Origin of the sequence: Escherichia sp. E2586, assembly GCF_005781105.1 — a bacterium.
Taxonomy (GTDB): Bacteria; Pseudomonadota; Gammaproteobacteria; order Enterobacterales; family Enterobacteriaceae; genus Escherichia.
Genome location: NZ_VATN01000021.1, coordinates 57,672 through 104,083 on the forward strand (window position 1 = coordinate 57,672; position 46,412 = coordinate 104,083).

Annotated in this window: 53 protein-coding genes and 1 pseudogene (1 of these 54 only partly in view); 19 read left to right on the plus strand and 35 right to left on the minus strand. The window is 54.3% G+C overall.

The features are described 5' to 3' along the window. From lafU to lafA, 9 genes are all read right to left on the minus strand, one after another. Positions 1-446, minus strand: the 5' portion of a protein-coding gene (gene lafU / locus FEK50_RS19015; protein WP_131161618.1) for a putative lateral flagellar export/assembly protein LafU. 478 nt of this gene lie to the left of the window's left edge; the window shows 446 of its 924 coding nt (coding positions 1-446); the start codon lies at positions 444-446; the stop codon falls past the left edge of the window. Positions 447-448: 2 nt separating this feature from the next. Next, positions 449-1,312, minus strand: coding sequence for a flagellar motor stator protein MotA (gene motA, locus FEK50_RS19020; protein WP_131161619.1), 864 nt, complete (start codon positions 1,310-1,312; stop codon positions 449-451). Positions 1,313-1,324: 12 nt separating this feature from the next. Then, positions 1,325-2,041 carry a FliA/WhiG family RNA polymerase sigma factor gene (locus FEK50_RS19025; RefSeq protein ID WP_130218408.1) on the minus strand — a complete coding sequence of 239 codons (717 nt, stop codon included), beginning with the start codon at positions 2,039-2,041 and terminating at the stop codon, positions 1,325-1,327. Between the two features lie 19 nt (positions 2,042-2,060). Next, positions 2,061-2,528, minus strand: a complete 468-nt coding sequence (locus FEK50_RS19030; RefSeq protein WP_131161620.1) for a flagellar basal body-associated FliL family protein — start codon at positions 2,526-2,528, stop codon at positions 2,061-2,063. Positions 2,529-2,535: 7 nt separating this feature from the next. Next, a complete protein-coding gene (locus tag FEK50_RS19035) occupies positions 2,536-3,597 on the minus strand; it encodes a flagellar hook-length control protein FliK (RefSeq protein WP_131161621.1) in 1,062 nt (353 codons plus the stop codon). After that, positions 3,594-3,905 carry a flagellar protein FliT gene (locus tag FEK50_RS19040; protein WP_131161622.1) on the minus strand — a complete coding sequence of 104 codons (312 nt, stop codon included), beginning with the start codon at positions 3,903-3,905 and terminating at the stop codon, positions 3,594-3,596. The genes FEK50_RS19035 and FEK50_RS19040 overlap by 4 nt, the downstream gene beginning before the upstream one ends. Positions 3,906-3,909: 4 nt before the next feature. Beyond that, positions 3,910-4,302: a flagellar export chaperone FliS gene (gene fliS / locus FEK50_RS19045; RefSeq protein WP_000285319.1), complete on the minus strand. Its 393-nt coding sequence runs from the start codon at positions 4,300-4,302 to the stop codon at positions 3,910-3,912. A 22-nt stretch (positions 4,303-4,324) separates the two neighbouring features. Beyond that, a complete protein-coding gene (fliD, locus tag FEK50_RS19050; RefSeq protein WP_131161623.1) occupies positions 4,325-5,641 on the minus strand; it encodes a flagellar filament capping protein FliD in 1,317 nt (438 codons plus the stop codon). Positions 5,642-5,930: 289 nt separating this feature from the next. After that, positions 5,931-6,845: a lateral flagellin LafA gene (gene lafA / locus FEK50_RS19060; protein ID WP_000949083.1), complete on the minus strand. Its 915-nt coding sequence runs from the start codon at positions 6,843-6,845 to the stop codon at positions 5,931-5,933. A 481-nt stretch (positions 6,846-7,326) separates the two neighbouring features. Here lafA and FEK50_RS19065 point away from each other — a divergent pair, with 481 nt between their 5' ends. Beyond that, positions 7,327-8,178: a winged helix-turn-helix domain-containing protein gene (locus FEK50_RS19065; RefSeq protein ID WP_131161625.1), complete on the plus strand. Its 852-nt coding sequence runs from the start codon at positions 7,327-7,329 to the stop codon at positions 8,176-8,178. A gap of 303 nt (positions 8,179-8,481) precedes the next feature. Here FEK50_RS19065 and FEK50_RS19070 read toward each other — a convergent pair whose 3' ends face one another. The 12 genes from FEK50_RS19070 to FEK50_RS19125 all read right to left on the minus strand — a co-directional run bounded on the left by FEK50_RS19070 (position 8,482) and on the right by FEK50_RS19125 (position 18,575). Further along, positions 8,482-9,459, minus strand: coding sequence for a flagellar hook-associated protein (locus FEK50_RS19070; protein WP_131161626.1), 978 nt, complete (start codon positions 9,457-9,459; stop codon positions 8,482-8,484). 16 nt (positions 9,460-9,475) lie between these two features. Next, on the minus strand, positions 9,476-10,405 hold the full coding sequence (gene flgL / locus FEK50_RS19075) for a flagellar hook-associated protein FlgL (RefSeq protein WP_131161627.1): 930 nt from the start codon (positions 10,403-10,405) through the stop codon (positions 9,476-9,478). Between the two features lie 14 nt (positions 10,406-10,419). Beyond that, a complete protein-coding gene (gene flgK, locus FEK50_RS19080; RefSeq protein ID WP_131161628.1) occupies positions 10,420-11,796 on the minus strand; it encodes a flagellar hook-associated protein FlgK in 1,377 nt (458 codons plus the stop codon). A gap of 185 nt (positions 11,797-11,981) precedes the next feature. Next, complete coding sequence (locus FEK50_RS19085) at positions 11,982-12,281, minus strand: rod-binding protein (RefSeq protein WP_000867179.1); 300 nt, start codon at positions 12,279-12,281, stop codon at positions 11,982-11,984. Beyond that, a complete protein-coding gene (locus FEK50_RS19090) occupies positions 12,281-13,381 on the minus strand; it encodes a flagellar basal body P-ring protein FlgI (protein ID WP_131161629.1) in 1,101 nt (366 codons plus the stop codon). The genes FEK50_RS19085 and FEK50_RS19090 overlap by 1 nt, the downstream gene beginning before the upstream one ends. A gap of 14 nt (positions 13,382-13,395) precedes the next feature. Continuing rightward, positions 13,396-14,061, minus strand: coding sequence for a flagellar basal body L-ring protein FlgH (gene flgH, locus FEK50_RS19095; protein WP_131161630.1), 666 nt, complete (start codon positions 14,059-14,061; stop codon positions 13,396-13,398). A gap of 83 nt (positions 14,062-14,144) precedes the next feature. Further along, a complete protein-coding gene (flgG, locus tag FEK50_RS19100; protein WP_000990540.1) occupies positions 14,145-14,930 on the minus strand; it encodes a flagellar basal-body rod protein FlgG in 786 nt (261 codons plus the stop codon). Between the two features lie 78 nt (positions 14,931-15,008). Further along, complete coding sequence (locus FEK50_RS19105; RefSeq protein ID WP_135524381.1) at positions 15,009-15,746, minus strand: flagellar basal body rod protein FlgF; 738 nt, start codon at positions 15,744-15,746, stop codon at positions 15,009-15,011. Next, complete coding sequence (gene flgE / locus FEK50_RS19110; RefSeq protein WP_131161631.1) at positions 15,746-16,948, minus strand: flagellar hook protein FlgE; 1,203 nt, start codon at positions 16,946-16,948, stop codon at positions 15,746-15,748. The genes FEK50_RS19105 and flgE overlap by 1 nt, the downstream gene beginning before the upstream one ends. 144 nt (positions 16,949-17,092) lie before the next feature. Continuing rightward, on the minus strand, positions 17,093-17,806 hold the full coding sequence (locus FEK50_RS19115; protein WP_131161632.1) for a flagellar hook capping FlgD N-terminal domain-containing protein: 714 nt from the start codon (positions 17,804-17,806) through the stop codon (positions 17,093-17,095). Next, positions 17,806-18,237, minus strand: a complete 432-nt coding sequence (gene flgC / locus FEK50_RS19120; protein ID WP_131161633.1) for a flagellar basal body rod protein FlgC — start codon at positions 18,235-18,237, stop codon at positions 17,806-17,808. The genes FEK50_RS19115 and flgC overlap by 1 nt, the downstream gene beginning before the upstream one ends. Before the next feature lie 2 nt (positions 18,238-18,239). Then, positions 18,240-18,575 carry a flagellar basal body protein gene (locus FEK50_RS19125; protein ID WP_000512950.1) on the minus strand — a complete coding sequence of 112 codons (336 nt, stop codon included), beginning with the start codon at positions 18,573-18,575 and terminating at the stop codon, positions 18,240-18,242. A gap of 81 nt (positions 18,576-18,656) precedes the next feature. Between FEK50_RS19125 and flgA the strand changes: the two genes are divergently transcribed. From flgA to FEK50_RS19150, 5 genes are all read left to right on the plus strand, one after another. Next, positions 18,657-19,394: a flagellar basal body P-ring formation chaperone FlgA gene (gene flgA / locus FEK50_RS19130; protein ID WP_131161634.1), complete on the plus strand. Its 738-nt coding sequence runs from the start codon at positions 18,657-18,659 to the stop codon at positions 19,392-19,394. An 80-nt stretch (positions 19,395-19,474) separates the two neighbouring features. Then, complete coding sequence (gene flgM / locus FEK50_RS19135) at positions 19,475-19,753, plus strand: flagellar biosynthesis anti-sigma factor FlgM (protein WP_131161635.1); 279 nt, start codon at positions 19,475-19,477, stop codon at positions 19,751-19,753. Between the two features lie 12 nt (positions 19,754-19,765). Then, the gene (locus FEK50_RS19140) at positions 19,766-20,194 is read left to right on the plus strand and encodes a flagellar protein FlgN (RefSeq protein ID WP_131161636.1); all 429 of its coding nucleotides are present in this window, start codon (positions 19,766-19,768) and stop codon (positions 20,192-20,194) included. Positions 20,195-20,321: 127 nt separating this feature from the next. Beyond that, positions 20,322-21,254 (plus strand): lysine-N-methylase, encoded by a 933-nt coding sequence (locus FEK50_RS19145; protein ID WP_131161637.1) that lies wholly within the window; start codon positions 20,322-20,324, stop codon positions 21,252-21,254. 48 nt (positions 21,255-21,302) lie between these two features. Then, complete coding sequence (locus tag FEK50_RS19150) at positions 21,303-23,768, plus strand: glycosyltransferase (RefSeq protein WP_131161638.1); 2,466 nt, start codon at positions 21,303-21,305, stop codon at positions 23,766-23,768. A gap of 137 nt (positions 23,769-23,905) precedes the next feature. On the opposite strand, the gene FEK50_RS19155 is transcribed toward FEK50_RS19150, so the two are convergent. From FEK50_RS19155 to FEK50_RS19190, 8 genes are read right to left on the minus strand one after another with little or no spacing between them, the layout of a single operon-like run. Then, entirely contained in the window at positions 23,906-24,310 is a 405-nt protein-coding gene (locus FEK50_RS19155) for an adenylyltransferase/cytidyltransferase family protein (RefSeq protein ID WP_131161639.1), read from the minus strand. Positions 24,311-24,312: 2 nt separating this feature from the next. Next, positions 24,313-24,747 carry a flagellar export protein FliJ gene (gene fliJ / locus FEK50_RS19160; protein WP_001248919.1) on the minus strand — a complete coding sequence of 145 codons (435 nt, stop codon included), beginning with the start codon at positions 24,745-24,747 and terminating at the stop codon, positions 24,313-24,315. 2 nt (positions 24,748-24,749) lie between these two features. Continuing rightward, complete coding sequence (gene fliI, locus FEK50_RS19165) at positions 24,750-26,087, minus strand: flagellar protein export ATPase FliI (protein ID WP_131161640.1); 1,338 nt, start codon at positions 26,085-26,087, stop codon at positions 24,750-24,752. Then, a complete protein-coding gene (gene fliH, locus FEK50_RS19170; protein WP_131161641.1) occupies positions 26,080-26,790 on the minus strand; it encodes a flagellar assembly protein FliH in 711 nt (236 codons plus the stop codon). The genes fliI and fliH overlap by 8 nt, the downstream gene beginning before the upstream one ends. A 2-nt stretch (positions 26,791-26,792) precedes the next feature. Continuing rightward, the gene (locus FEK50_RS19175; RefSeq protein ID WP_131161642.1) at positions 26,793-27,803 is read right to left on the minus strand and encodes a flagellar motor switch protein FliG; all 1,011 of its coding nucleotides are present in this window, start codon (positions 27,801-27,803) and stop codon (positions 26,793-26,795) included. Next, a complete protein-coding gene (gene fliF, locus FEK50_RS19180) occupies positions 27,781-29,427 on the minus strand; it encodes a flagellar basal-body MS-ring/collar protein FliF (RefSeq protein WP_131161643.1) in 1,647 nt (548 codons plus the stop codon). The genes FEK50_RS19175 and fliF overlap by 23 nt, the downstream gene beginning before the upstream one ends. A gap of 4 nt (positions 29,428-29,431) precedes the next feature. Then, entirely contained in the window at positions 29,432-29,773 is a 342-nt protein-coding gene (locus FEK50_RS19185) for a flagellar hook-basal body complex protein FliE (protein ID WP_089521203.1), read from the minus strand. Positions 29,774-29,787: 14 nt separating this feature from the next. Further along, on the minus strand, positions 29,788-30,774 hold the full coding sequence (locus tag FEK50_RS19190; RefSeq protein WP_131161644.1) for a sigma-54 dependent transcriptional regulator: 987 nt from the start codon (positions 30,772-30,774) through the stop codon (positions 29,788-29,790). Positions 30,775-31,160: 386 nt separating this feature from the next. On the opposite strand from FEK50_RS19190, the gene FEK50_RS19200 reads away from it, so the two are divergent. The 9 genes from FEK50_RS19200 to FEK50_RS19240 all read left to right on the plus strand — a co-directional run bounded on the left by FEK50_RS19200 (position 31,161) and on the right by FEK50_RS19240 (position 38,122). Continuing rightward, positions 31,161-32,012 carry a FliM/FliN family flagellar motor switch protein gene (locus FEK50_RS19200; RefSeq protein WP_131161646.1) on the plus strand — a complete coding sequence of 284 codons (852 nt, stop codon included), beginning with the start codon at positions 31,161-31,163 and terminating at the stop codon, positions 32,010-32,012. Further along, the gene (locus FEK50_RS19205) at positions 32,005-32,376 is read left to right on the plus strand and encodes a FliM/FliN family flagellar motor switch protein (protein ID WP_131161647.1); all 372 of its coding nucleotides are present in this window, start codon (positions 32,005-32,007) and stop codon (positions 32,374-32,376) included. Before FEK50_RS19200 ends, FEK50_RS19205 begins: the two co-directional genes overlap by 8 nt. Then, positions 32,373-33,125 carry a flagellar type III secretion system pore protein FliP gene (fliP, locus tag FEK50_RS19210; protein ID WP_131161648.1) on the plus strand — a complete coding sequence of 251 codons (753 nt, stop codon included), beginning with the start codon at positions 32,373-32,375 and terminating at the stop codon, positions 33,123-33,125. Before FEK50_RS19205 ends, fliP begins: the two co-directional genes overlap by 4 nt. A gap of 2 nt (positions 33,126-33,127) precedes the next feature. Further along, the gene (locus FEK50_RS19215; protein WP_000958542.1) at positions 33,128-33,400 is read left to right on the plus strand and encodes a flagellar biosynthetic protein FliQ; all 273 of its coding nucleotides are present in this window, start codon (positions 33,128-33,130) and stop codon (positions 33,398-33,400) included. 1 nt (position 33,401) lies between these two features. Beyond that, positions 33,402-34,184, plus strand: coding sequence for a flagellar biosynthetic protein FliR (gene fliR, locus FEK50_RS19220; RefSeq protein ID WP_131161649.1), 783 nt, complete (start codon positions 33,402-33,404; stop codon positions 34,182-34,184). Further along, positions 34,174-35,313, plus strand: coding sequence for a flagellar type III secretion system protein FlhB (locus FEK50_RS19225; protein WP_131161650.1), 1,140 nt, complete (start codon positions 34,174-34,176; stop codon positions 35,311-35,313). Before fliR ends, FEK50_RS19225 begins: the two co-directional genes overlap by 11 nt. Further along, complete coding sequence (gene flhA / locus FEK50_RS19230; protein ID WP_131161651.1) at positions 35,297-37,390, plus strand: flagellar biosynthesis protein FlhA; 2,094 nt, start codon at positions 35,297-35,299, stop codon at positions 37,388-37,390. The genes FEK50_RS19225 and flhA overlap by 17 nt, the downstream gene beginning before the upstream one ends. Before the next feature lie 104 nt (positions 37,391-37,494). Further along, the gene (locus FEK50_RS19235; protein WP_130209691.1) at positions 37,495-37,773 is read left to right on the plus strand and encodes a type II toxin-antitoxin system HicA family toxin; all 279 of its coding nucleotides are present in this window, start codon (positions 37,495-37,497) and stop codon (positions 37,771-37,773) included. After that, positions 37,766-38,122 carry a type II toxin-antitoxin system HicB family antitoxin gene (locus FEK50_RS19240; protein ID WP_130209693.1) on the plus strand — a complete coding sequence of 119 codons (357 nt, stop codon included), beginning with the start codon at positions 37,766-37,768 and terminating at the stop codon, positions 38,120-38,122. Before FEK50_RS19235 ends, FEK50_RS19240 begins: the two co-directional genes overlap by 8 nt. A gap of 56 nt (positions 38,123-38,178) precedes the next feature. Here the strand turns inward: FEK50_RS19240 and FEK50_RS19245 are convergent, their stop codons facing one another. Then, positions 38,179-38,928, minus strand: coding sequence for a C40 family peptidase (locus FEK50_RS19245; protein ID WP_131161652.1), 750 nt, complete (start codon positions 38,926-38,928; stop codon positions 38,179-38,181). 311 nt (positions 38,929-39,239) lie between these two features. On the opposite strand from FEK50_RS19245, the gene dpaA reads away from it, so the two are divergent. Next, on the plus strand, positions 39,240-39,980 hold the full coding sequence (gene dpaA, locus FEK50_RS19250; protein WP_001225679.1) for a peptidoglycan meso-diaminopimelic acid protein amidase: 741 nt from the start codon (positions 39,240-39,242) through the stop codon (positions 39,978-39,980). Here dpaA and FEK50_RS19255 read toward each other — a convergent pair. Then, positions 39,951-40,718, minus strand: coding sequence for a class II glutamine amidotransferase (locus FEK50_RS19255; protein WP_000333380.1), 768 nt, complete (start codon positions 40,716-40,718; stop codon positions 39,951-39,953). The genes dpaA and FEK50_RS19255 overlap by 30 nt on opposite strands. A 104-nt stretch (positions 40,719-40,822) precedes the next feature. Next, positions 40,823-41,401: a D-sedoheptulose 7-phosphate isomerase gene (gene lpcA / locus FEK50_RS19260; RefSeq protein WP_016159301.1), complete on the minus strand. Its 579-nt coding sequence runs from the start codon at positions 41,399-41,401 to the stop codon at positions 40,823-40,825. A gap of 239 nt (positions 41,402-41,640) precedes the next feature. On the opposite strand from lpcA, the gene fadE reads away from it, so the two are divergent. After that, positions 41,641-44,085 carry an acyl-CoA dehydrogenase FadE gene (gene fadE, locus FEK50_RS19265; protein WP_105278660.1) on the plus strand — a complete coding sequence of 815 codons (2,445 nt, stop codon included), beginning with the start codon at positions 41,641-41,643 and terminating at the stop codon, positions 44,083-44,085. 42 nt (positions 44,086-44,127) lie between these two features. Here fadE and ivy read toward each other — a convergent pair whose 3' ends face one another. After that, positions 44,128-44,574, minus strand: coding sequence for an Ivy family C-type lysozyme inhibitor (ivy, locus tag FEK50_RS19270; protein ID WP_205712940.1), 447 nt, complete (start codon positions 44,572-44,574; stop codon positions 44,128-44,130). Between the two features lie 180 nt (positions 44,575-44,754). On the opposite strand from ivy, the gene yafV reads away from it, so the two are divergent. Then, positions 44,755-45,525 carry a 2-oxoglutaramate amidase gene (yafV, locus tag FEK50_RS19275; protein WP_131161654.1) on the plus strand — a complete coding sequence of 257 codons (771 nt, stop codon included), beginning with the start codon at positions 44,755-44,757 and terminating at the stop codon, positions 45,523-45,525. Positions 45,526-45,606: 81 nt separating this feature from the next. Beyond that, positions 45,607-45,900 (plus strand): annotated as a pseudogene (locus FEK50_RS19280) (SymE family type I addiction module toxin). A 45-nt stretch (positions 45,901-45,945) separates the two neighbouring features. On the opposite strand, the gene FEK50_RS19285 reads toward FEK50_RS19280, so the two are convergent. Further along, on the minus strand, positions 45,946-46,242 hold the full coding sequence (locus tag FEK50_RS19285; RefSeq protein WP_240782269.1) for a MafI family immunity protein: 297 nt from the start codon (positions 46,240-46,242) through the stop codon (positions 45,946-45,948). Between the two features lie 64 nt (positions 46,243-46,306). Further along, on the minus strand, positions 46,307-46,412 hold a 106-nt coding region (locus tag FEK50_RS24585; RefSeq protein ID WP_240783264.1), incomplete at its 5' end, for a hypothetical protein.

A 46,412-nucleotide genomic window follows, 5' to 3' on the forward strand; every position in this document is an offset into this window, starting at 1 on the left:
ATCTCCATCTCCAGATTCGCTTCCATATGCGCATCACGGGCGATGGTGTTAATACTGGTTGCCAGCTCGCCAAGCTCGGTGGCAGATTTCTTCTTCAGCAGCGCCGTTTTCTCGTTAACGTCGCGCACTTTTTTCTCCGTCTCTTCCGGCACCGCCACGGTGGCAGGTTTTGGCGGATGAGACGGGCTAATTTTATTTAACGGCGACAGCCCGCCGCCATTGAAAATCGACTGCCCGTGCAGCGCGGCGATAATGCTTTCACGCTCGGATTTACTGACGCTGTTGACAATCCACAGCGTCATAAATAGCGCCATCATTGCCAAAGTAAAGTCGGCGAACGCCACCTTCCACGCCCCGCCGTGGTGCCCGGCATGATTCTTTTTGATCTGCCGCCGAACGATGGTGGTTTTTGCCCCACGATCGCGGCGGTTGCCCGTCTTTCTCATGCTTATTCTTGCTCCAGCATCGCATTCACCCACGCGTCGAGGTTGGCGAAGGTCGGTTTAGATGCCAGATGCAGCAGCTTACGCCCGGCGTCCACCGCCAGCAGCGTCGGTTTGCCGCCTGCCTGCGCCACCAGCACGGTACGCACGCATTCCAGCAAAGAATGTTCCGCCCGCGCCTGTTGTTCCATCGCGTTAGCGAGCGGGTCCATCAGGCAGTAGCAGATAAACACGCCTAAAAACGTCCCCACCAGCGCCGCCGCCACTTTCAGGCCGATCAGGGCGATAGATCCGTCAATTGACTGCATGGTAATGATGATGCCCAGCACCGCCGCGCAAATGCCAAATCCCGGCATCGCTTCGGCGGTACGTTGCAGCGAGCGCGACGGCGTTAACAGCGCCTCTTCGGCGGTGTCCAGCTCCTGATCGAGAATGCCTTCCAGTTCATGAGCGTCAATCTTGCCCATCGCCATCAGGCGAAAGTTATCGGCAATAAAGGTCACCAGCCGTTTCTGAGTTAACACCAGCGGGTATTTCTGGAAAACGGTGCTCTCTTCCGGCTGCTCAATATGCTGATCCAACATCCGCAGGCCACCGTTTTGTACCATTTCGAGCAACTCATACAGGCACATTAATAGCTGGCGCTGAAACTCCGGTCCGAGCTGTTTTTTACTGATTACGCCTTTAATTTGATGGGCGATCTCTTTCAGCACATGCTTCGGGTTACCAATAATCATCGCCCCGAAACCAGCACCTAAAATAATAACTATCTCTGCAGGCTGCCAGATAGCAATTAATTGGCCGCCCGCTTCAAAATACCCGCCGAATACACAGCCGAGCACCACCAGTAAACCTAATATTTTTTGCATGATTTTTTCACTTTAATTCGGATAGACAAAATCACGAATTTTCTGCGCGATCTGTTTATTCAATTGACAAATTCGGGCCTCGGTTAGCCCTAATACCAGCGCAATCTCTTTGAGATTCATCTCATGCTGGTAATACATAGAGAGGATCAGTTGCTCTTTTTCGCTTAATTGTGAAAGCGCCTGTTGCAACATTTGCTGGGTGACAAACTGATCTTCCAGCTCCCTGCCAGCAAGCGGAATGCCAGGCCCTTCACCGTTCAGTAATTCGTCGAGACTGGCGAGCGTTTCCGCCCCTTCCAGTTGCTGATATTCGAGGTAATCTCCATGCGAGATCCCTTCCACGGCCAGTTCTGACCACTCCGGCTCGTGTCCCAGTTTTTTACGCGTTTCGCGAATCAGGTCTTTCATCTGATGATATTTCTGTCGCAGCTGGCGTGGTCGCCAGTCGAGAGCGCGCAGCTCATCAAGGATCGCGCCGCGAATACGGTGCACGGCATAGCCCGCAAAACCTTCGTCCGGCAACCCGTAGCGGCGAATGGCGTTAAGCAGCCCTATTAACGCCGTTTGCTCCATATCCTGACGGTCAATAATGCAGTTGCACTGCGGCGCAAGGTGCCGCACCACTTTACGCACCAGCGGTAAATAAGCCTGTAAATAGTGGCTCTCCTGCTGCGGGGTTAATACCGGCGCAGCAGCAAATTCTTCTGACTCGAATACGTCCTGTAGCATGTTTATATCCGCCTGGTGATTATTGGAAGACCACTTTTTTCACCAGCAAATCCTTATACGGTGCGCTCATTTTGCGACGCTGAAGATCTTTCTTTAACGCGTCAGAAATCAGTTTGCGGATGGCAGATATTTTCATGCCGCGCAAATCTTCAAATTTCATTTCCGTCAGGCATTCAACCGCAATACTTTGATACAGCGGCTCCTGATGTTTTATTTTTTCCGCTTCTTTATCACTGGCGACCACCATCACTAATTCCGCCGACAAATAATGGTCCGCGCCGTTGTTGTCATGCAGCGTGACAATGGTTTCCGGTAGCGTCACAAATACACTTTTGCTTTCATCCAGGGTTGCCACCGTTTCCGTCTGCGCGACGGCAGTCGGTTTTCCCTTTCCGGCATAATGATGCCAGACACCCCATCCAGCTCCGGCCCCCACCATCAACGCCAGAACGGCGCTGACCACGCCCGCCACCACGATTTTCTTCATATTGCCTTTACACTTTGATCAAAACGGATTCGTTCTGTTGAAATTGAGGCGCATCATCAAGCTGTAAGGCGGCACTCACCTCTTCCTGCTGATGGCCCGACTGTTGTTGTTGCTGCGACTGCCCTTCGGAGGAAACCTGTACGTTCACCTCCATAAAATTTTGCGCCGTCAGATGCTGGCGGAGATCGTCGCTAAACTGCTGTAACGCGCGGCAAACTTCACTTTGGTTCGCGCCGATGTGCACCATCAGTTTGCCGTTGTCGAGTTGTACGGCGATCTCGAGCTTGCCAAGCGACGGTGGATCGAGACGGATGGTGGAGATCTGTTGTTGTTTGTTGAGCTGAAAGTGGATCTGATCTTTCAACAGCGTCGTCAGTTTTTCGCCCAGTTCGTCCATCGAAAGCGTGACAGGTTTGGCGACAATCTCCTGATGATCGCTGACCAGCTCCGGCGTCTTAACCTGCAACACCGCACGCGCAATAACCGGTTCGCTGTCCGGCACTTTTTCCGTTTTACGCTCGACCTGCGGTCGCGCGGTCACACGGGTTAGTTCAGGTTTCGGGCGAGCGGGCTGTGCCGATACGCGCGGCTGCGTCGGCGCAATGGCATGTAAATCTTCACTGGCGTAAGTCGCTAGTCTGGCCTGCTGTTCGGGTTTCGCCTGCGGCAACTGACTGATCAGTTCCTGCAACTGCGGCGGCAACGGCGTGAGTTCCTGCTGTTGCGTCGGGCGTTGCGGCGCATTTTGCACCACCGCTTTCGTCAATTGCTGGATAACCGGTGATGTTGCGACGTTTCGCGGCTGCGGCGTGTCCTGATGCGGCGCGGCAGGTTGCGGAAGTAACAGCGCCATTAGCGCCTGCATCGCCACCGGATCGTTCTCCTGCGGGCGCGTCGCCTGTTGCTGACTGGTTTTAGCGCTATGAACGCGCTCCGCTACCGCCGCGACCGCCATTTTCGGCAGGGTAAACGCGGGCGCGTTTTCACCGCTCACCGGCGGTAAAATATCCGCCTTCAACGAAGCGGTTTCCGCAAGCGTTCCGAGCGTGGAAAGCAATGCCGGATTCATGACTTCTCCGAAAGTAAATTAACAATTGAGTAGGCCAGTACGCCTTCCTGATGCCGCTGATGCTGTTCCATACGCGCTTTCAACACTTCTGCGCGCTGCTCGCGCCGTTTAATCAGGGCATTAAACGCGCCGTACAGTTGCGCCTTCACCGCACATAACTGCGCCGCATCGGTTTCCACCGCCGCGTAATCGTGAAACTGGCGCATCAACTGCTGATGCAGTGCCGGAAGGCGTCGCCAGCGTTGCTTGTCGAGGGCTTCATTCATCGCCTCGACCAGCGCGAAAAGTTGCCTGCGTTGTTTTTCCATCGTCTTAACCCAGCTTGCCCGAAAGCCCTTCCCAGCCTTCGCGCAGGTTGCTTAAGATCAGCATCACTTCATCGATTTTCTCTGCCGACAGTTCGCCGCTGGCTTCATACAAGCGATACACACAGTGGTCATAGAGGCGCGAAAGGTTGACCACCAGCTCGCCGCCAGTTTCAAACTCAAGCGAACTGGTGAGCGCATTGAGAATGTCGATGCATTTATTGATGCTCTGGGCTTTCTTCTCGAAACGCCGCCCTTCAATATGGCTTTTGGCGCGTTCCAGCTCGTCCATCAGGCCAGAAAACAGCACCAGCACCAGTTCAAGCGGAGATGCCGCCGCAGTACGCGCCGCGAGATCGATCTCTTTGTATTGCGAATAGCCGTCCTGTACTTGGTACATCTTTAGGGATATTCCTTCTGAGTTACGCGAATGCCGCCATGCTGGCTTTCATGGTGTATACCTCGACCAACGTGTTGGTGTACTCCTCGAGATAACGGTCGTAGTTGGCGTTATAGGTATCGGTAAGCTGGTCGCCTTCGTCCTGAATTTTGCTCATCTGATCGTCAATGTTCTGCTGGCGCAGGGTGATGATGCCGTTGCTGGAGTCCGTGTAGGTGTTAATCAGGTCGTCCATCTGCGCCACCATGCTGTTATCACCAACGAAAATAGACGTCAGGCCGTCAGGATTTTTCTTCATTTCATCGTTGAACTGGTCAGAATCAATTTGTAAGTGGCCGTGAGAATCGAGGGTGATGCCATAGTCAACAATCGACACGCCGTTGTAGCTGGCATGGGCGATATCATCGAGCTGGTTCGCCAGTGAACTGAGTCCGGCGTCGCCCGCAAATACCCCGGCGCTGGTACTGTCATCACCGTGAGTGGTCAGCGAATCAACCGTATCAATCAAGGTGTTATAGGCATCGACAAAGGTCTGTACTTTCTCCTGGCTGGCGCTGGAATCTTCGCTGATGTTAAAGGTGGTGAGATCGCTGTCAGAATCGCTGACTTCGGTGAAAGTCATGGTGACGCCGGGGATCACATCATCAAACGTGTTGCTGCTGTTGGTGATCTCAGGCCCCGTGGCGCTGCCGAGATGAATAATCGCGTCCTGGGCTGAGGAAACATCCGTGGCAACGGGCGCGCTGGCGCTATCGTTGCTGGCGTCATGCCCCGTTACGCTCACCGAAAACGCGCTCTGTGCCCCGGTGCTATCGGAGGTGAGCATAATCGTGGTGGTGCCATCGGTTTTTACCAGTGCTGCCGAGACGCCCGGATTGTCATCGGAGTCGTTAATCGCATTCACCAGCTCGCTGGCGTCGATAAAACCGTCGCCGTCACCGTTCTGATCCGCCGCCGCCAGGTCGATATCCATGGTGCTGTCGCCCATGGTCATTTCAAACGTCCCCGTCGCAGAAAAGGTGTCATCGCCCATACTGAACGTGGTCTGCTGCCCCTGCGCCAGTTGCTCAACGAAAAACGAGTAGCTTCCCGCCTGCGCCTGCGAGTTAGCGGAAACGGTCGCCGAGTCATTATTGCTGGTGGCGGCGAAAGTCACCGGGCCGTCGGTATCGCTGTTCAGCGCGTCGACGGCGCTCTGGAAATCGCTCAACGCCGAGCTGAGCGAGTCCAGGCCGCTGCTTTCAGCATCCAGCTCCGTTTGCTTCTCCTGCAAATTTGCTGCCTGAGTGGCGACATCTGCATAAGCGATTTCTTGCGCAATGGTTCTTGGGTTGATCATTGATGACTCCGGATAACGATGTCAGGTTATTGGCAAAAGGCGTGCCAATATTTTTTATGTGAATAATCAATAGATTGAAAAACAGGCGGAAATAGCGTTTCCGGTCTGGCGGAAGAGTGTCTGCCGCAGAAAGCACAACACCGCCCGCAGGCGGTGTTGAGACTGATGACAAACGCAACACTGCCTGATGCGCTGCGCTTATCAGGCCTACAAGGTTTCTGCAATATATTGAATTTGCAATATTTTGTAGGCCGGATAAGGCGTTCACGCCGCATCCGGCAATCCCGCACTACTGCAGCAGGCTGGAAACCATGCTGGACATGCTGTTGGACTGTTTCAGCATGGTGATACCAGTCTGCATCAGCACCTGCTGTTTGGTCATGTTGGACGCTTCCGTCGCGTAGTCGGTATCCATGATGTTACCGATAGCGACTTCGGTGTTGTCCTGCATGCTGGTCAGGTTGTTGGCGGTATCGTTCAGACGGTTGATAGAGGCACCCAGCTTGGACTGGATCTGCGAAACATCATCCATCGCAGTAGAAATGCTGGTGATCATCTGGTTAGCCGAGCCAGACGCAGTCAGTTCAGTACCGCCAGACACGCCTGCGGTGCCAGTGGTGTCAGCCTGATCCGCGCTAAAAGAGTTGCTGATTGCAGAAAGGTCAGTCACCAACGTGTTCAGTTGGCTTGAAATATTCACGGTCATGGTGTCGGAAGATTCCGCGCCCACCTGGAAAGTTACTGCGCTCTGGAACAGACCGTCAGTACCGGTGTTGCTGGTACCGGAAACACCGAACAGGTTGGTGCCGCCGTAAGTGGTGTTTTGCAGCATGTCAGACATCTGCTGACCCAGTTCGTCGTATTCGTCCTGCATCGCCTGCAGATCGTCGTCGCTGTAGGTGCCGTTCGCTGCCTGAGTTGACAGGTCTTTCATACGACCCAGCACGTCAGACATTTCGTCGAACATGCTGTCGGCGGTTTGCAGCATCGCGGTGGCATCATTGATGTTGCTCAGCGCCACACCCATACCGCTGGACTGTGCAGTCAGACGGTTAGCAATTTGTTTGCCCGCTGCGTCATCGGCAGAAGAGTTAATCCGGTTACCTGTCGCCAGGCGTTCCATAGATGTAGACAGAGAAGAGCTGCTTTTGCTGATGGCATTAACGGCGGCCATTGAGGCGTTATTGGTGTTAATAGATAACATGATACTGCTCCTTGGGATTAATCGTTTTCGTTTCGATACCCTGTAAAAACGACACCTCAGGAGCAAACTTAAAGTCGATTTAAAAAATTTTCACGATGCTTTATCTGATGCCACTTTTAGCTAAAAAAAGCAGAAGTTAAATTCAGATAAAAAGATTATTAGCAATATCTGCCACATGGCCAGGTGTCAAAATATGTCGTTATCAATTGCTTGATATGATTAAGATTACTTTCAGTAAAATCGTTTTTTTCTCAATGTACTGATGCCAAAACTTACATTGCGTTGCAAATAGTACACATTTTACTATTGTGACGGACCCGCCATTTCGTTACATTCCACCACATAGTGATTAGGAATAATCCTATTACCATAAAATATTAATTATCACGTAAACAAATCATCTTCTCAGGGACGCATAAAACACTGTTCTATGCAGTGTGCTATCAGGAAACATTTATCCCTTGCTAAGGTAAACTCAACCATGAGTATTATTATCAACAACTGGCGAATGGACTCGTCGCTTAATGCCTTAATACATTGCGAAACGGGTGAAACACGTCGTCTCGGCGAATACCATTTTATTTTGCTGGAAACATTAGCAAAAAATGCCGAGACGGTTTTATCGCGATCTTATTTATGTGCCGAAGTGTGGAAAAACCGCATTGTCGGCGGCAACAGTCTGCCGACGGCAATCCATGCGCTGCGCGTTGCCATTGACGATGATGGCAAGCAACAGAACATTATTAAAACCATCCCCAAAAAAGGTTACTTGTGCAATAAAGAGTATGTGTCTTTGCCGGAGTCATCGCCTGCGGAAGCGATAATTATTACCGATCACGTACAGGAAACTGTGCCGCCTGTTCCGGAAGAAATACAGCCAACAGCACCACCTGTGACGGGAAGAAAAAAACATAAAGGAATGATGGGGTCAGCGTTAATTGCGGCAGTTATATTTGTTGGTTCGACCGTGGGCTATTCTCATATAAAAAATACGCCTGACGCCCCGCAACTGGTAAAAGAATCCGTTAATAGCCCAAGAATAAAAATATTTCATCTTAGTTCTGGAAAAGAAAATAATTCCGCACCGTTACTGTCACAAACCCTCGCACCAGGAAAAGACAAACTCGATAATTTATTGTCAGCGCATAATATGACCATGACAACCTATTATAAATATGTTCGTAACCGACTGGAGAGTGATATCGTTCTGCGTAACCAGTGCAACGGTAGCTGGCAATTAACGTTTAATGTGGAAGGCTGGCAGAACAGCGATATTAATAGCGCGATGTATCAGAATTTGGAGAAGTTGTTAAATACTGTGCAGAAGTGTTGATGAGTGCCAATATATGCCGGATGCGACGCTAAACGCGTCTTATCCGGCCTACGAAAATCCCGAATGAAATCAATCGGAATTACTGATAGTTTTAGTTATTGGTAACTCTAGCTTTTTATTAATGACAGTTTGCCGGATTCGTTCTGTTTTTTTTATTATTCGCCTACGACTTTCAGGGCTTTGCTTATCCATCAGTTGCTTGAGAGTGGCCATTTCATTCCTTTTTTAACCCGCAGAGTTATAGCATATTCTGCACTGAAATGATTTTTTACGACAGCCTCATTTGATAGATTTTCAATAACCCTAACCCAATAAACTCCTCACCGTCTGGCTGGAAATTCGCGCCTGACCGTTCACCGCCTGTAATAACACCTGATAGTTATGATTGGCGCTGTCGAGCACGCCGCCGAGATTTTCCGATGCCTGCACGGCGTTTTCCGTTTGCGGGAAGCGGGACATGCCGTCGATCAACTGGCGGGCTTTTTCCTGCTGCACCGCCATCTGCGCACGCTGCTGATTAATGTTTTCCAGCATTTGAGAAATCCCCGCACCACCCTGTTGCAAACTTTGCGCTAAACGCTCGGCCTGTGATGGTTCGGCAAAGGTTTTTAGCGGCATAAATGCTGATTTATCGCCATCGGTGCGCACGCTTAAGGTACGTTCGATGTCAGGCCACTGTTTTTCAGTGGTGGAGAAACTGATGCCATCCGCTTGCTGATGCAGCTGCACGCCTACGCGGCGCAGGGCGTTGGTCAGCCGCGTCTGATACTGCGCGGCGCTGTCATCCTCAGACAGCATCACCGCTGAAAGCTGGGTCTGCCGCCCGTCAGAGACGCTGAACATGCGCGTTCCCGGCGTGGGATTGTGTACCAGATTCGCCAGATCCGGCGAGTGAAAAGTCACCCGCGCTTCCCCCTGCAACACCGGCTGCAACTGGCGGTCCACCGCGCCGCCAGAAAGAGTAGTGCGCTTGTCCAGCATCTGCATCAGCGCTGAACTCTGCGCCTGCCCGCCTTTGCGCTGGCTGTGTCGATAATCGAGCAACTGCTGCTCCAGTTGCCCGAGATAATGATCCGCCTGCTGCAACGTGGTGAGCTGGTCGTTAAGCTGCACGCTGTAACGCTGCGGGCGAGTGGTAATCAGCGGCGAGGCCGGATATTCACTCGCCGTCGCCGGGAGCTTTTGCCGCACAGCCTGAGTGGGCGCAACGGTTGACGACGATACCGCAGCGCTATGCGCGCCGCCAGTGGCGAGTGACGAAGAAGTAAGTCCGACCTGCATACTGTTCCTGAAAGAGTTAGAGAACGCTGAACAAATTCAACTCACTCACTTTCGAGTAAGTCTTGAGGGTAGCTTCCATTGCCACTTCCAGTCCGGTAAAGGTGATCGACGCCGGGCCGTAATCGAGATCCTGTAATGAACCGATCAACTCATCATTAGAGGTAGAGATATCGGTCTGTGCATCGCTCAGCATCGACATGGTGTTCTGCGTCTCGCCGAGCGACGCAATTGAGGCGTTGAGGTCGTCCGAGGCGGTGTCCACCACATCGACGGCGTTCTGAATATCGCTCTGCACCTGCGGATCGGCCGGGTCAACGTCCGGGTTTTGCAGCTCCTGGGAGAGCGAATTAAGCGTGTTGAGCACGTCTAAATTGCTGCCGAAGAAATCGCTCGCCGCCACGTTGGTATCCACTTCCACGCCGTTCGACACCGTGGTCTGGCGGTGGTCGCTGTTACCCTGATAGCTGTAGCTGTCGGTAACGCCGTCGCCGTCATCGTCCACTGCCACGATCGGCGGCTGATCGTTGATAGTGCCGCCAAACACGTAGTGCCCGTCTTCGTCCTGATAGTTCAGCGCCGCGACCATCGATTCGGTGAGCGACTCAATATCCTGGCCGAGGCTTGCGAGCGAATCAGCAGTATTGGTGCCGTTCGCCGCTTCCAGCAGGTCGTCACGCACCGCCAGCAGGCTGTTGTTGACGCCATCGAGAATCGATTCCTGCTGGCTTAACCCCGCCGACGCGGAGTCGATATTGCTCTGATACTGCTCAATCGCCGACTGCTGGCGGTTCAACTGGGTGATACGCGTGGCGGCGATGGGGTCATCCGACGGCTGCAAAATCTGCTTGCCGGTTGCCATCTGCTCGACCACATGCGCCAGATCGCCGGAGAGATCATTAAAACTTTGCGTCATCGAGACGTAGGTTTGTTGGGTGGTTACTCGCATTCTCGCGCTCCCGCTTAGCTGCACATTTCCAGCACCGAATCGAAAATCTCGGCCCCGGCGGAAATGACTTTCAGATTGGCTTCATAAATTTGTTGATAGGTGATGAGGTTCACCGCTTCTTCGTCCATGCTGACGCCGCTGACGCTGCTCTGCTGGTTTTGCGCTGCGGAATAGACATTGGACGCGGCATCGATTTCCGTCTGATTTTGCTGACTGTAAATGCCGATATTGCTGATGATTGACGAGCACGCCTGCCCGACCGTCACGCTGCCAAGATTGTCGATTTCCAGCGGTTCGGTGGAGATATTGATCAGCGCCTGCAGGTTGTCGCTGTTGCCGCTTTCGTCCGGCGAACTGGAGAACGCCAGCTCGTCGGCGGTGATATTCGGGTTAACGGTCAGTGGACCATCGGCATTGCTGGCGTCGTAAATAAACAGCGGCTCGCCGGGGTTACCGTTGAGATCGTAGCCCTGCGCCAGCTGGTTGTTGACCGCATCAGCAAACTGCGACGCCATGCTGTTGATGGTATCGGTCAGCGGCGTCAGTACATCGTTTTGATAATCAAACAGTGCGCCTAATGAACCGCCGGTGTCGGTGGTCATCGTTGACGTGGTTCCGGCGAAGGTCAGCGACATGGTCGGCGTGCCGTCGGCGTTGGTTTCCAGCGCGATGGTCGAACTTTGCTGCCCGCTCACCAGCGGCTGACCGTTTTGCAGGGTGACGTTGTAGTTGCCCTGGTCATCGATATTGACCTGCACATCCATCATCCCGCTGAGTTCTTCCACCATCTGATCGCGAGCGTCGTACAGCGCGGAGGCGTTATCACCGTTGGCTTCGGCCTGGGCGATTTGCTGGTTATAGCTGGCGATGCCGCTGGTGAGCGTGTTGATTTGCGACACCATCGCCTGCTGCTGGCTGATGATTTCCGTACTTTGCGAGTCGACGTAATCGAGCGTGTTATCAATACGCAACGACAGCGCCCCGGCTTCGCTGATCACCTGCTCGCGCAGGGCGGAATCGTCAGGGCTGGTGGTGGCTTCGTTAAGGGCGGCGAAGAAGTTATCGAAGCCGCCGCTCAGGCTGCTGTTATCGTCGCTCAATACCGCTTCCAGCTGGCTAAGATACCCCTGCTGGGTGCTGTAATAGCCGTAATCGCTGGCGGCATACCACACCTGATTCACCTGATACTGGTTGGAGACGCGACGAATGCTGTCCACCTGTACGCCGTTACCGGCGCTGTTCGGCGAACCACCGCTGGCACCGATGGTGCTGATCTCCGCCACCTGGCGGGTATAGCCCGTGGTCATGGCGTTAGCGGTGTTTTGCGCCGTGACGTTCAGCTCCACCTGCGCCGTTGATGCGCCGCTGTAGCCGATGTTAATCATGTCCATGTTGGGTCCTTACCGGTAAATCGTGCCGGTTAAAAGCGGCGTGAAGATGGGGATTCTTAAGTTCCGTAAACCGGGTGCCAAATGCCGGATGCGGCGTACATACGGGCGCAAACATAAAAATATGCGCGGACTCGTAGGCCTGATAAGACGCGACAGCGTCGCATCAGGCACCGAACGCCGGAGCCTCATTTATGCTTCGGCGACAGCTGCTTCACAATCATCGCCGCAATGCCAATCCCATGCTGCTGCGCCAGGGTGTTACACAACTCATCGTCATAAAACCCCTGCATCATGCGCACCGAATCGCTGTTAAACGGGTTATCTTTCGAATCAAACAACTCGTTGGTTTTACGCATCTCTTTCAGCATGTTGCGTAAAAAAATCGCCTCAAACTGCTCCGCGGCCTGCTTGATATCATTGGCCTGAACCTTCGGCCCCATTAACGCATCGCTGCCGTCAATCCCACCGCTGGCGTTCACTTTCATCAGATCACCTCCAGGTCGGCATCCAGCGCTCCCGCTTCATGCAGCGCCTGCAAAATCGACATAATGTCATCCGGCGTCGCGCCTAAACTGTTCAACGCATTAACCAGCGTTTTCAGGCTACTCGACTCCGGCAAACTCACCACCCCAGGGCGCGCATGATTCACCGCGATATTGCTCTGCGGCGTTACCGCCGTGCGCCCGCCCGCAAAGGCATTCGACTGGCTGACGTTGCTGGTTTCGTTAATTGAGACGGTCAAACTGCCGTGCGACACCGCCGCCGCATGCAGCGCGATGCCATCGCCCATCACCACCGTGCCAGTGCGCGAGTTAAACACCACGCGGGCGCGGATTTTCTCCGCCTGCACTTGCACATCGTCCAGTTGCGACATAAACGCCACCCGCGCGCCGGGGCTGGTGGGCGCGCGCACGGTAACGTTGGTGGAACTCTGCGCCGTGGCGATGCCGCCAAACGAGGCGTTGATCGCCGCCGCAATATTGTTGGCATCTTTAAACGACGGACGTTTCAGGTTGAGGGTGATGGTGTCGCCCATCTGAAAATCGCTGGGGATCTCGCGCTCCACCGTCGCGCCGTTGGGAATTAACCCGGCAGTCGGCGTATTAACCGTTACGCTCGAGCCACTGGCCCCGGTGGCATTCATCCCGCCCACCACCACGCTGCCCTGCGCCAGGGCATAAACTTCGCCATCTGCGCCGTGCAACTGGGTCAGCAGCAAGGTGCCGCCACGAATACTTTTGGCATCGCCAATCGACGAAACGGTGACATCAATGGTCTGCCCACGCGAGTACATCGGTGGCAGCGTGGCGCTCACCGCCACCGCGGCGACGTTTTTCACCTTCGGGTCAATTTTATTTGGCAGTTGCACGCCGAACTGGCGCAGCATATTGGTGATGGTCTGGTTGGTGAATTTGACCTGATTTTTATCGCCAGTGCCGTCGAGGCCGACCACCAGGCTGTAGCCGACCAGTTGGTTTTCGCGCACGCCCTGTACGTTGACCAGCGACTCCAGCGATTGCGCCAGCGCCACACCGGGCAGCGCCAGGCTTACGGCTACGACCACCGTTTTTATCCAGTTTTGCATTGCACTCTCCGGCATTAAATCGGGAACAGAGGATGGTTAAACAGCCGCGTCAGCCAGCCTGCGGCATTGGCGTCGCTTAACGCGCCGCGTCCGGCGTAGGAGATGCGGGCGTCGGCGATCCGCTGGGAGGAAACCGAGTTGTCGTTCTGGATGTCGTCGGCGCGCACCAGGCCGCTTAAACGGATGTACTCATCGCCCTGGTTGAGGGTCAGCCATTTCTCACCACGAATTTCGAGGATGCCGTTGGGCTGCACACCATGTACAGAAACAGTGATCTCCCCGCGCAAGCTGTTCTGCTGCTGGGAAGTGGCGCTGCCGTCAAAGTCGCGGTTGGCGTCGATAGAGCCGGAAAGCTTATCTTTGGTGTGTCCAAAAATGGTCGGCGCGCCAATATCGACGGTGTTGCTTTTGCCGAAGTTGGTTTTCGCCTGTTTGCTCGACTGGGTGGATTCTTCAAGGATCACCGTCAGGATATCGCCCACGCGGTAAGCCCGCCGATCGGCGGTTAGCGACCAGTTGTAGCCGGTTTCAAACACACCCCCGGCACGCCCGTCTGCCGGAGGTGGCGCTTCGGTGGTTGGTGGCGCAAAGTATGCGTCGTCTTTTTTGACCAGAATGGCCTGCGATTCACACCCGCTAAGCAGGGGAAGCAGTGCCACCAGCCAGAGATAATTTTTCACGTTCTGCCTGTTTTAAATACAGTGAGTTATGTGCTCTTGTAGGTCGGATAAGACGCGTCAGCGTCGCATCCGACATTTCGGCCTTACAGCGTCTGGCTGATGTACTGCAACATATCGTCCGCTGCCGACACCATTTTGGCGTTCATCTCGTAAGCGCGTTGCACCGTAATCATCGCCACCATTTCGTTGACGATATCCACGTTCGATCCTTCCAGCGCGTTGTCCTGCAAGGTGCCAAGCCCATCTTCGCCCGGCACGCCTTCGGTCGGCTGACCGCTGGCGGCGGTTTCCAGATAGAGGTTGTCACCCTCGGCGGAAAGCCCCGCCGGGTTGGCGAAGTTCACCAGTGTCAGTTGCCCTAACTCGGTCACATCGCTGTCGCCGGGTAAGATCGCCGTCACCGTGCCATCCTCACCAAACGCAACGTTGGTCGCCCCCGCCGGTACGTCGATCTCCGGCTGCAACGGCAAGCCCTGCGAGTTGGTTAGCACGCCGTCAGCGTTCACCTGCAAATTGCCGTCGCGGGTATAGGCGATATCGCCGTTGGCCTTTTGCACCTGCAAAAATCCCTGCCCCATAATGGCGACGTTCATGGCGTTGTCGGTGGTTTCGACGTTGCCTTCGGTAAAGGTTTTTTGGGTGCCGACAATGCGCACGCCACTACCGAATTGCAGCCCGGTCGGCATGATGTTGTTCTGGTCGAGCATCGCGCCCGGCGCTTCCTGGGTCTGGTAGAACAGATCCTGAAACATCACCCGGTCGCGCTTGAAGCCGGTGGTGTTAACGTTGGCGATGTTGTTGGCAATCGCGCTCATTTCAGCATCCTGCGCCGAGAGGCCGGTTTTGCTGATCCATAATGCTGCGTTCATGGTGGTAAATTCCGTGTTGTTTTTGGGCCGCGGTTGCCGGATGCGGCGTGAGCGCCTTATCCGGCCTACGAAGTGCGGTTACGAGCCGCGCAATAAACGGTTGCCCGCGTAGCTGATATCTTCGGCGGTTTTCATCATTTTGATCTGCGCTTCAAACTGGCGGTTCATGGCGATGGACGACATCATCTCGCTCACCGCCGAGACGTTGCTGCCCTCCAGAAAACCGCCGCTGACTTTGATGTTTTCATCGCGCTGAGCCGGAACGCCGTCTGCCGTTATCAGCATCCCTTCAGGATTTTTCGCCAGGTTAGCGACCGGGATATCCACCAGCTTCAGGCGGTCGATATCCATCGTCGCGGTCACGTCGCCGTCATCGGGCGTCACCGACAGCGTGCCGTCGCTGCCAAACGAGGCGATGGCGTTCGGCGGCAGAATGATCGGCCCGTTATCCCCCAGCACCAGATTGCCGTCGATGGTCAGTTGCCCCTGATCGTCCTGCTGAATGTTGCCGTTGCGGGTATAGACTTCGTTGCCGTTTTTATCCTGCACCGCAATGTAACCCGCGCCCTGAATCGCCACGTCCAGCGGGCGTTCGGTTTTCTCCGCCACGCCCGTGCTGTCGTTCACGCCACTGGCCCCTTCCTGCGCCATATAGCGCGTGTCGAAGCCGCCGCCTTTCACCTTGTCGTTGGTCGCCATTGCCATATCGGCACGAAAACCGTTGGTGTTGACATTGGCCAGGTTGTTGGCGCTAATTTGCTGCTCGTACAAAGTCTGCGAAGCCCCGCTCAGGGCGGTATAAATCAAGCGATCCATTACATTGCCTGGAACAGCGCGTCATCGAGCTGCGTGCTGGTGGCGATAACTTTGGTGTTGGCCTGATAGTTACGCTGGGCGGTCATCAGGTTGACCAGTTCGCTGGTGATATCGACGTTGGAGCTTTCAAGCGCGCCTGAGGTGAGCGTGCCGCTGGTGCCGGAGCCGGGAACGCCAATCAGCGGTGTGCCGGATTCCCCGGTTTGTACCCACGCGGTGCCGCTCACCGCTTGCAGGCCGTCATCGTTGGGGAACGTCGCCAGTACTACCTGCCCCTGTAACATGCGCTCGCCGTTGCTGTAGGTGGCGTAAACTTTGCCGTCGCCATCAACCTGCACGCCGTTCTGGGTGGCAGAGGCATAGCCGTCGGCGGCGTTGTTAGTGACAGAAAAATCAGAGCCATATTGCGTACAGGTCGAGTAATCGACGGTTAAATCGATAGGCGCGGCGGCGTCGGTCTGAAACTCAATGGTCTGCGGCGTGGTGGGCGAGGTCAGTTTCCCGGTATTCGGGTCGAAGGTTAAGGTGGTCGCCGGAACGCCAGTCTGCTGCTGGCCGTCGAAGGTGTACTGCACTTCCCAGATGTTATCGCTGGTTTTGGTGAAGTACTGGCATACCGAGTGTTCATTACCTAATGAGTCGTACACCGTGGTGGTGTAGCTGTCGGTGTACGAGCTACTGTTGGCCGGGTCGAACGGTACGGTGGTGCGGTCGATAGCCGCATCGCTGGCGTTGAAGTTGGCGGTAAAGGTCAGGCTGCTGCTGGCCTGCGCCGGAATATTGCCGGTTTTGATCTGGATATCTGTGACTGTACCGGTTTGCAGGGTGCCAGTGTCATCCACCGGATACCCCTGCAAATAAGCGCCTGAGGCGTTAACGATATAGCCGTTTTTGTCGGTTTCAAACGATCCGGCGCGGGTATAAGAAATGTTGCCCGCGCTGTCGCAGGTAACAAAAAAGCCGTCGTCGTTAATCGCCAGATCCAGCGCGTTGCCGGTCGATACCAGAGAACCGCCGCGAGAGATACTTTGCGCGGTACCTGCCACGCTGACGCCCATCGCCTGGCTTCCGGCATACATGGCGGAAAACTGGGTGGTCATCGACTTATAGCCCACCGTTCCGGCGTTGGCGATGTTGTTACTGATCCCGTCCAGCTGTTCGTTAACGGCATTCAGCCCCGTTGCGGCAATTTCATAACTCATTGTTTCTTCCTGTTAATTCAGATTTTTGACAGCGTGCCCGTTGTTTTGCCGGATGCGGCGTGAACGCCTTATCCGGCCTACAAAACCATGCAGATTCATGTAGGCCTGATAAGCGAAGCGCATCAGGCAATTTGGCACCGGTCATCACGCCACATCACTGTCGGCATCGGGTACGCCAAACTGGCTAATCATGGTGAACGGCACTTCGCCCACACCTGCAACGTTGAGCACCGGAGAGCTGCCGTCGAGCGGGATGCGCACATCTTCCACTTCGCCGGAGACTTCAATCGGCACCTCTTCTTCCCCGGTGTTGGTCACCACCGAAACGTCGTAATCGCCGGGCGGGATGCCGTAATCGGCGGGATCCACCGAGAAATCAACCTGGCCTGGCCCGACGGAAGAACTACCCTCCGGGATCAGCGATACCGTGTAGTCATCGCCTGCGGCATCGGTAAAGTGGAGATCGGCGGTGGTACAGGCGTCGTCAAGCGTGGCGCGACCGTTAATGGTCTGGTCACTCACCTGCAAGGCGGTGGTCTGCACCATAATGTCGTCGCCCACCAGGTTGCCGAGCGCCATCACCTGAATGTTGCTCATCAGCACCGCGTTGGTGTTGGCCTGCACGCTCATCTCTTCCATCATCGCCACCTGCGCCATCGACGAAAGCTGGTCGATGTATTCGGTGGCGTCGGTCGGGTCGGTCGGGTCCTGGTTTTGGATCTCGGCGACAAACAGCGTCAGGAAGGTATCGACGGGCGAGCTATCGCTGCTGCTTGTTGTGTCGCTGGCCGCCACATTATTGTTTTCCGCCGTGGCGGTCGGCTGCGACGATTGCGCATTCAGCGCCAGGGTATTCATCAGGCTTCTCCCAGTTTCAGCAAACTTTGCTGCATACTTTTCACGTTGTTGAGCACATCGACATTGGTTTCGAAATCGCGCGAAGCTGACATCATGTCCGCCATCTGTTCCACCACATTGACGTCGGGATACCAGACATCCCCGTTAGCATCGGCCAGCGGCGAATGCGGTTCATAGCGTTTCACCGTCCCGCCGGTTTGCAGCACGTCCTGCACCTGCACGCTGGCGCCGTCGATCGCATGACGATGCGTTCCCGCCAGCAAGCTGTGGTGATACACCGCCGCAAACACCGGGCTGCGCGCTTTATACGCCTGCGCCTCACTGCTGGCGGGCGCATTGGCATTCGCCAGGTTACTGGCAACGGTATTCAGACGTAGCGTTTGCGCCGTCATCGCCGAGCCGGAAATCTGATAGATATCAGTAAATGACATGCTTATTTCCCTTCAATGGCCTCTCTGATGCCGCTGATTTGCAGATTCAGAAAGGTCAGACTGCTTTGATAATCCATACTATTTTGTGAAAACCGCGCCTGTTCGCTGTTCAGTTCCACGGTGTTGCCATCTTCCGACGGCTGCATTGGCACGCGATACTGGACATCCACCGCCGCGTTATTTGCCCGTTGCATCTCCCTGGCAAAATCAATATCTTTAGCCTTGAAATTTGGCGTATCGACATTCGCCAGATTCGCAGTCAGTAGCTCGGTCCTCTCAAGACGTAACTTCACTGCCTGCGGATGCACTCCCAATGCCTGTTGAAAACTGATCCCCATTTCTTGCGTCACTCCTGCTTCAATCCGCATACGCTAAGCAATCGCCGTGCCATTTTTTAAGTGACTGATGAGAAAGGGTTTATGAGTTTTCAATTTTGCAGGCGGAAGTTTTATTTCCTCCTGGCGCTGGCCTTACCGGGCTACGCCGCCGTCCATCCCGTGCAACATAGCGCGCGGGAACAAGTCAACGCCCAGGTGCTGAATGCCGCGAGCCAAGAAATTGAATCGCTGGCGCAACAGCAACAGTGGCATGACTATCGCTACACTTTTAACGTCTACATTCCCTCGCAGATTGCGACCGCCGCGCCCTGTGCTACAGCACCCGGCGTCACGCAGACGTCGCCTGCGGAAATCGCCCTCAACCGGATGAACTTCACCGTCAGTTGCCCGCAAAGCTGGCAGATGAACGTGGCGGTGCGCCCGGATGTTCTGGTGCCGGTGGTAATGGCGAAGTCACTGGTTGCCCGCGACACGCCGCTCACGGCGAATGATGTGGAGTTGAAGCCCTACAACGTCAGCGCCCAGCGCCGCGATGTGTTGATGGATCTCGATGATGCGATTGGTTTAAGCAGTAAGCACGCGCTGCAACCGGGCAGGCCGCTCACCAAAGAAGAGCTGGTTTCGCCTGTGCTGGTCGAACGCGATCAGCCGGTGATGATTGTTTACCAGAACGCGGGGATCACCGCCTCGATGCCCGGCGTGGCGCTGAAAAATGGCCGCAAAGGCGAGATGGTGAAAGTGCGCAATGCCAGTAGCCAGCGGGTCATCAGCGCAATGGTGGCAGAAAGCGGCGTGGTGACGACGGTAAGCGCGGAGTAATTTGCGCTGGCGATTAAAGTTTTTCCGCCTGTTAACCGCTTTACCGGAGTAACCCACCCCAATATCGAGACGAGGTTGCGATGAAAATCACCCCGACTATGCCAGGCAATCGCCCGACAGCCACAACGGCAGGCGCCAGCCAGCCGCGTAAAAGCACGGCGGCCACCACCACGACGCTGAGCGCCGACGACATTACTCAGGCGGGATTACAGTCCGCCCAGCAAACGCTGAACGACCAGCAAGAGAGCGATATCAACAGCGACAACGTGGCGAAAATGCAGGCGATGCTGGCCTCCGGCAGCCTGCAAGTGGACACCGAACAGTTAGCCAGCGACATGCTGAGCTTTTTCCAGAACTAAGAGGCCGATGAAGTGAGTATCCGGTTACAACAGGTGAAGGCGCTGCTGCAGGGAATTCGTGACGATGACACGCTGTATGATTGCCTGCGCGAACGTCTCCAGCGCCAGCGGATCTGCATGATTCGCCGCGCCAGCGAGGAGCTGCTGGCAGTAAACGAGGAGATAACGCATCACTATGAGCAGTTGCATAGACATAGCCATCAACGGCACAGCCTGCTGAAAATGCTCAACGTTAGCGTCAATCGTGACGGTCTGGCGCAGGTTTTTGCCTGGCTTCCGGCAGTCCAAAAAGCGGCAGCACAACAGTTGTGGCAACGCCTTGAGCAAAAGGCGGAACGATGCAAAGCCTACAACGATAAAAACGGCGAGCTGTTGATTCGCCAGTATGAATTTATTCAGTCGTTTTTAGGCAGCGAAGCAGATTTTCTCTACCAGGAATAACGACAATTCCTTCCCCCATCGCGGAAACGGATTTTCCGCCTGATTCTCAATCCTTTGTTTTTGATTACAAAAATTCCCGGCACGCTTATTGCACATTCCGCGAAGTAATAAAGACTGGAAGCCACCTATGAGTTTTATTGAATGTTACGAGCCGGAATTTGTACGCAATTTTTTGGCGCAGCACCCCGGTTCGCCTTTATACGTCCGTAAGGTCTGGAAGAATGAGATTCGTCAGAGCCTGATGCTGACAGAGCCAGAAAGCTGCGAAGCGGTGCTCAACGATGCCAGAGCCTTTGATTTACAGCTTACCTATCGCCCTGTGGAAGAAAATGCCGCAGCGCTATCCGCGCGCGATGCGATAGTAAACCAGATAATTTTGAGCACCCTTACGCTCCCCGATTTAACCCCAGAACTGTCACTGTATGCCGTCGGTATCCTGCTCTCCCGCGCCAGTAAAATGCCAGGCAGGGATGGCGATACTCTTGCCCGACTGACAACGCTGCCACAGGCGCTGGGCGATCATGCGAAAAAAGGCACGCTGCAGGCACAGTTCGCCCAGCTGCCGCCCGTACCACAGCTGGCACGGCAGCTGGTGACGCTGCTCGGGAGTTTTGCATTTGACTGGTCGATTCTGCCGGAAAGCCCACGCAAAGCCTCGCTGCCGTTGCAGGTGACTTTGCTGACGCTGCATGACGCCAATAGCGAAGCCCTGTTGCAACAGCAGCTTCAGGCGCAGTGGCAAACCACGTGGCAACAGCATTTTGCCGCCGCACCGTGGATGATGCGCAACTGGCTGATTTACCGGGTTTACCACGATGTGATTGGCCAGGCTGACGGGGCGGATTTTTTCCTGCTGGTGTGCGATTTTTATCTCATCCGCACGTTAATCAGTTTGTGGACGCTGGATGATTCACCGCTACGACAGGAGGATATTTTCGCCCTCTTCGCAGTGTTTGAACGCTGGCGAGAGAGTGAAAATGCGCTGCTGATTCGCCAACAAATTCAGGCTGAATGTTGTGCAGAACCGCTGCTTTATGCGTTTTCGCTGCTACCTTGCTAACGCTTTCAGGCCGGTTTTTCCCGGCCTTATCTACTTCATAAACATATCATGCAAACCATCATCAAAACGCTCGCCACTCACCGCGAAAAACCGTTTGTCAGCGTCGTTACACCAACCTGGAATCGCGGCGCATTTCTGCCGTACCTGCTTTACATGTACCGCTATCAGGATTACCCGGCAGACCGCCGCGAACTGGTCATCCTCGATGACTCCCCGCAAAGCCACCAGCACATCATCGACCGTTTGACCGATGGCACACCAGAAGCCTTTAACATCCGCTACATCCATCACCCGGAAAAACTGCCGCTGGGCAAAAAACGTAACATGCTCAACGAACTGGCGTGCGGCGAATACATCCTCTGCATGGATGACGACGACTACTACCCGGCAGATAAAATCTCCTGGACTATCGCCATGATGCAAAAACACCGGGCGCTCATCTCCGGCTCCGACCAGATCCCCATCTGGTACAGCCATATCAACCGCATCTTTCAAAGCCGCAGCTTTGGCCCGCATAACATCCTCAACGGCACCTTTTGCTATCACCGTAACTACCTGAAAAAGCATCGTTACGACGATGATTGCACTTTAGGCGAAGAGAAAAGTTTCACCGACAATTTCAGTGTAAACCCGCTGCAACTGCCCGGCGAGCGCACAATTCTGTGTATCTCGCACAGCCACAACACCTTTGATAAAGACTTTATTCTCGGGGCCAGCACGCCAGTAAACGCGGCGCTTGCGGATATCGTCCGCGACCCGCTGCTGCGCAATGCTTATCTGAGTCTGCATAACGCCACTCATCACCAGGCGATCAATCATAAGGCTGTCGATCAGATCGTTCTGCTGAATCTGGATAAACGCCCGGATCGCTTACAACAGATCCGTGAAGAACTAACATTGCTGCATATTCCACCTGAGAAGATCACCCGCCTTGCCGCCAGTGAAGATGAAAACGGTCAACGGGGTCGCCGCCAGTCACACTTGCAGGCGCTGCGCCTGGCACAACAACACGGATGGAAAAATTACCTGCTGCTGGAAGATGACGCGGTTATTCTCAAGCAGGAGAAACATATTCAGGTACTGAACAGGCTGCTGGCGAGCCTGGCGAAAATTCCCTGGCAGGTGATGATCCTCGGTGGGGAAATTTCGCAGGGAACGATGCTAAAAAGTTTGCCGGGACTGGTGCACGCGCGGGACTGCCGCAAAGTGTGCGCTTATCTGGTGAACAGCCGCTACTACCCGCAACTGGCGCAGCAGATGAGCAACGATAACCTCTCGCTGGAAGAGTGCTGGCAGCCGCTGCTGCGCACCGACAAATGGCTGGCCTGTTACCCGAGCCTTTGTTACCAGCGACCGGGCTTTAGTGATATCGAGAAAAAAGCAACCGACAACATTAGCCACTATTTCAATAAGTTACCTGTAGCCACCAAGCCATCTACATTACCCGTCGCCGACACCATCGGCTTTTTTATGGAAACCTCCTTCCATTACGCGCTGTACCGCCCAATCATCACCGCCCTACAGGCGCAGGGGCAGAGCTGCACGCTGGTGATCAACGGCCGCGTGTTTAAACCGTTTCTTGATGAAATGCTGGCGACGCTAAAAAACATCGACGATCAGCAGCTTAAAGGAATGCGCTTATCTGAAATGCAGGCACACGGTCAGAGGGTAAAATGCCTGGTCAGCCCCTACCACACACCCGCGCTCAATGGCCTGGCAGCGGTGAACATCCGCGCCATGTATGGCTTAGCCAAAGAAACGTGGAACCACGCCGACTGGAACCGTTTTTACCAACGCATTTTGTGTTATAGCCACTACAGCCAGCAGGCGCTGGAACATTTCGGCAATGCAAAAGTGGTTGGCAACCCGCGCTTCGACGCCTGGCATAACGGCACGTTCGATCGTTCATTGCCGGAAAATATCCAACCCGATTCCCGTAAACCTACGGTGCTCTATGCCCCCACGTTTGGCGCATTAAGCTCCCTGCCCCACTGGGCAGAAAAATTGGGTCGCTTAAGCGGTGATGTGAACCTGATTTGCAAACTGCACCACGGCACCTGCTCGCGCCCGGAAGAAGCGGCATCGCTGGCCCTGGCGCGCAGACATTTAAAACAGCGCACCGACTCCGCCCGTCACACGCTGGCGCTACTGGCAAAGGCCGATTACGTGCTGACCGATAACAGCGGGTTTATTTTCGATGCTATCCACGTTGATAAGCGGGTGATCCTGCTCGATTTTCCGGGCATGACGGAACTGCTCGATGGTGAGAAAAGCTACTCCACACCGGAGAGTGCAGACCAGCGAATCCGCGAAATATTGCCGGTGGCTCATGATGTTGCGGAATTACGTTATCTGCTGTCAGAGGCGTTTGACTGGTGTGCGGTACAGGGGCAACTGGCGGAAATTCGTCATCACTATTGCGATGCGTTTATGGATGGCAAGGCGGGCGAACGGGCGGCGATGGTGATAGTGGAGGCGTTGGCGGGCAAGGAACCGTCAGGGATATGTCGATAAAATTCGATTTTTTAAACATGTCGTTGGAATACGTTTATGCCATCGACATGTTTTGGCGATATGTCGAAAAAACGCGATTTTTTAAACATATTTAACATAGCCAAACGGCATCATCTTCTCTCACTGCGGGAATTAAATTAGTAGGTGGCTGATTTACCCCTAATCACCTCAATGATCCCCGTCGTCGACACCGACGGCGTGCGGGGGAAATAGACCACCTCACAAATATACGCAAAGCTATCAAACTTTCCTGCCCAGTCATCGCCCATCACCAAAATATCCGCACTGTAACCCCGCAGATATTCCGCCTTTTGCTCCAGCGATTCCTCCAGAAATACGCCATCCACGCACGCCAGCCCGGCGATAATCGCCATGCGGTCATCCTGATGGTAAACCGGTGCCCTGCCCTTTTTGGCGATATTTAAGGCGTCGGACGATACGCCGACCAGCAGTTGCTCACCCAGCCTGCGGGCACGTTGTAAAAGGCGCAGATGACCCACGTGAAACACATCGAAGGTGCCGAAGGTGATGACCGTTTTCATGGCTACTCCGCTAATTTATGCCGCAGCCAGCACTGAACGGCGATGTCGTCTACCGCTTTTTGCGCTTTCGCCGTGGCGCTTTCTTGTTGCTCGCGGCGTTTGTCGTCCAGCGTCAGGGCCACCACTTTCTCTTCGCACGCCGCCGCCGTCAGGTTTTTCTGCATTCGCGTGGCTTTGATGTTAGCCAGCGTTTTTTCCTGTTCCTGCCAGGCGATCACCTTGCGCAAAGTGCCTTTGTAGCCGCTGACGTTTTTCAGCGATTCCACCGACGCCGCCGCGCCCGCAGACGTTTTCTCCACCAGGTAGCCTAACGCCTTGATATTGTTGTCATAGCCCGCGCAAATCTGTTTTTGCTTTGCCAGTTCGACGGTTTTGTCTTTGACCGATTTATCCCGCAGGCGCTGCAATTGCGCCAGGGTGTCGATGATTTGTCGCATAGTTACTGTTCTGCCTTTTTGGCACCAGGAAAGAGGATTTGCAGGCGGCTTTGCACCAGTTCGAGGGAGGCGGGTTCGCGCATCTCCTGGCGCAAAAATCGCTCGATTGCCGGGAACATTTTTACCGCTTTGTCGACGCTGGCATCCGCGCCTGCCACGTAGCCGCCGAGCGGGATCAGCGGTTTGATCTCCATATAGGCGGCGTAGTTTTGCTTTAATGCGCGGGCGGATTGCTGATGTTCCAGGCTGGTGACCTGATTCATGCAGCGGCTGATCGACTGGCCGATATCAATGGCCGGATAATGCCCCGCTTCCGCCAGTTTGCGGGTTAATACGATATGCCCGTCCAGCACCGCACGGGCGCAGTCGACAATCGGATCTTGCTGGTCGTCGCCTTCCGCCAGCACGGTGTAGATGGCGGTCATCGATCCCGCGCTTTCGCTGTTGCCTGCGCTCTCTACCAGTTTGGGGATCATGCCGAATGCCGATGGCGGATAGCCTTTGGTTGCAGGTGGTTCGCCAAGTGAGAGGGCGATTTCTCGCTGCGCCATCGCGTAGCGGGTCAGGGAATCCACCAGCAGTAAAACGTGATGCCCGCGGTCGCGAAACCAGGCTGCGATGGAGTGGCACAGTTCGGTGGCTTTCAGGCGCATCAGTGGGGATTCATCGGCGGGTGCGACAACAACGATAGACTTTGCCAGCCCGTCCTCGCCCAGCGAGTGGTCGATAAACTCTTTCACTTCGCGCCCGCGTTCGCCAATCAGCCCGACCACCACGATGTCGGCTTTGGTCTGGCGAGTGATCATCCCCAGCAGCACGCTTTTCCCGACGCCGCTGCCCGCCATTAGCCCGACGCGCTGGCCTTTGCCGATGGTCAGCAGGCCGTTAATCGCTTTCACGCCCACGTCTAATGGTTCGTCCACCGAACGGCGGGTTAAGGGATTGACCGAGGGCGGCAGCGGCGGCAGAAGGTCGTTGCCGTTCAGGCGGCCTTTACCATCCAGCGGTTCGCCGAGGCCATTCACCACGCGGCCTAACCAGTTTTCGCCAATCAGGATGTCGTGGGCTTTTTCTTCCGGGAAGACACGCGCCCCCGCCATCAGGCCAACCGGCTGTTTAAACGGCATTAAGTAAGTGATGTCGCGATTAAAGCCCACGGCCTGCGCGTCGATCAGCGTGTGATTGGCGCTTTCTATGCGGCACAGCTGCCCGGTCATTAGCGGGCAGCCGACGCTCTCCAGCAGGATGCCGTTTAGGCGCACCAGCCGACCGGCGACGCGGGCCAATGGGATCGACTCCAGCGAGCGCAAGGCGTTATCGAAAGCGGAAAAATCACTCACCCTGCGACTCCGGCGTGAGTGTTTCTTTCAGTGCAGTCATGCACTGCTCAAGGCGGTGCTCGCAGCCGATATCCAGTTCTGATTTATCGGTAATCACCCGGCATTCCCCCGGCGGCAAATCCGGCGAAGGCGTCAGCCCCCATTCGCTGACCTTTTCCGGCACCGCGTCGCGCAGGCGGTTAAATTCTTCCGTGCTCAGCATCACCTGTAATGTTTCCGGCATCGTCGGGAAGGCCGCCAGCGCCTCTTCCACCAGCGCCAGCAACTGCGTGGGTTGCAGCGCCAGTTCACAGCGGATCACCTGGCGGGTGACTTTTTCTACCAGTTGCAGCAAATCTTCCCGCTGTTTACGTTCGATATGGGCGAGGAAATCGTTCACTTTACCGCTGATGGCTTCCAGCGGCTGCGCCGCGTCAACAAACTGTTTGCGCCCTTCCTGCTGCCCGGCGAGGCTGCCTTCGGTGTAGCCCTGGCGTCGCCCCTCGGCAAAACCTTGCTGATGACCTTCGCTAAAGCCCTGCTCCTGGCCTTCGGTCATTCCCTGAGCAAACCCTTTTTGCAGCCCTTCCTGAAAACCGTCCATCAACTGGCGCTGGTAATCGGCGGCGCTGATGCTGGCGGTGAGCGGTTCTCCGGTCACCGCACGCTGACGCGGCGGGAAGCGGTGCAGGCGATAGCGCCCGCGCAGTGTTTCAATGGTCATGGTTACTCCGCCGTCTGTTCCGCAAAGAGCTGTAGCTGAAGTTCGCCTGCCTCTTCCAGTTCACGGGCGATACCCATGATTTCGCGGCGGATCTGTTCGATACGGCTGACCGGCACCGGCCCCAGACGCGCGGTGATCGCTTCCAGTTGCTGCACCTGACGTTTTGGCATTACCGCGTAAATCGAGCGGCGCAGCAGGGCTTCAGTGCCTTTCAGCGCCACCGCCCAGTCTTCCATCGGCACTTCGTCAAGCAGGCGTCGGCGCACCTCTTCGTTCTGGCGGCTGAGGATAAAGAAGTCGTACATCTCATCCTGAAGCTGTTCCAGAACGTCTCCATCGCGTTCGCGCATCTGGTCGAGGATCACCTGCTGGTTGCCCTGGAAGCGGTTGACGATATCCGCCGCCTGTTTGATGCCTTTCACCTTCGAGCCGTGCTCCGAAAGCACCGACAGGCCGCGCTCGATCAGGCGGTCCAGTTCATCCACCACGTCGCGGTTGACGTCGTTGAGTTTCGCCACCCGATAGAGAATTTCGTTTTGCACCGATTCGTTGAGATACGAGAGCACCGCCGCTGAGATTTCCGGCGTCAGAAATGCGAGGAACACCGCCTGTAATTGCAGATGTTCTTCGGAGATGAGCATCGCCAGCTGGCGCGGTTCCACCCATTGCAGGCGCGCCATCCGCGAGCGGATCTCATCGCCGTAGATGCCGTTGATCACGCTGCTGGCAATCTCGGTGCCGAGGGCTTTGTTGAGAATGCCCTGCAACATGGATCGCGACGCACCGTTGATCCCGCTCTGTTCGCGGAACTCATCAAAGAAGTTGTTGATCACCTTACGCGCCATGCTGGTTTTGACGCCGGAAAGCCGTGCCATGTTTTCGCTCAGGCGCACCACTTCTTCGCGGCTGAGTTTTTGCATCACCGTCGCCGCCGCTTCTTCGCCCAGACACAGCAGCAGGATCGCCGCCTGTTCCAGGTAGCTGTTGCTCTTATTTGTTGTCAATTCGCTCATTGCTGGTGATCCATTGTCTGAGAACTTCGGCTACGCGATCGGTGTCGCTCATGGCCAGTTTTTGCAGGAACTCGAGTTTCACTTCGAGGCCGGAACTCTGCGAAGGCAGGCTGTCATCGCCGGGCAGCGACGGCAGATCGACGTTTTTGCGCTCCTCTTCCGGCATGGCAATCCACGGTTCGCTGACAGCTTCCGGTTCTGGTGTGATAACCGGTGCACGCACCGCCGTCAGGCGTTTCATTACCGGGCGCACCACAAAGAACAGCAACAACAGCGCCAGCAGGCCGCAGCCAATCAGGCGCACCCAGGCCAGCACGCTGTCATCTTTCCACAACGGAATAATTGGTTCGACCGGCACCGCCTGCGGGACAAAGTTAAGCAGCGATAAGGTGAGATTGTCACCGCGCTGGACGTCGATCCCGGCGGCATTGTTCAGCAACGCGGTCAGTTGCGCAGTCTGCTCCGGCTTCCAGTTTTTCAGCGCCGGAGCGTTTTGATTGAGCACCACCGCCACGTTGAGGCGTTTCACCGCAAAACCAGGATGCTGAATATGCTGGACGCTGCGGTCGTAAGAGTAATCGCGCTTGCTTTCGCTGTGTTTGGATAACGCTTCCGGCGAGCGATTTTCTTCCGTACCGTTGGTCATCTGATTCGCCGCAACTGGCGGACGGTTGCTGAGCGAACCGGGCACGCCCATCGCCACCTGGTTAGTGTCGCTGTCCAGCACGCTCTCTTCGCGGTTGATTTTCGGCGCGTCGCCGTAGTGTTCCTGGGTTTCGTCGATGGTGCTGAGATCGAGATCCGGCATCACGCTGACGCGGTAATTCCCGCTGCCGACCAGCGAATCCAGAACGTTAGCCACGCTGGCGCGGGTTTTGTCCTGGATATCTTTGAGGATCTGATCGCGTTTACGGGTAGCGGCAGAAACCGCTTCGCCCGCGCCAATGCCGTCGGTCAGCAGATTTCCCGCCTGATCGACGACGCTAACTTTGCTGGCGTGCAGCCCCGGAATGCTGCCGGAAACCAGATGCACGATGGCGTTCACCTGGTCCATATTCAGCTTCGCGCCGTAGTGCAGACGCACCACCACCGAGGCGCTGTTTTGCGGCTCATCGCTGACCACAAACGAACTTTCCTCGTTGAGCGCCAGATGTACCCGCGCACTCTCCACCGCGTCCAGCGACATAATGCTCTGCGCCAGCTCCCCTTCGAGGCTGCGTTTATAGCGTACGTTCTGCACGAACTGGCTACTGCCGAGCACTTCGTCTTTGTCCATCAGCTCGTAGCCGCTGGGCAATATCGCCTGCACGCCTTTGGCGGCAAGGGTCATGCGCGTTTTCGACAGTGCATCTTCCGGCACCAGTATCTGTCCGCTTTGAGGATCGATGCGATAGGTGAGCTTTTCGCCATCCAGCACGGTGACAATCTGCGACACGGGCAGATTTTCCTGGCGTCCGTAGAGCGAGACATAGCCGCGATTACCGGTCCACAGCACGCTGACGATAATCGCCGTCGCCGCAACGGCAAGCCCCACACCCGCCATCAGCGCCCAGCGTTTGTTATCTGCGAGACGCAGTCGAAACGCCGGAAACGCCTGGGTCAACTTTTTGATCAGTTCATTCATAGTGTTAGATCGACATACTCATCAGATCGTTAAATCCGGTGGCGATTTTGTTGCGCACCTGCACCAGCGCGGAGAAAGAGAGCGACGCCTGCTGGCTGGCGATCATCGCACCTGCCAGGTCATCACTTTTGCCCGTGTCGATAGCCGTTTGCTGCTGTTCTGCCACCTGCTGGAACTGATCAACGTGCCCAAGCGCACCGTACATAATGCGGTTAAATGAAACGTCCGGGTCGGTGGAACTGAAGGTCATGGCGGGCAGCACCGGTGCCTGGGCGTTGGCCTGCATCCGCTGCACGTCCTGCATGATTTGCGCCTGCATGGTGCTGTTGATTGTGGTAATGCTCATTTTTAACTTCCGGGTCAGGAGAAAACTTCGATACCTTGCTTGCGCATGGAGGCCAGTCGATAGCGCAGTGCGCGCGGGGTAATGCCTAACAGGTCGGCAATTTTGCTGCGGTTGCCCTGATATTTACGCATCAGGTCGGCAATATATTGATACTGCGCGCTTCGTCCGTGCTGACCTAAATCGCTGGTTTCGGCAATGTGTACGGCGGGCTGAACAGGCCATTGCAGCTCGCTGCGGTCGGCAACGTCAGTTTCCGGCAGGCCTAAGGCATCCGGGTAAATTACGCCGTCGCGGTTTAAAATCATTCCCCGCTGAATGGCGTTCTCCAGCTGGCGCACGTTACCGGGCCAGCGGTAATTCAGCAGCGCACGGCGGGTAGATTCTGAAAGGGTGATATTTTTTACCAGCACCGTGGAGTATTTTTTAATAAATGACTCTGCCAGCGGAATAATATCGTTCAGACGTTCACGCAGCGGCGGCATGGTAATGGGAATGACCGCCAGACGATAATAGAGATCTTCACGAAAACGCCCTTCGGCGACCTCCTGCTCAAGGTTTTTATTGGTGCAGGCAATCAGGCGAAAATTGAGTTTAATTTGTCGGTTGCTGCCTAATCGCTCAACCTGCTGTTCCTGCAATACGCGTAATATTTTGGCCTGTAACGCCAGCGGCATATCGCCAATTTCATCGAGCAATAAGGTGCCGTTATTCGCCAGTTCCATTTTTCCTGGCACGCTGGTAATTGCGCCGGTAAATGCGCCTTTGTCGTAGCCAAATAAGGTCGCTTCCAGCATATTTTCCGGGATCGCTGCGCAGTTCACGCCGATATAGGGCGCGCTATCATTTTCACCAAAGGCGACGGTGTGAATATATTTCGCCACGCATTCTTTGCCCGCGCCAGTTTCACCCTGAATCAGGACCGGCACGTTAAATGCGGCGACACGCTTTGCCAGAGTAAAAGCGTTAATGCTGGAAGCGGCAGTTGCAATAAGTTCAGACATAGGGTGAACGATATAAGTAGCGACAGAAAACAGGATGTTCTGAAGCGTATCACCGGCGGGATTAACAAGTTTGAATTAAACGATAATAAAAATATTATTTGTTTACAAACAACGAGTTATCCATGTGGGCCGGATAAGGCGTTTACGCCGCATCCGGCAATCGTGCACCGATGCCTGATGCGACGCTGCGCGTCTTATCAGGCCTACAGTTTGTGCAATGTTTTACGACGATGCCCGATATCTCGCCCTTTAATAATTTAATTATTATTTCACCCTATTAATAATTTGCCCCTTTCACTCCCCCTCTATTTAATACCTCACCTTGTGTCACTGCCGGAATTGCGTGCACAAAAACGCCCATACCATTACAGCAGAGAAAGTAAGCCATGCTGAAGTACAGTAAAACGCCAGGCATCTTTAAATTAGAAGGTAATCGGCTCGGACGCCCCTACCATCGCCTGCCGACCCTATTTACGGGGAATTTTGACGTGATTGATTCGCATCTTGGCAGTTACTTTCTCAAAAAGCATCGCAGCAATATCACCTTAAAAAAGATTGGCTGCGAAATGGATATTATCAATAAAAACGCCGAACTGATGGTTTCCCAGGTCGGGCATCTGGCGTTTGATATTGATCGCTCCTTATTGTTAATGCTGCTGGGCAATTTTTATGGTCTGGAATCATCTCTGGAAGAAGCGAAAGCACATAATGGACTGCCGACCAAAACCGAAACGCGATTAAAGAATCGTCTGGCGCTGGATATCTGCACGCTGATTTTTAATCTGCAAACCTCCGGTATTGCGCTGAAATTAAAGCTGGACAGCAGCACGGTGATGACCCACTGGGCGTATCAATTAACCTTTACCCTCGCGGGCGATGAAGAGAGCAGTTTTCGTATTTTGCTCGACGACGCCCATACCGATTTTATTTTGAATCTGATCCGCCACAGCGAGCACAGTAAACCGCAGCAGGTGGCGAAATCGGTTAATGAACCGGCCCTGATTAAAGAAATCATCCGCTCCCTGCCGCTGACCCTGAACGTCAAAATCGCAGAGCTATCGATGAATGTCGCGGATCTGGCGCAGATAAAAGCCGGGGATATTTTACCCATCTCGCTGGGAGAAACGTTCCCGGTGGCGATTGGGCAATCTGAATTATTTAGCGCCCTGATTGTGGAAGACAAAGACAAACTGTTTTTGTCGGAGCTGGCGGGCAAAAATGAGAATAGCCATGAGTAAGCAAGAAGATATTTTAGCCGGGGATTTTGGCCTCACCGATGAAGTTGCGCCTGTCGCGAAATCCGCCGATGCCGCAACGCTGGTTACCCGCCTGGAAGACCGCTTTTCCGACTCGATGACGCTGCTGAAACGCATTCCGGTGACCTTAACGCTGGAAGTGTCGTCGGTGGAAATCATGTTAGCCGACCTGCTTAACATCGACGACGACACGGTGATTGAGCTGGATAAACTCGCCGGGGAGCCGCTGGATATTAAAGTGAACAATATCCTGCTGGGCAAAGCGGAAGTGGTGGTGGTCAACGAGAAGTACGGCCTGCGCGTGCTGGAATTTAACACCCGCGATATCAACGATCTGGCGCCATGAAACGCCGCACTCAACTGACGCTGGGCCTGGCGCTGCTGGCGCTTGCGCCGCTGGCAATCGCCCAGGGCGGCGATATTGCGCTGCTTAACGTGGTGACCCACGGCAACACTCAGGAGTACAGCGTCAAAATTCAGGTACTGATTCTGATGACCCTCGTCGGTTTGCTGCCGACGATGGTGCTGATGATGACCTGTTTCACACGCTTTATTATCGTGCTGTCGCTGCTGCGCCAGGCGCTGGGGCTGCAACAAACGCCGCCGAACCGCATCCTGATTGGCATTGCGCTCTCCCTCACTATGCTGGTGATGCGCCCTATCTGGCTCAATATTTACGACCATGCGGTGGTGCCGTTTGAAAACGATCAGATTACCCTGACCGATGCGTTAAGCACCGCCGCGACGCCGCTGAAGCGCTTTATGCTGGCGCAGACTGACAAAAAAGCGATGGCGCAAATCATGACCATCGGCGGCGCGAAGGGCAATGCCGCCGACCAGGATCTCTCTATCGTGGTGCCTGCCTATGTGTTGAGCGAGCTGAAAACCGCTTTCCAGATTGGCTTTATGATTTACATCCCTTTTCTGGTTATCGACCTGATTGTCGCAAGCGTACTGATGGCGATGGGGATGATGATGCTGTCGCCGCTGATTGTCTCGCTGCCCTTTAAACTGATGCTGTTTGTGCTGATCGACGGCTGGTCACTGACCATCGGCACGCTCACCACCAGCATTCGCGGGCTGGGGCTGGGCTGATTATGTTGACCGTTGACGTAGCCGCCGACATTGTCGCCAGCGGCATAAAAGTAGTGATTTTACTGGTTTCGGTGCTGGTGGTGCCGAGTTTGCTGGTCGGCCTGCTGGTGAGCGTGTTCCAGGCGGTGACGCAGATTAACGAACAGACCCTGAGCTTTTTGCCAAGGCTGATTGTCACGCTGGTGGTGCTGGGCGTGTGCGGCAAATGGATGATTATCCAGTTGCATGATCTCTGCATTCACCTGTTTACCCAGGCCGCGTTGCTGGTTCATTGAGATGCGCACAAGCGACGTTACGCAACTGATGGATCTGGCGCTGGGGCTGTGGTTTCCCTTCGTGCGCATTATGGCGTTTCTGCGCTATGTGCCGGTGCTCGATAACGGCGCCCTGACCGTGCGTGTACGGATTATTTTGTCGCTGGCGCTGGCGATCATCATCACGCCGTTGATCCCCCATCCCATTCCCCACGACCTGCTATCGCTCAACAGCCTGATCCTGACGGTGGAGCAAATTTTATGGGGCATGTTGTTCGGGCTGATGTTTCAGTTTCTGTTTCTCGCGCTGCAACTCGCCGGGCAAATTCTCTCGTTCAATATGGGGATGAGCATGGCGGTGATGAATGACCCGAGCAGCGGCGCATCAACCACCGTGCTGGCGGAGTTAATTAACGTCTATGCGATCCTGCTGTTTTTTGCCATGGACGGGCATCTGCTGCTGGTAAGCGTGCTGTACAAGGGCTTCACTTACTGGCCGATTGGCAACGCGCTGCATCCGCAAACCCTGCGCACCATCGCGCTGGCCTTTAGCTGGGTGCTGGCGTCGGCATCGCTGCTGGCGCTGCCGACCACTTTTATCATGCTGATTGTGCAGGGCTGCTTTGGCCTGCTTAACCGCATTGCGCCGCCGCTGAACCTTTTTTCGCTGGGCTTTCCCATCAACATGCTGGCGGGGCTGGTCTGCTTTGCCACCCTGCTCTACAACCTGCCGGATCACTATCTGCATCTGGCGAATTTCGTCCTGCAACAACTCGACGCGCTGAAAGGTCACTATGGCGGATAGCAGCAGCGAAGAAAAAACAGAGAAACCCTCGGCGCAAAAGCTGCGTAAAGCGCGTGAAGAGGGGCAACTGCCGCGCTCGAAGGATATGGGGCTGGCGGCGAGTCTGTTTGCGGCGTTTGTGGTGATCTCCAGCAGTTTCCCGTGGTATGCCGATTTTGTGCGCGAGAGTTTTATCAGCGTGCATCAGTACGCGCAGGAGATTAATAACCCGGAGGTGATCGGCCAGTTTCTGCGCCATCACCTGTTAATTCTCGGCAAGTTTATTCTTACGTTGCTGCCGATGCCCGCCGCCGCACTGCTCTCTTCGCTGGTGCCCGGCGGCTGGCTGTTTCTGCCGAAAAAAATCCTCCCGGATTTCAGCAAAATCAGTCCGTTAAAAGGGATTGGGCGGCTGTTTTCCAGTGAACACCTGGCGGAAACGGGAAAGATGACGGTGAAGTCGGTGGTGGTGCTGGTGATGCTGTGGATTAGCCTGCGCAATAACTTTGCCGCCTTTCTCGGCCTGCAGGCGCTGCCGTTCAAACTGGCGATGAATGAGGGGTTGTCGCTCTACGCCAGCGTGATGCGCAACTTTGTCATCCTGTTTATCTTCTTTGCGCTTCTCGACGTGCCGCTGGCGAAAGCCCTGTTCACCAAAGGGCTGAAGATGACCAAACAGGAGCTGAAAGAAGAGTACAAAAATCAGGAAGGCAAGCCGGAAGTGAAAGCGCGTGTACGGCGGCTGCAACGGCAGCTGGCGATGGGGCAAATCCGCAAAGTGGTGCCAAAAGCCAACGTGGTAATCACCAACCCGACCCACTACGCCGTGGCGTTGCAGTATGACCAGTCGCGCGCCGCCGCGCCGTTTGTGGTAGCGAAAGGCACTGATGAAATCGCCCTCTATATTCGCCAGGTCGCCACGGAGAATCAGGTAGAAGTGGTCGAGTTCCCGCGGCTGGCGCGCTCGGTTTACTACACCACCCAAGTGAACCAGCAAATTCCGTTTCAGCTTTACCGGGCCATCGCCCACGTTCTGACCTACGTCCTGCAAATGAAACACTGGCGCGAGGGCGCACAGCCGCGCCCGTCCCTGAACAGACATATTTCCATTCCCAAAGAGGTGCTTAAACTGGATGGCGAAAACAACTAAATCGTTCCTCGCGCTGCTGCGCGGCGGCAATCTCGGCGTGCCGCTGGTGATCCTGTGTATTCTGGCGATGGTTATTCTGCCGCTGCCGCCTGCGCTGCTGGATATTCTGTTCACCTTCAACATTGTGCTGGCGGTGATGGTGCTGCTGGTGGCGGTGTCGGCGAAAAGGCCGCTGGAATTCAGCCTGTTCCCGACCATTTTGCTGATCACCACCTTAATGCGCCTGACGCTCAACGTCGCCTCTACGCGCGTGGTGCTGCTGCACGGGCATCTCGGCGCGGGCGCGGCGGGTAAGGTGATTGAGTCGTTTGGTCAGGTGGTGATTGGCGGCAACTTTGTCGTCGGCTTCGTGGTGTTTATCATCCTGATGATCATCAACTTTATCGTCGTCACCAAAGGGGCCGAGCGTATTTCCGAGGTTTCTGCCCGCTTTACCTTAGACGCGATGCCCGGCAAACAGATGGCGATTGACGCCGATCTTAACGCCGGGTTGATCAACCAGGCGCAGGCACAAACGCGGCGTAAAGATGTTGCCAGCGAGGCCGATTTCTACGGCGCGATGGACGGGGCATCGAAGTTTGTGCGCGGGGATGCCATCGCCGGGATGATGATTCTGGCGATCAACCTGATCGGCGGTGTCTGCATCGGGATCTTTAAATACAACCTGAGCGCCGATGCCGCCTTCCAGCAGTATGTGCTGATGACCATTGGTGACGGCCTGGTGGCGCAGATCCCTTCCCTGCTGCTCTCCACTGCGGCGGCGATTATTGTCACCCGCGTCAGCGACAACGGCGATATCGCCCATGACGTGCGCCACCAGCTGCTGGCAAGCCCGTCTGTGCTCTTCACCGCTACCGGAATTATGTTCGTGCTGGCGGTGGTGCCGGGAATGCCGCACCTGCCGTTTTTGCTGTTCAGCGCCCTGCTGGGTTTTACCGGCTGGCGGATGAGCAAACAGCCGCAGGCGGCGGAGGCGGAAGAGAAAAGCCTCGAAACGCTGACCCGCACCATCACCGAAACCAGCGAGCAACAGGTCAGTTGGGAAACCATTCCGCTGATCGAGCCAATCAGCTTAAGCCTCGGCTACAAGCTGGTGGCGCTGGTGGATAAAGCGCAGGGTAACCCGCTCACCCAGCGGATTCGCGGCGTGCGGCAGGTGATTTCTGACGGCAACGGCGTGCTGCTGCCGGAGATCCGCATTCGGGAAAACTTCCGCCTCAAGCCGAGCCAGTACGCCATTTTCATCAACGGCATTAAGGCTGATGAAGCGGATATTCCGGCGGATAAACTGATGGCCCTGCCCTCCAGCGAAACCTACGGCGAGATAGACGGCGTGCTGGGGAACGACCCGGCGTACGGGATGCCGGTCACCTGGATCCAGCCCGCGCAGAAAGCGAAGGCGCTGAATATGGGGTATCAGGTGATCGACAGCGCCAGCGTGATTGCTACCCATGTGAACAAGATTGTGCGCAGCTATATTCCTGATCTGTTTAACTATGACGATATTACGCAGCTGCATAACCGTTTGTCGTCGATGGCACCGCGCCTGGCAGAAGATTTGAGCGCGGCGCTGAATTACAGCCAGTTGCTAAAAGTGTATCGCGCGCTGCTTACCGAAGGCGTTTCCCTGCGCGATATCGTCACCATCGCCACCGTGCTGGTCGCCAGTAGCACGGTGACCAAAGATCATATTCTGCTGGCAGCTGATGTGCGCCTGGCGCTGCGGCGCAGCATCACCCATCCGTTCGTTCGCAAGCAGGAGCTGACGGTGTATACGCTGAATAATGAGCTGGAAAATCTGCTGACCAACGTGGTGAATCAGGCGCAACAGGGCGGCAAAGTGATGCTTGATAGCGTGCCAGTGGACCCGAATATGCTCAACCAGTTCCAGAGCACGATGCCGCAGGTAAAAGAGCAGATGAAAGCGGCGGGGAAAGACCCGGTACTGTTGGTGCCGCCGCAGCTGCGCCCTTTGCTGGCGCGCTACGCAAGGTTGTTTGCGCCGGGGCTGCATGTGCTGTCGTATAACGAAGTGCCGGATGAGCTGGAATTGAAGATTATGGGAGCGTTGAGTTGATTGGGGATTCTTTTCCATGCTTTGCACCATCTGACACCATTGATTGACGTCACACTGCAAACAGACTACGATGACACCATACAATGACGTCATGGATTGATAGTATGATTAAGGTCAGCGCGCTAGGCTCTCGTCATAGAAAAACATTCGACGATGTAATGACGGAGCCGCCAAAATCTGGAATTAAATGGGATGATGTTGTTGCACTCATTAAAGCGGTGGGTGGAACAATAAAAAATAACAATGGTTCCAGAAGGAAATTTCAGATTGGTACGACCAAATTCAGTACTCATGAGCCACATCCAAAGAATGTGATGGATAAAGGCGCAGTAACAGGTCTTAAGGAGTGGTTTGTTAACTGTGTAGGGGTAGATTATGAATAAAGCATCAAACATTATCACCATTAAAGGTCAACCGGCTGCAGTAACATTTGAAGCCGATATCAACGCATTTCGCGGCAAATTCCTCAATGTAAATGGTTATTGCGACTTTGTGGCGACAAGCATTGAGGCATTGTACCGGGAAGGTGAAAGTGCGCTGGATGAGTGGATGGCGGATTGTGAAGAGGACGGCATTGCCCCTTTTCGTGAAGAAGAAGAGCAAAAACGCCTGACGCTTCGTGTTCCTCATCACATCGATTCACGGCTGACCATTGTCGCCAGACAACATTCCATTTCAAAAAATCAGCTTATTGTTGATGTATTAGAACGTGAGTTTTCATCCCAGATGTAAACAGGTCGGATGCCATATGGCATCCGATTTTTTGCCTGATCGTCAGTATTCTCCATTTACAAAATCGTCTCTTCCGTCAAAATCCGCCGCGCGCCCAAAAAATGGTTCTGCCAGAAAGGTTCGGCTAACCGGCTTACCCGAATGGTTTCGCCGGTACGTGGCGACTCGATAAATTGCCCATCGCCCAGATACACGCCCATATGATCGGCTATCTCGCGGCTGTGGATATGGAAAAACAGCAAATCTCCCCGGCGCAAATCGTTGTTCGCCACAATCGTTGCCCGATGGTAGTGATACATCTCATTGGCCGTGCGCGGGAGCTTCGCCTCAAGGATCTTGTTGTAGGCATAAAAAACCAACCCGCTACAGTCGAAGCCTTGATCGGGCCGCGTGCCGCCCCAGACGTAAGGCTTGCCAAGCTGCTGCTCCAGGCGGTGAATCGCCACTTCGGTGATGTTATGCAGGTGATCGCTGCTTAAAAAGTGGTTGTTTTCCGCCAGCGCCTGCCAGCGTCTGTCACTCGCCTTGAGCGGCGCAGGAAACCATTCTGGATGCTGTTTTATCTGCTCCCGGTTGTGCTGGCGTAGCGCCCTTCTGCTTTCGGCATTGCCTTCCACAATATAGCTGGCCTGTTTTTTCAGATGGGTTTGGTACTGTTTTAATAAACGCGCACGGTTTTGCATCCGCTGGCGGGCGGCGTAGCTGAAAGAGATATGTGATGTGGTGGCGCTGGCAAGTAAAGGAAGCAAAAGGGACAAAGAAAACACGCCCAGGCGCAGCAATCTGTCGTGAGAGAACAAATACATGGAGGATATAAACCGGCTGAATGAAGATGAGAATATTAGAGGAAAGGAAGGAGAGGCGGGATTATTAATTGCTTATTTGCATATTACTATCGAGGTTTCATAACCTTAGGAAATAAGAAATAAACCGCTTTACATGCGCTTTTCGGACTTTTGAAAATCGCCACTTATGCTAAATTTGTAAACCCAGCGCCGACAGACTTGCGTAAAACTCTTTTGGTGATAATGTGAGCCTTCCAAATCCAGACTATTCCGATTTGGGATCTATTTTGCCGTCCTGGCGTGTGTAACCGTTTTATCAAGGAATAAGCAGTATGCGTAAAATCGCATTAATTCTTGCGATGTTGTTGATCCCGTGCGTTTCATTCGCCGGTTTGCTGGGCAGCAGTAGCTCTACCACGCCAGTGAGCAAAGAGTATAAGCAGCAGTTGATGGGATCCCCTGTCTACATCCAGATCTTCAAGGAAGAACGTACGCTCGATCTCTACGTCAAAATGGGCGAGCAATATCAACTGCTCGACAGTTATAAAATCTGTAAATATTCCGGCGGGTTAGGACCCAAACAGCGTCAGGGCGATTTTAAAAGTCCGGAAGGGTTTTATAGCGTTCAGCGTAATCAGTTAAAACCAGACAGCCGTTACTACAAAGCGATTAATATTGGTTTCCCCAATGCCTATGACCGTGCGCATGGTTATGAAGGGAAATACCTGATGATCCACGGCGATTGTGTTTCCATCGGCTGCTACGCAATGACCAATCAGGGTATTGATGAGATCTTCCAGTTCGTTACTGGCGCGCTGGTATTTGGTCAGCCGAGCGTGCAGGTGAGTATTTACCCGTTCCGCATGACCGACGCTAATATGAAGCGCCATAAATATTCCAACTTTAAGGACTTCTGGGAGCAACTGAAGCCAGGCTATGACTACTTTGAACAGACCCGTAAGCCACCGACCGTTTCTGTGGTCAATGGTCGTTACGTGGTCAGCAAGCCGTTGAGCCACGAAGTGGTGCAACCACAGCTGGCATCAAACTACACGCTCCCCGAGGCAAAATAAGCGCCATTCGCCTGGCATAATCTTTTGCCAGGTTTCATTGCCCGTCAGCGGCTGTGTCGCAATCACCGTGACCACATCATTCGGTGTGGTCTGCGAGCTGAAGTCGATTTCCACATCCTGATCCAGCAACGTTGCCACGCCAAACGGCGCGCGGCGGGTGATCCAGTGTAAATTAGTCGAGCAATACGCCATTACATAGCGCCCATCCGAAAGCAGCATGTTGAAAACGCCCTTCTGCCGCAGTTCGTCCGCCAGTGAGGCGATATATTTAAACACTGCTGCCATGTTGCCCGGCGTGCGCGGGTAACGCTGCGTTAATTTATGCAGCAGCCAGCAGAAGGCTTTTTCGCTGTCGGTTTCACCTACTGGGCGGAAGTTGCCAGTTTCCAGTGATTTGTAGCCCGTCAGTTGCCCGTTATGGGCGTACGTCCAGTTGCGTCCCCATAACTCGCGGGTAAACGGGTGAGTATTTTCCAGCGCCACCTCGCCCCGATTGGCCTGGCGAATATGAGCCACCACCGAACAGGATTTTATCGGATAGTCCTGGACCAGTTTGGCGATGGGGGAATTAAAGCTGGGTTGTGGATCTTTAAATGTGCGACAGCCTTTACCTTCGTAAAAGGTGATTCCCCAGCCATCTTTATGTGGCCCGGTTCCACCACCACGCTGCACAAGCCCGGTGAAACTAAAGCAGATATCGGTAGGGACGTTGGCGCTCATCCCGAGCAATTCGCACATCGGTAACCTCCACAACAGCGGGAGCACATGGCCCCCGGCGAAGATTGATTTAAGAATTTTCAGGTCGGATGCGGCGTAAACGCCTTATCCGACCTACGCCAGACTTACTTAACCATCTCTTTTTCAATCAACTGGATCAGGATATGGATCACTTTAATGTGGATCTCCTGAATGCGGTCGGCATAACCAAAGTGCGGAACGCGAATTTCGATATCCGCCGTGCCAGCCATTTTACCGCCGTCTTTACCGGTCAGGGTGATCACTTTCATCCCCTTCTCACGCGCAGCTGCGATCGCTTTGATCACGTTTGCTGAGTTACCGGAGGTGGAGATCCCCAGCAGCACATCGCCTTCGCGTCCTACTGCTTCAACGTAGCGGGAGAAAATATCGTTGAAACCAAAATCGTTGCCAACACAGGTGATGTGGCTGACATCTGAAATGGCAATCGCCGGATAGCCCGGACGGTTTTCACGGTAGCGACCGGTCAGTTCTTCTGCAAAGTGCATGGCGTCGCAATGGGAGCCGCCGTTGCCACAGGAAAGCACCTTGCCACCGGCTTTAAAGCTGTCTGCTAACAGGACCGCCGCGCGCTGAATGGCGTGAATATTGGCGTCATCTTTTAAAAAGTTAGCCAGCGTTTCCGCCGCTTCGTTCAGTTCGTTACGAATAAGATCCTGGTACATGAGGATATCCTTCAGCATAAATGAATTAGACAAAATGCAGTGTACCGGATACCACCAAAAGCGAGAAGACCAGCGCAGTGGAATGACCAGGACTTTTTGACCCGAAGTGCGGATAAAAACAGCAACAATGTGAGCTTCGTTGTAATTATATTGTAAACGCATTGCTAAATTTTTTTACATCCACTACAACCATATCATCACAAGTGGTCGGACCTCCTACAAGTAAGGGGCTTTTCGTTATGATGATTTTGAGTATTCTCGCTACGGTTGTCCTGCTCGGCGCGTTGTTCTATCACCGCGTGAGCTTATTTATCAGCAGTCTGATTTTGCTCGCCTGGACAGCCGCCCTCGGCGTTGCTGGTCTGTGGTCGGCGTGGGTACTGGTGCCTCTGGCCATTATCCTTGTGCCGTTTAACTTTGCACCTATGCGTAAGTCGATGATTTCCGCGCCGGTATTTCGCGGTTTCCGTAAAGTGATGCCGCCAATGTCGCGCACTGAGAAAGAAGCGATCGACGCAGGCACCACATGGTGGGAAGGCGATTTGTTCCAGGGCAAGCCGGACTGGAAAAAGCTGCATAACTATCCGCAGCCGCGCCTGACTGCCGAAGAGCAAGCGTTTCTCGACGGCCCGGTAGAAGAAGCCTGCCGGATGGCGAATGATTTCCAGATTACCCATGAACTGGCGGATCTGCCGCCGGAGCTATGGGCGTATCTGAAAGAGCATCGTTTCTTCGCGATGATCATCAAAAAAGAGTACGGCGGACTGGAGTTCTCAGCTTATGCCCAGTCTCGCGTGCTGCAAAAACTCTCCGGCGTGAGCGGGATCCTGGCGATTACCGTCGGCGTGCCGAACTCATTAGGCCCGGGCGAGCTGCTGCAACATTACGGCACTGACGAGCAGAAAAATCACTATCTGCCGCGTCTGGCGCGTGGTCAGGAGATCCCTTGCTTTGCACTGACCAGCCCGGAAGCGGGTTCCGATGCGGGCGCGATTCCGGACACCGGGATTGTCTGCATGGGTGAGTGGCAGGGCCAGCAGGTGCTGGGGATGCGTCTGACCTGGAACAAACGCTACATTACGCTGGCACCGATTGCGACCGTGCTTGGTCTGGCGTTTAAACTCTCCGACCCGGAAAAACTGCTGGGTGGCGCAGAAGATTTAGGTATTACCTGTGCGCTGATCCCGACCACCACGCCGGGCGTGGAAATTGGTCGTCGCCACTTCCCGCTGAACGTACCGTTCCAGAACGGACCGACGCGCGGTAAAGATGTCTTCGTACCGATCGATTACATTATCGGCGGGCCGAAAATGGCCGGGCAAGGCTGGCGGATGCTGGTGGAGTGTCTCTCGGTAGGCCGCGGCATCACCCTGCCTTCCAATTCAACCGGCGGCGTGAAATCAGTAGCGCTGGCAACGGGCGCGTATGCGCACATCCGCCGTCAGTTCAAAATCTCTATTGGTAAGATGGAAGGGATTGAAGAGCCGCTGGCGCGTATTGCCGGTAATGCCTACGTGATGGATGCTGCGGCGTCGCTGATTACCTACGGCATTATGCTCGGTGAAAAACCTGCCGTGCTGTCGGCTATCGTCAAGTATCACTGTACCCACCGCGGGCAGCAGTCGATTATTGATGCGATGGATATTACCGGCGGTAAAGGCATTATGCTCGGGCAGAGCAACTTCCTGGCCCGTGCTTACCAGGGCGCACCGATTGCCATCACCGTTGAAGGGGCTAACATTCTGACCCGCAGCATGATGATCTTCGGTCAGGGGGCGATTCGTTGCCATCCGTACGTGCTGGAAGAGATGGAAGCAGCGAAGAACAATGACGTTAACGCGTTCGATAAACTGCTGTTCAAACATATCGGTCACGTCGGTAGCAACAAAGTTCGCAGCTTCTGGCTGGGCCTGACGCGCGGTTTAACCAGCAGCACGCCAACCGGCGATGCCACTAAACGCTACTATCAACACCTGAACCGCCTGAGCGCCAACCTCGCCCTGCTTTCTGATGTCTCGATGGCGGTGCTGGGTGGCAGCCTGAAACGTCGCGAGCGCATCTCGGCACGTCTGGGGGATATTTTAAGCCAGCTTTACCTCGCCTCTGCCGTTCTGAAGCGTTATGACGACGAAGGCCGTAATGAAGCCGACCTGCCGCTGGTGCACTGGGGCGTACAAGATGCGCTGTATCAGGCTGAACAGGCGATGGATGATTTACTGCAAAACTTCCCGAACCGCGTGGTTGCCGGGCTGCTGAATGTGGTGATCTTCCCGACCGGACGTCATTATCTGGCACCTTCTGACAAGCTGGATCATAAGGTGGCGAAGATTTTACAAGTGCCGAACGCCACCCGTTCCCGCATTGGGCGCGGTCAGTACCTGACGCCGAGCGAGCATAACCCGGTTGGCTTGCTGGAAGAAGCGCTGGTGGATGTGATTGCCGCCGACCCGATTCATCAGCGGATCTGTAAAGAGCTGGGTAAAAATCTGCCGTTTACCCGTCTGGATGAACTGGCGCACAACGCGCTGGCGAAGGGGCTGATTGATAAAGATGAAGCCGCCATTCTGGTGAAAGCGGAAGAAAGCCGTCTGCGCAGTATTAACGTTGATGACTTTGAGCCGGAAGAGCTGGCGACGAAGCCGGTAAAGTTACCGGAGAAAGTGCGGAAAGTTGAAGCCGCGTAATTGAATAACGGAGCCGAAAGGCTCCGTTTCTTTATCCGCTAATTATTTAAAATTAAAGCCATCCGGATGGTTTTCCAGGCTGCCGGTCAACGCCGCGAACAGCACCGTTTTACCATCAATCGAAAGCGCATCGTTCACATTCAGCCAGGTGAGTTTCTCTTGCGACGTTTTCTCATCAATAGTCGAGAACAGCCCCGTCATCTGATTAGATTTCTCGGACCACATCACAGCGATACGTTGCGAGCCACAGTCATGCGGTTTGCACGCGCTCATCACCTGATACGTCTCATCTCCCAATGTCACGGTTTGTGCGGGAGTATAAGTACCGCCTTTCACCACCCAGGCAGGCAGCTTATGCCCTTGCACCATCTGATTAAACGCAGCTTTGGTGGTTTCGCCCTTTGCCAGGCTGCTAATAGTTAAATCATCCTGCGCCATTGCACTGGTGGCGATGACCAGAGCGGCGACTGTCGTTATTGCCTTAAACATCATTCCTCCCGAGCTTATCCTGCCCATGTTATTAACCTCCTAAAGCCTGGCGATAACACGATAATTTGCAAATCAGATATTTCCAATATCAGCATTTGTTATCAATTTATTCCGCAGTAAGGTAATAGCCTGATAAGGTGTTAAAGTTATAAAACCCTTCGCATAAAGGAGTTGTACACCGTGCCTGGTTTGAAGATTACGCTTTTGCAGCAACCGTTGGTGTGGATGGATGGTCCTGCCAACCTGCGCCATTTTGATCGTCAACTGGAAGGTATTACCGGGCGCGATGTGATCGTTCTACCGGAGATGTTTACCAGCGGCTTTGCCATGGAAGCGGCAGCTTCGTCGCTAGCACAAGGTGACGTAGTGAACTGGATGACAGCCAAAGCGCAGCAGTGCAATGCGCTGATTGCAGGCAGTGTTGCATTACAAACGGAGTCTGGTTCGGTTAATCGATTTTTGCTGGTTGAGCCTGACGGCAAGGTGCATTTTTATGACAAGCGTCATCTGTTCCGAATGGCAGATGAGCATCTGCATTATAAAGCGGGCAATGCGCGAGTGATTGTGGAATGGCGCGGCTGGCGTATTTTACCGCTGGTGTGCTACGACTTACGTTTTCCGGTGTGGTCGCGCAATCTCAACGATTATGACCTCGCCATCTACGTTGCCAACTGGCCTGCACCGCGCTCTCTGCACTGGCAGGCATTGCTAACAGCCCGCGCGATTGAGAATCAGGCGTATGTAGCGGGATGTAATCGCGTCGGCAGCGATGGCAACGGCTGCCATTATCGCGGTGACAGTCGGGTGATTAATCCACAAGGCGAGATTATCGCTACTGCCGACGCGCATCAGGCAACGCGCATTGATGCGGAGCTATCGATGATGGCATTGCGGGAATATAGAGAAAAGTTTCCGGCATGGCGGGATGCGGATGAGTTTAGGTTGTGGTGAGTGGGGGTTGTGTTTAGGGCCGGGGAGAGTCGGGGTAAGATTATGAAAGCCCCTGCAAGCAGCTAACTGAGGTAGTTAATGATGGCTGAACACGATATTACGCCAGAAGTCACCATTTCCAAAACATAGCGCCACTGTTCGGTAAGTTATCTGCCCAACCGCAGCAACACGCCGGTAATCAAAATCAGCGCCAAATGGCTGAGGAAAGCGGGATTTGGGAGCGACACGGGCGTTACCGTGAAGATCTCGGAGGGTTGCCTGATCCTGCTTGCAGATAACAATGAAGTACAGGTACTGCGCAGGGAGCTTTATCTGGTTAAACAGGCAGTTAAGGGGATGCGTGACGGAATGTTTAGTGTGCTGAACGAAAGCTAAATAATAAAAAGCCGGGAAGATTTAATTTCTTACCAGGCGTTATTACTATTTAACTAATCTTTTTAAATAAATAACAACATCATGTTCTAACAAATGATTGAAGATATTATTAAAAGTACATAGATGCTCATATTCACTCTTTGTTATAACAAGGTCATTTTCGCAGATATAATCACATAATATTTCAAAAGCTAATGGCTCTTCCCCAAAATCGATGTAACTCAGCGCATAATTCAGTTCATCTTCAGAAAGTCTGTCATGAAAATTTTCACCAAATTCTTTTAACTCGATACCAGTAGCAGTAGCAGTAGCAGTAGCAGTAGCAGTAGCAGTAGTCATCATTTTGCGCCCGGTAAAGGTGGAATCGGTCCACTATCAGGAAATGCAGTAACTATTCAGGGCAAGATTACGAAAGGCTGCTCCCCGCAAGGACTGACGCCAGGTAGTTTCTGTCCATGGCTGCTTTTCGCATCTTACGTCTTAACCCTGCCTTGAATACCTTATCATTCGTC

What these genes read in the sequence shown, in the direction of transcription:
- flgG (WP_000990540.1), bottom strand. Translation starts at nt 14,930, where the DNA reads ATGAACGCAGCATTATGGATCAGCAAAACCGGCCTCTCGGCGCAGGAT.
- FEK50_RS19085 (WP_000867179.1), bottom strand. Translation starts at nt 12,281, where the DNA reads ATGAAAGTGAACGCCAGCGGTGGGATTGACGGCAGCGATGCGTTAATG.
- FEK50_RS19225 (WP_131161650.1), top strand. Translation starts at nt 34,174, where the DNA reads ATGGCGGATAGCAGCAGCGAAGAAAAAACAGAGAAACCCTCGGCGCAA.
- fliD (WP_131161623.1), bottom strand. Translation starts at nt 5,641, where the DNA reads ATGATCAACCCAAGAACCATTGCGCAAGAAATCGCTTATGCAGATGTC.
- flgE (WP_131161631.1), bottom strand. Translation starts at nt 16,948, where the DNA reads ATGAGTTATGAAATTGCCGCAACGGGGCTGAATGCCGTTAACGAACAG.
- ivy (WP_205712940.1), bottom strand. Translation starts at nt 44,574, where the DNA reads ATGTTTAAGGCAATAACGACAGTCGCCGCTCTGGTCATCGCCACCAGT.
- FEK50_RS19185 (WP_089521203.1), bottom strand. Translation starts at nt 29,773, where the DNA reads ATGAGCATTACCACAATCAACAGCACCATGCAGGCGCAAATCATGCAG.
- fliH (WP_131161641.1), bottom strand. Translation starts at nt 26,790, where the DNA reads ATGACCATTGAAACACTGCGCGGGCGCTATCGCCTGCACCGCTTCCCG.
- FEK50_RS19040 (WP_131161622.1), bottom strand. Translation starts at nt 3,905, where the DNA reads ATGGAAAAACAACGCAGGCAACTTTTCGCGCTGGTCGAGGCGATGAAT.
- FEK50_RS19190 (WP_131161644.1), bottom strand. Translation starts at nt 30,774, where the DNA reads ATGTCTGAACTTATTGCAACTGCCGCTTCCAGCATTAACGCTTTTACT.
- FEK50_RS19285 (WP_240782269.1), bottom strand. Translation starts at nt 46,242, where the DNA reads ATGATGACTACTGCTACTGCTACTGCTACTGCTACTGCTACTGCTACT.
- FEK50_RS19240 (WP_130209693.1), top strand. Translation starts at nt 37,766, where the DNA reads ATGAATAAAGCATCAAACATTATCACCATTAAAGGTCAACCGGCTGCA.
- fliJ (WP_001248919.1), bottom strand. Translation starts at nt 24,747, where the DNA reads ATGCGACAAATCATCGACACCCTGGCGCAATTGCAGCGCCTGCGGGAT.
- FEK50_RS19255 (WP_000333380.1), bottom strand. Translation starts at nt 40,718, where the DNA reads ATGTGCGAATTGCTCGGGATGAGCGCCAACGTCCCTACCGATATCTGC.
- flhA (WP_131161651.1), top strand. Translation starts at nt 35,297, where the DNA reads ATGGCGAAAACAACTAAATCGTTCCTCGCGCTGCTGCGCGGCGGCAAT.
- FEK50_RS19175 (WP_131161642.1), bottom strand. Translation starts at nt 27,803, where the DNA reads ATGAGCGAATTGACAACAAATAAGAGCAACAGCTACCTGGAACAGGCG.
- dpaA (WP_001225679.1), top strand. Translation starts at nt 39,240, where the DNA reads ATGCGTAAAATCGCATTAATTCTTGCGATGTTGTTGATCCCGTGCGTT.
- FEK50_RS19115 (WP_131161632.1), bottom strand. Translation starts at nt 17,806, where the DNA reads ATGAATACCCTGGCGCTGAATGCGCAATCGTCGCAGCCGACCGCCACG.
- FEK50_RS19070 (WP_131161626.1), bottom strand. Translation starts at nt 9,459, where the DNA reads ATGCAGGTCGGACTTACTTCTTCGTCACTCGCCACTGGCGGCGCGCAT.
- FEK50_RS19235 (WP_130209691.1), top strand. Translation starts at nt 37,495, where the DNA reads ATGATTAAGGTCAGCGCGCTAGGCTCTCGTCATAGAAAAACATTCGAC.
- FEK50_RS19025 (WP_130218408.1), bottom strand. Translation starts at nt 2,041, where the DNA reads ATGCTACAGGACGTATTCGAGTCAGAAGAATTTGCTGCTGCGCCGGTA.
- FEK50_RS19245 (WP_131161652.1), bottom strand. Translation starts at nt 38,928, where the DNA reads ATGTATTTGTTCTCTCACGACAGATTGCTGCGCCTGGGCGTGTTTTCT.
- FEK50_RS19090 (WP_131161629.1), bottom strand. Translation starts at nt 13,381, where the DNA reads ATGCAAAACTGGATAAAAACGGTGGTCGTAGCCGTAAGCCTGGCGCTG.
- fliR (WP_131161649.1), top strand. Translation starts at nt 33,402, where the DNA reads ATGCGCACAAGCGACGTTACGCAACTGATGGATCTGGCGCTGGGGCTG.
- FEK50_RS19030 (WP_131161620.1), bottom strand. Translation starts at nt 2,528, where the DNA reads ATGAAGAAAATCGTGGTGGCGGGCGTGGTCAGCGCCGTTCTGGCGTTG.
- fliF (WP_131161643.1), bottom strand. Translation starts at nt 29,427, where the DNA reads ATGAATGAACTGATCAAAAAGTTGACCCAGGCGTTTCCGGCGTTTCGA.
- FEK50_RS19200 (WP_131161646.1), top strand. Translation starts at nt 31,161, where the DNA reads ATGCTGAAGTACAGTAAAACGCCAGGCATCTTTAAATTAGAAGGTAAT.
- flgA (WP_131161634.1), top strand. Translation starts at nt 18,657, where the DNA reads ATGAGTTTTCAATTTTGCAGGCGGAAGTTTTATTTCCTCCTGGCGCTG.
- FEK50_RS19205 (WP_131161647.1), top strand. Translation starts at nt 32,005, where the DNA reads ATGAGTAAGCAAGAAGATATTTTAGCCGGGGATTTTGGCCTCACCGAT.
- lafA (WP_000949083.1), bottom strand. Translation starts at nt 6,845, where the DNA reads ATGTTATCTATTAACACCAATAACGCCTCAATGGCCGCCGTTAATGCC.
- flgM (WP_131161635.1), top strand. Translation starts at nt 19,475, where the DNA reads ATGAAAATCACCCCGACTATGCCAGGCAATCGCCCGACAGCCACAACG.
- FEK50_RS19035 (WP_131161621.1), bottom strand. Translation starts at nt 3,597, where the DNA reads ATGAATCCGGCATTGCTTTCCACGCTCGGAACGCTTGCGGAAACCGCT.
- fliS (WP_000285319.1), bottom strand. Translation starts at nt 4,302, where the DNA reads ATGTACCAAGTACAGGACGGCTATTCGCAATACAAAGAGATCGATCTC.
- flgL (WP_131161627.1), bottom strand. Translation starts at nt 10,405, where the DNA reads ATGCGAGTAACCACCCAACAAACCTACGTCTCGATGACGCAAAGTTTT.
- flgK (WP_131161628.1), bottom strand. Translation starts at nt 11,796, where the DNA reads ATGGACATGATTAACATCGGCTACAGCGGCGCATCAACGGCGCAGGTG.
- FEK50_RS19105 (WP_135524381.1), bottom strand. Translation starts at nt 15,746, where the DNA reads ATGGATCGCTTGATTTATACCGCCCTGAGCGGGGCTTCGCAGACTTTG.
- FEK50_RS19125 (WP_000512950.1), bottom strand. Translation starts at nt 18,575, where the DNA reads ATGGGGATCAGTTTTCAACAGGCATTGGGAGTGCATCCGCAGGCAGTG.
- lpcA (WP_016159301.1), bottom strand. Translation starts at nt 41,401, where the DNA reads ATGTACCAGGATCTTATTCGTAACGAACTGAACGAAGCGGCGGAAACG.
- FEK50_RS19215 (WP_000958542.1), top strand. Translation starts at nt 33,128, where the DNA reads ATGTTGACCGTTGACGTAGCCGCCGACATTGTCGCCAGCGGCATAAAA.
- FEK50_RS19065 (WP_131161625.1), top strand. Translation starts at nt 7,327, where the DNA reads ATGAGTATTATTATCAACAACTGGCGAATGGACTCGTCGCTTAATGCC.
- FEK50_RS19150 (WP_131161638.1), top strand. Translation starts at nt 21,303, where the DNA reads ATGCAAACCATCATCAAAACGCTCGCCACTCACCGCGAAAAACCGTTT.
- fadE (WP_105278660.1), top strand. Translation starts at nt 41,641, where the DNA reads ATGATGATTTTGAGTATTCTCGCTACGGTTGTCCTGCTCGGCGCGTTG.
- flgC (WP_131161633.1), bottom strand. Translation starts at nt 18,237, where the DNA reads ATGTCATTTACTGATATCTATCAGATTTCCGGCTCGGCGATGACGGCG.
- FEK50_RS19155 (WP_131161639.1), bottom strand. Translation starts at nt 24,310, where the DNA reads ATGAAAACGGTCATCACCTTCGGCACCTTCGATGTGTTTCACGTGGGT.
- fliP (WP_131161648.1), top strand. Translation starts at nt 32,373, where the DNA reads ATGAAACGCCGCACTCAACTGACGCTGGGCCTGGCGCTGCTGGCGCTT.
- FEK50_RS19145 (WP_131161637.1), top strand. Translation starts at nt 20,322, where the DNA reads ATGAGTTTTATTGAATGTTACGAGCCGGAATTTGTACGCAATTTTTTG.
- motA (WP_131161619.1), bottom strand. Translation starts at nt 1,312, where the DNA reads ATGCAAAAAATATTAGGTTTACTGGTGGTGCTCGGCTGTGTATTCGGC.